The 57,115-nt window shown below is 40.8% G+C and carries 56 protein-coding genes and 5 pseudogenes (1 of these 61 cut by a window edge); 35 read left to right on the forward strand and 26 right to left on the reverse strand.

The window, feature by feature from the left end; all coding sequences use genetic code 11:
- Positions 1–759: 759 nt before the first annotated feature.
- The 6 genes from CLV95_RS14165 to CLV95_RS14190 all read right to left on the reverse strand — a co-directional run bounded on the left by CLV95_RS14165 (position 760) and on the right by CLV95_RS14190 (position 5,692).
- A complete protein-coding gene (locus CLV95_RS14165) occupies positions 760–1,740 on the reverse strand; it encodes an LIC11086 family outer membrane transporter (RefSeq protein ID WP_002736274.1) in 981 nt (326 codons plus the stop codon).
- Positions 1,740–2,618 carry a laminin/fibronectin-binding adhesin Lsa30 gene (gene lsa30 / locus CLV95_RS14170; RefSeq protein ID WP_002724877.1) on the reverse strand — a complete coding sequence of 293 codons (879 nt, stop codon included), beginning with the start codon at positions 2,616–2,618 and terminating at the stop codon, positions 1,740–1,742. Before lsa30 ends, CLV95_RS14165 begins: the two co-directional genes overlap by 1 nt.
- Positions 2,590–3,777, reverse strand: a complete 1,188-nt coding sequence (locus CLV95_RS14175) for an MbnH family di-heme enzyme (protein WP_002724888.1) — start codon at positions 3,775–3,777, stop codon at positions 2,590–2,592. Before CLV95_RS14175 ends, lsa30 begins: the two co-directional genes overlap by 29 nt.
- Before the next feature lie 47 nt (positions 3,778–3,824).
- The gene (locus tag CLV95_RS14180) at positions 3,825–4,769 is read right to left on the reverse strand and encodes an MbnP family copper-binding protein (protein WP_002736103.1); all 945 of its coding nucleotides are present in this window, start codon (positions 4,767–4,769) and stop codon (positions 3,825–3,827) included.
- A gap of 186 nt (positions 4,770–4,955) precedes the next feature.
- Positions 4,956–5,393, reverse strand: coding sequence for an LIC_11090 family protein (locus tag CLV95_RS14185; RefSeq protein WP_002736184.1), 438 nt, complete (start codon positions 5,391–5,393; stop codon positions 4,956–4,958).
- Entirely contained in the window at positions 5,390–5,692 is a 303-nt protein-coding gene (locus CLV95_RS14190) for an STAS domain-containing protein (RefSeq protein ID WP_002724884.1), read from the reverse strand. The genes CLV95_RS14185 and CLV95_RS14190 overlap by 4 nt, the downstream gene beginning before the upstream one ends.
- 119 nt (positions 5,693–5,811) lie before the next feature.
- Here CLV95_RS14190 and CLV95_RS14195 point away from each other — a divergent pair, with 119 nt between their 5' ends.
- On the forward strand, positions 5,812–7,920 hold the full coding sequence (locus CLV95_RS14195; RefSeq protein WP_002736227.1) for an O-antigen ligase family protein: 2,109 nt from the start codon (positions 5,812–5,814) through the stop codon (positions 7,918–7,920).
- Positions 7,917–8,813, forward strand: a complete 897-nt coding sequence (locus tag CLV95_RS14200; RefSeq protein ID WP_002736203.1) for a glycosyltransferase family 2 protein — start codon at positions 7,917–7,919, stop codon at positions 8,811–8,813. The genes CLV95_RS14195 and CLV95_RS14200 overlap by 4 nt, the downstream gene beginning before the upstream one ends.
- A 317-nt stretch (positions 8,814–9,130) precedes the next feature.
- Here the strand turns inward: CLV95_RS14200 and CLV95_RS18955 are convergent, their stop codons facing one another.
- Positions 9,131–9,358, reverse strand: a complete 228-nt coding sequence (locus CLV95_RS18955) for a hypothetical protein (protein ID WP_165794400.1) — start codon at positions 9,356–9,358, stop codon at positions 9,131–9,133.
- 376 nt (positions 9,359–9,734) lie between these two features.
- Here CLV95_RS18955 and CLV95_RS19885 point away from each other — a divergent pair, with 376 nt between their 5' ends.
- Both CLV95_RS19885 and CLV95_RS19890 read left to right on the forward strand, forming a co-directional pair.
- The gene (locus tag CLV95_RS19885) at positions 9,735–9,965 is read left to right on the forward strand and encodes a hypothetical protein (protein WP_002736192.1); all 231 of its coding nucleotides are present in this window, start codon (positions 9,735–9,737) and stop codon (positions 9,963–9,965) included.
- A gap of 107 nt (positions 9,966–10,072) precedes the next feature.
- Positions 10,073–10,294, forward strand: a complete 222-nt coding sequence (locus tag CLV95_RS19890) for a hypothetical protein (protein ID WP_002724170.1) — start codon at positions 10,073–10,075, stop codon at positions 10,292–10,294.
- 68 nt (positions 10,295–10,362) lie between these two features.
- Here the strand turns inward: CLV95_RS19890 and CLV95_RS14225 are convergent, their stop codons facing one another.
- Positions 10,363–10,653: a YciI family protein gene (locus tag CLV95_RS14225; protein WP_002736220.1), complete on the reverse strand. Its 291-nt coding sequence runs from the start codon at positions 10,651–10,653 to the stop codon at positions 10,363–10,365.
- A 792-nt stretch (positions 10,654–11,445) separates the two neighbouring features.
- Positions 11,446–11,990, reverse strand: a pseudogene (locus CLV95_RS14240) (metal-dependent hydrolase).
- A gap of 408 nt (positions 11,991–12,398) precedes the next feature.
- On the opposite strand from CLV95_RS14240, the gene ilvD reads away from it, so the two are divergent.
- On the forward strand, positions 12,399–14,081 hold the full coding sequence (ilvD, locus tag CLV95_RS14245; protein WP_002724258.1) for a dihydroxy-acid dehydratase: 1,683 nt from the start codon (positions 12,399–12,401) through the stop codon (positions 14,079–14,081).
- Positions 14,082–14,190: 109 nt separating this feature from the next.
- The gene (locus CLV95_RS14250; RefSeq protein ID WP_002724268.1) at positions 14,191–14,370 is read left to right on the forward strand and encodes a hypothetical protein; all 180 of its coding nucleotides are present in this window, start codon (positions 14,191–14,193) and stop codon (positions 14,368–14,370) included.
- A 145-nt stretch (positions 14,371–14,515) separates the two neighbouring features.
- On the opposite strand, the gene vapC is transcribed toward CLV95_RS14250, so the two are convergent.
- Both vapC and vapB read right to left on the reverse strand, forming a co-directional pair.
- Positions 14,516–14,917 carry a type II toxin-antitoxin system tRNA(fMet)-specific endonuclease VapC gene (gene vapC, locus CLV95_RS14255; protein ID WP_002736113.1) on the reverse strand — a complete coding sequence of 134 codons (402 nt, stop codon included), beginning with the start codon at positions 14,915–14,917 and terminating at the stop codon, positions 14,516–14,518.
- The gene (gene vapB, locus CLV95_RS14260) at positions 14,914–15,144 is read right to left on the reverse strand and encodes a type II toxin-antitoxin system antitoxin VapB (RefSeq protein WP_010705987.1); all 231 of its coding nucleotides are present in this window, start codon (positions 15,142–15,144) and stop codon (positions 14,914–14,916) included. The genes vapC and vapB overlap by 4 nt, the downstream gene beginning before the upstream one ends.
- A gap of 196 nt (positions 15,145–15,340) precedes the next feature.
- On the opposite strand from vapB, the gene CLV95_RS14265 reads away from it, so the two are divergent.
- The 3 genes and pseudogenes from CLV95_RS14265 to CLV95_RS14275 all read left to right on the forward strand — a co-directional run bounded on the left by CLV95_RS14265 (position 15,341) and on the right by CLV95_RS14275 (position 17,171).
- On the forward strand, positions 15,341–15,547 hold the full coding sequence (locus CLV95_RS14265; RefSeq protein ID WP_268766581.1) for an IS3 family transposase: 207 nt from the start codon (positions 15,341–15,343) through the stop codon (positions 15,545–15,547).
- Between the two features lie 514 nt (positions 15,548–16,061).
- Positions 16,062–16,290: pseudogene (locus tag CLV95_RS19450) on the forward strand (hypothetical protein).
- 182 nt (positions 16,291–16,472) lie between these two features.
- Positions 16,473–17,171 (forward strand): hypothetical protein, encoded by a 699-nt coding sequence (locus CLV95_RS14275; protein WP_002724172.1) that lies wholly within the window; start codon positions 16,473–16,475, stop codon positions 17,169–17,171.
- A 49-nt stretch (positions 17,172–17,220) separates the two neighbouring features.
- Here the strand turns inward: CLV95_RS14275 and CLV95_RS14280 are convergent, their stop codons facing one another.
- The gene (locus CLV95_RS14280) at positions 17,221–20,598 is read right to left on the reverse strand and encodes a methylmalonyl-CoA mutase family protein (protein ID WP_002736240.1); all 3,378 of its coding nucleotides are present in this window, start codon (positions 20,596–20,598) and stop codon (positions 17,221–17,223) included.
- 37 nt (positions 20,599–20,635) lie between these two features.
- Positions 20,636–21,439, reverse strand: coding sequence for a lysophospholipid acyltransferase family protein (locus CLV95_RS14285; RefSeq protein WP_002736127.1), 804 nt, complete (start codon positions 21,437–21,439; stop codon positions 20,636–20,638).
- A gap of 196 nt (positions 21,440–21,635) precedes the next feature.
- On the opposite strand from CLV95_RS14285, the gene CLV95_RS14290 reads away from it, so the two are divergent.
- Genes CLV95_RS14290 through CLV95_RS14300 form a run of 3 tightly spaced genes read left to right on the forward strand, consistent with a single transcriptional unit; the run spans position 21,636 to position 25,493 of the window.
- Positions 21,636–22,604 carry a phosphatase PAP2 family protein gene (locus CLV95_RS14290; protein ID WP_002736266.1) on the forward strand — a complete coding sequence of 323 codons (969 nt, stop codon included), beginning with the start codon at positions 21,636–21,638 and terminating at the stop codon, positions 22,602–22,604.
- Position 22,605: 1 nt separating this feature from the next.
- Complete coding sequence (locus CLV95_RS14295) at positions 22,606–23,892, forward strand: oligosaccharide flippase family protein (protein ID WP_002736271.1); 1,287 nt, start codon at positions 22,606–22,608, stop codon at positions 23,890–23,892.
- Positions 23,889–25,493 carry a hypothetical protein gene (locus CLV95_RS14300; RefSeq protein ID WP_016749600.1) on the forward strand — a complete coding sequence of 535 codons (1,605 nt, stop codon included), beginning with the start codon at positions 23,889–23,891 and terminating at the stop codon, positions 25,491–25,493. Before CLV95_RS14295 ends, CLV95_RS14300 begins: the two co-directional genes overlap by 4 nt.
- Here the strand turns inward: CLV95_RS14300 and CLV95_RS14305 are convergent.
- The 4 genes and pseudogenes from CLV95_RS14305 to CLV95_RS14320 form a co-directional block, all read right to left on the reverse strand.
- Positions 25,473–26,387 (reverse strand): ATP-binding response regulator, encoded by a 915-nt coding sequence (locus CLV95_RS14305; protein ID WP_002736128.1) that lies wholly within the window; start codon positions 26,385–26,387, stop codon positions 25,473–25,475. The two genes, CLV95_RS14300 and CLV95_RS14305, sit on opposite strands and share 21 nt — an antisense overlap.
- A gap of 54 nt (positions 26,388–26,441) precedes the next feature.
- Positions 26,442–27,800, reverse strand: a complete 1,359-nt coding sequence (locus tag CLV95_RS14310; protein WP_002724180.1) for a PDZ domain-containing protein — start codon at positions 27,798–27,800, stop codon at positions 26,442–26,444.
- Positions 27,797–29,251, reverse strand: coding sequence for a S1C family serine protease (locus CLV95_RS14315; protein WP_002737803.1), 1,455 nt, complete (start codon positions 29,249–29,251; stop codon positions 27,797–27,799). The genes CLV95_RS14310 and CLV95_RS14315 overlap by 4 nt, the downstream gene beginning before the upstream one ends.
- Positions 29,244–29,984, reverse strand: a pseudogene (locus CLV95_RS14320) (LIC11113 family protein); the annotation flags it as partial. The gene CLV95_RS14315 and the pseudogene CLV95_RS14320, both read right to left, overlap by 8 nt.
- Before the next feature lie 126 nt (positions 29,985–30,110).
- On the opposite strand from CLV95_RS14320, the gene CLV95_RS19100 reads away from it, so the two are divergent.
- The 6 genes from CLV95_RS19100 (at position 30,111) to rsmI (ending at position 35,626) form a co-directional block, all read left to right on the forward strand.
- Positions 30,111–30,401: a hypothetical protein gene (locus CLV95_RS19100; protein WP_016749601.1), complete on the forward strand. Its 291-nt coding sequence runs from the start codon at positions 30,111–30,113 to the stop codon at positions 30,399–30,401.
- A 48-nt stretch (positions 30,402–30,449) separates the two neighbouring features.
- On the forward strand, positions 30,450–31,301 hold the full coding sequence (locus CLV95_RS14325; RefSeq protein WP_002724240.1) for a sulfurtransferase: 852 nt from the start codon (positions 30,450–30,452) through the stop codon (positions 31,299–31,301).
- A 484-nt stretch (positions 31,302–31,785) separates the two neighbouring features.
- Positions 31,786–32,214: a thiol-disulfide oxidoreductase DCC family protein gene (locus tag CLV95_RS14330; protein ID WP_026054871.1), complete on the forward strand. Its 429-nt coding sequence runs from the start codon at positions 31,786–31,788 to the stop codon at positions 32,212–32,214.
- Positions 32,215–33,024: 810 nt separating this feature from the next.
- Complete coding sequence (locus CLV95_RS14340) at positions 33,025–33,813, forward strand: M23 family metallopeptidase (protein WP_002724211.1); 789 nt, start codon at positions 33,025–33,027, stop codon at positions 33,811–33,813.
- The gene (locus tag CLV95_RS14345) at positions 33,814–34,626 is read left to right on the forward strand and encodes an HAD family hydrolase (RefSeq protein ID WP_002736115.1); all 813 of its coding nucleotides are present in this window, start codon (positions 33,814–33,816) and stop codon (positions 34,624–34,626) included.
- Between the two features lie 232 nt (positions 34,627–34,858).
- The gene (rsmI, locus tag CLV95_RS14350) at positions 34,859–35,626 is read left to right on the forward strand and encodes a 16S rRNA (cytidine(1402)-2'-O)-methyltransferase (RefSeq protein WP_002724178.1); all 768 of its coding nucleotides are present in this window, start codon (positions 34,859–34,861) and stop codon (positions 35,624–35,626) included.
- Between the two features lie 360 nt (positions 35,627–35,986).
- Here rsmI and CLV95_RS14355 read toward each other — a convergent pair whose 3' ends face one another.
- Both CLV95_RS14355 and CLV95_RS14360 read right to left on the reverse strand, forming a co-directional pair.
- Positions 35,987–36,802, reverse strand: a complete 816-nt coding sequence (locus CLV95_RS14355; protein ID WP_002724229.1) for a pseudouridine synthase family protein — start codon at positions 36,800–36,802, stop codon at positions 35,987–35,989.
- The gene (locus CLV95_RS14360; protein WP_002724233.1) at positions 36,795–37,247 is read right to left on the reverse strand and encodes a MarR family winged helix-turn-helix transcriptional regulator; all 453 of its coding nucleotides are present in this window, start codon (positions 37,245–37,247) and stop codon (positions 36,795–36,797) included. The genes CLV95_RS14355 and CLV95_RS14360 overlap by 8 nt, the downstream gene beginning before the upstream one ends.
- On the opposite strand from CLV95_RS14360, the gene CLV95_RS14365 reads away from it, so the two are divergent.
- From CLV95_RS14365 to CLV95_RS14375, 3 genes are all read left to right on the forward strand, one after another.
- Positions 37,246–37,521, forward strand: coding sequence for a hypothetical protein (locus tag CLV95_RS14365; protein WP_002724157.1), 276 nt, complete (start codon positions 37,246–37,248; stop codon positions 37,519–37,521). The two genes, CLV95_RS14360 and CLV95_RS14365, sit on opposite strands and share 2 nt — an antisense overlap.
- A gap of 148 nt (positions 37,522–37,669) precedes the next feature.
- A complete protein-coding gene (locus CLV95_RS14370; RefSeq protein WP_016749602.1) occupies positions 37,670–38,284 on the forward strand; it encodes a helix-turn-helix domain-containing protein in 615 nt (204 codons plus the stop codon).
- Between the two features lie 66 nt (positions 38,285–38,350).
- Positions 38,351–39,331 carry a hypothetical protein gene (locus tag CLV95_RS14375; RefSeq protein ID WP_002736244.1) on the forward strand — a complete coding sequence of 327 codons (981 nt, stop codon included), beginning with the start codon at positions 38,351–38,353 and terminating at the stop codon, positions 39,329–39,331.
- A 269-nt stretch (positions 39,332–39,600) separates the two neighbouring features.
- On the opposite strand, the gene CLV95_RS14380 is transcribed toward CLV95_RS14375, so the two are convergent.
- On the reverse strand, positions 39,601–41,061 hold the full coding sequence (locus CLV95_RS14380) for a sodium:proton antiporter (RefSeq protein WP_002736109.1): 1,461 nt from the start codon (positions 41,059–41,061) through the stop codon (positions 39,601–39,603).
- Between the two features lie 40 nt (positions 41,062–41,101).
- On the opposite strand from CLV95_RS14380, the gene CLV95_RS14385 reads away from it, so the two are divergent.
- On the forward strand, positions 41,102–41,299 hold the full coding sequence (locus CLV95_RS14385) for a hypothetical protein (RefSeq protein ID WP_002724239.1): 198 nt from the start codon (positions 41,102–41,104) through the stop codon (positions 41,297–41,299).
- A gap of 57 nt (positions 41,300–41,356) precedes the next feature.
- Here the strand turns inward: CLV95_RS14385 and CLV95_RS14390 are convergent, their stop codons facing one another.
- Entirely contained in the window at positions 41,357–42,091 is a 735-nt protein-coding gene (locus tag CLV95_RS14390) for a zinc-binding metallopeptidase (RefSeq protein ID WP_002736131.1), read from the reverse strand.
- A gap of 438 nt (positions 42,092–42,529) precedes the next feature.
- On the opposite strand from CLV95_RS14390, the gene perRB reads away from it, so the two are divergent.
- Positions 42,530–42,997, forward strand: coding sequence for a peroxide-responsive transcriptional repressor PerRB (perRB, locus tag CLV95_RS14395; RefSeq protein ID WP_002724266.1), 468 nt, complete (start codon positions 42,530–42,532; stop codon positions 42,995–42,997).
- A gap of 5 nt (positions 42,998–43,002) precedes the next feature.
- On the opposite strand, the gene lpdA is transcribed toward perRB, so the two are convergent.
- Both lpdA and CLV95_RS14405 read right to left on the reverse strand, forming a co-directional pair.
- Positions 43,003–44,421 (reverse strand): dihydrolipoyl dehydrogenase, encoded by a 1,419-nt coding sequence (lpdA, locus tag CLV95_RS14400; RefSeq protein WP_002736101.1) that lies wholly within the window; start codon positions 44,419–44,421, stop codon positions 43,003–43,005.
- Between the two features lie 442 nt (positions 44,422–44,863).
- Positions 44,864–45,109 carry a DUF7660 family protein gene (locus tag CLV95_RS14405; RefSeq protein ID WP_002730247.1) on the reverse strand — a complete coding sequence of 82 codons (246 nt, stop codon included), beginning with the start codon at positions 45,107–45,109 and terminating at the stop codon, positions 44,864–44,866.
- A 239-nt stretch (positions 45,110–45,348) separates the two neighbouring features.
- On the opposite strand from CLV95_RS14405, the gene CLV95_RS14410 reads away from it, so the two are divergent.
- Positions 45,349–45,855 (forward strand): hypothetical protein, encoded by a 507-nt coding sequence (locus tag CLV95_RS14410; RefSeq protein WP_002736122.1) that lies wholly within the window; start codon positions 45,349–45,351, stop codon positions 45,853–45,855.
- Positions 45,856–45,879: 24 nt separating this feature from the next.
- Positions 45,880–46,461, forward strand: coding sequence for a DUF1963 domain-containing protein (locus tag CLV95_RS14415; RefSeq protein WP_002736242.1), 582 nt, complete (start codon positions 45,880–45,882; stop codon positions 46,459–46,461).
- A 624-nt stretch (positions 46,462–47,085) separates the two neighbouring features.
- Here the strand turns inward: CLV95_RS14415 and CLV95_RS19900 are convergent.
- Positions 47,086–47,271 carry a hypothetical protein gene (locus tag CLV95_RS19900; protein WP_002736111.1) on the reverse strand — a complete coding sequence of 62 codons (186 nt, stop codon included), beginning with the start codon at positions 47,269–47,271 and terminating at the stop codon, positions 47,086–47,088.
- Between CLV95_RS19900 and CLV95_RS14430 the strand changes: the two genes are divergently transcribed.
- From CLV95_RS14430 to CLV95_RS19465, 4 genes and pseudogenes are all read left to right on the forward strand, one after another.
- Positions 47,263–49,149 (forward strand): WGR domain-containing protein, encoded by a 1,887-nt coding sequence (locus tag CLV95_RS14430; protein ID WP_002736139.1) that lies wholly within the window; start codon positions 47,263–47,265, stop codon positions 49,147–49,149. The genes CLV95_RS19900 and CLV95_RS14430 overlap by 9 nt on opposite strands.
- Before the next feature lie 109 nt (positions 49,150–49,258).
- A pseudogene (locus CLV95_RS19455) lies at positions 49,259–49,443 on the forward strand (WGR domain-containing protein); the annotation flags it as partial.
- Between the two features lie 70 nt (positions 49,444–49,513).
- Positions 49,514–49,690 (forward strand): hypothetical protein, encoded by a 177-nt coding sequence (locus tag CLV95_RS19460; RefSeq protein ID WP_002730230.1) that lies wholly within the window; start codon positions 49,514–49,516, stop codon positions 49,688–49,690.
- A gap of 104 nt (positions 49,691–49,794) precedes the next feature.
- A complete protein-coding gene (locus CLV95_RS19465) occupies positions 49,795–50,256 on the forward strand; it encodes a leucine-rich repeat domain-containing protein (RefSeq protein ID WP_230456578.1) in 462 nt (153 codons plus the stop codon).
- 453 nt (positions 50,257–50,709) lie between these two features.
- Here CLV95_RS19465 and CLV95_RS14445 read toward each other — a convergent pair whose 3' ends face one another.
- Complete coding sequence (locus tag CLV95_RS14445) at positions 50,710–51,453, reverse strand: class I SAM-dependent DNA methyltransferase (protein WP_002724246.1); 744 nt, start codon at positions 51,451–51,453, stop codon at positions 50,710–50,712.
- Positions 51,454–51,512: 59 nt separating this feature from the next.
- On the opposite strand from CLV95_RS14445, the gene CLV95_RS14450 reads away from it, so the two are divergent.
- The 3 genes and pseudogenes from CLV95_RS14450 to CLV95_RS14460 form a co-directional block, all read left to right on the forward strand.
- Entirely contained in the window at positions 51,513–52,694 is a 1,182-nt protein-coding gene (locus tag CLV95_RS14450) for a hypothetical protein (protein ID WP_002736238.1), read from the forward strand.
- Positions 52,685–53,197, forward strand: coding sequence for a chemotaxis protein CheX (locus CLV95_RS14455; RefSeq protein WP_002724164.1), 513 nt, complete (start codon positions 52,685–52,687; stop codon positions 53,195–53,197). The genes CLV95_RS14450 and CLV95_RS14455 overlap by 10 nt, the downstream gene beginning before the upstream one ends.
- A 452-nt stretch (positions 53,198–53,649) precedes the next feature.
- Positions 53,650–53,909: pseudogene (locus tag CLV95_RS14460) on the forward strand (hypothetical protein); the annotation flags it as partial.
- Between the two features lie 46 nt (positions 53,910–53,955).
- Here CLV95_RS14460 and CLV95_RS20130 read toward each other — a convergent pair.
- Positions 53,956–54,144 (reverse strand): hypothetical protein, encoded by a 189-nt coding sequence (locus CLV95_RS20130; RefSeq protein WP_077022157.1) that lies wholly within the window; start codon positions 54,142–54,144, stop codon positions 53,956–53,958.
- Here CLV95_RS20130 and CLV95_RS18965 point away from each other — a divergent pair.
- The 3 genes from CLV95_RS18965 to CLV95_RS14480 all read left to right on the forward strand — a co-directional run.
- Positions 54,080–54,223: a hypothetical protein gene (locus tag CLV95_RS18965; protein ID WP_002736125.1), complete on the forward strand. Its 144-nt coding sequence runs from the start codon at positions 54,080–54,082 to the stop codon at positions 54,221–54,223. The genes CLV95_RS20130 and CLV95_RS18965 overlap by 65 nt on opposite strands.
- Before the next feature lie 80 nt (positions 54,224–54,303).
- A complete protein-coding gene (locus tag CLV95_RS14470) occupies positions 54,304–55,350 on the forward strand; it encodes a hypothetical protein (protein WP_002736137.1) in 1,047 nt (348 codons plus the stop codon).
- A gap of 577 nt (positions 55,351–55,927) precedes the next feature.
- Positions 55,928–57,115, forward strand: partial view of a DUF342 domain-containing protein gene (locus tag CLV95_RS14480; RefSeq protein ID WP_279310133.1) — the 5' portion only. It continues 201 nt past the right edge of the window; 1,188 of the gene's 1,389 nt are visible here — the first part of the coding sequence; its start codon is at positions 55,928–55,930; its stop codon lies off the right edge, out of view.

A 57,115-nucleotide genomic window follows, 5' to 3' on the forward strand; every position in this document is an offset into this window, starting at 1 on the left:
GAACAGGTAAAATAACATGCTCTCCGGACATTTCAGGGTTGGGTTTCAGGGTTTCGAAATGAAATATTTTGTTTTTTAACGTGGATTCGGCGTAACAAATGCGAAAGCGATACTTATGCTGCGATCCATAGAGAGCGCACTTTAGTTTGAAAGTTCCGAAGGAATTGGAGCATTATGTTGCGACCTGAAACGGCGCCCCTTAGGAAGCCGTTTCACTGAGTTTAGGCAGCAACATTGAGTTAAAGCGCGGTCCAGCCTTTGCAAGCAAAGGCTGGATTCGCCCAAACTTTCTTACAACGCGTCCCAAAATCCCGTCGAGCGCCAATAGAAGCGAGACGTTGAGTTTCCCGAGGGCCCTTAGGGAGCGAACGCGCTTTAGTTTTCTGCTTTGTCAGAAAGATCAAGCTGCAAGGTTCTGTCCCAGTTTTTGGACAGAACCTTATATCGAACTCACGTTAATATAAAATGAATTTTTCATCGAACGATCGCTTCTAAAACGGTGATTTCATCTAAAAATTTAACCTTAGAATCTACATTTTTGGATTTTTATAGAGACGTCCTAAAAGTATGAGTTCCTACAATTTTAGAATTTGCTCGTAAAATGATGATTGCAGTAGTTCCCGCACTTTAGGAATCGATTTGTAAAGTTCAGACTCCAACTTTTTTAGAAGAATGAATCTTCAACCACTGAACTCACGTTAAGTATCTCGTTTCGTCGTGTCCTTTGAGATCGGCTTATCGGAAATTTTATTTCGCATCCTACGGAGTTTCTAACTCGGTGGATTCTTTTTTAACTTCTTCTTTGAGTTTCGATCCGGAGTTTTCCAATTCCGAGATTTCGATCGAGATTGCGGCCGTAATCGCGTAGTCGTACAACCGATAATCGTTTCCGCGATAGAGCGGATGACGATACGAAAGATTGAAGTTGAGTTTTTCGGAAATGTTCGCGGAGAATCCAAAACTGACTTCTCTAAAAATTGTCGGAACTTTACCCTGATTTGTTCTTTTGAAATCGACGCCTTCGTAGGGAGTTCTATATAAAAAACCGGTAAAGAAAGAAAAACCGGATTTCCAAAGATACGTAACGTATCCGGAAAAGAGACTCGTTTTTTTAAGAATGTACGTTTCTTCTGGCGGCAAAGAAGATGGGTTTCTGAGCCAATAAACGATGCCGTCGTTATCTTGAAGATTGGTAGGTTGTGATTTTGAAAGGGGAAAGATACCGCTGATTCTTCCTACAAAACTAAACTTACCTAAAAGATAACCCAAAGTGAGACCGGGAATGCCGGAATAATAATTTCCCCCCGTAAATCTATCCGTATCGGGACCGGATGGAAAACCGACATTCGCACTGAGAACAATGAAATAATTTTTTTGAAAATCGATTAAGGGTAGATATTTGATTCCGAAATATGTTTTGCCTATCCTTGCTGCGTCGGAGCGGTTTTTTTGTTCGTAGTATGTGTAAGGAGTACTCAGATTCAGAGCGAACATACCGTTTTTAAGGTTCATTTCCCCGAAAAATGTGGTCGTGTGGATATTGCTATTTTCGTTCGTTTGTTTGAAGAAGTCTTGGGTAAAAACTACATAGTTTGCAGGCTTTTCCCTTTTACCGGTAAACGGATCCACAAAACGGGTGAAAGATTGTTCGCTGGCACCCATCCCGGTGTGATGCGCTTCGAGAGAAAATAGACACAAGAAAAAAAAGAAAAAGTGGAATATAAGAATATTTTGTTTCATTAAAATAGATTGCAACCTATTTGATATATAACCCGGTCTTGCTGTCGGAAGTTTGCCGAAATCAGATCGTATAAGTTTACGTTTTGATAGGGATTGATATCCACAGGATTCGGGAGTGCGGAAATCGAGTTTAAGATAGAAACGGAACCCTGATCCTGAAGAATTCCGTTGGATCTCCAGATTACCGGAAAGTTTCCCTGTTTTTCGGGTGTTATATCGAACCTACATCTTGGGAAGAGTTCCAGAGTGAAGGAAGGTATTTGTAACCTTACCGTTTTTGCCGCGGGGGCGACGATCTGGAAAGTTAAGTCGATGGAGTTGATTTTATACTTCACGGAAGCGAGATAACCGGAAGGAATTCCTGATATTAGAGGAACGGAAGACGTGTGAACGTCTCCCGTGAGAATCGTTTCCGTGGTCGTTTCTAAATTCGAATCGTTAAACGAAGGCGTTCCATATTCTTGTCCGTAAGGAGAAGTGACGGGCAAATCCAAAGGAATTGTATATGGGGTGTGGGACTTGGCAGAATGATCTCCCGCGTCGAAAGTTCTCGTTTGCCCGGGAACGGTAGGTATGGGGTTAGGATTGACTCGAATTGAAACTCCGTCCCAGAGGATCTTGGAGCCCGGTTGTAACTGAAGATTATAAACGGTTGCCGCAGAAACTACATCAAAGTTTCCTATATTAGAATCTTGTTGATCGTCTGTGTAATACAGACGAGTTCCGAACGAGGCTGGTCTTTCGTTGAAAAGAATCAAAAGCCTCTGTAACGTCTTTGCGTCTTCTTTTCTCGAGTCTCCTACGGAACCGAAGGTGCAGTTTCCCAAGAAGATGCAGAAAAAGAGAAGTTTAAAAAGGGTCGCTGTGTTTCGGGTCATTTACGAATTCCGTATCCGTTAAACTTTTCAAGAAATTTACGAGGTCCGTTTTTTCCCCGGCGGTAAGGCCGATCGCGAACACAAAACCGTTCTTATTCGGATTTGTTCTTCCGTCTCCTGCGTGAGGTCCGTTGATGATGTTTCTTCCACCGGCGTTGTAGTGTTCCACTACGTTCTCCAGAGTGTCGATCGAGCCGTCGTGCATATAGGGAGCGGTCAATTCAATATTTCTAATGGAAGGCGCCCGAAATTTGCCTTTATCGGAAATCACTCCCGTAAACTCGAACAAACCCTGATTGTCGGGAGGATAGTTCCCGCCGATATTGTAAAGGCCGTTGTTATGAAAATTGACTTCTGCGGAAACGGCTCCGACATGTACGCTCGTTTCGGCGAAATTAAAACCTCCGTGGCAATGAAAACATTCTCCCTTTTCCGAAAAGAAAATCTGAGCCCCCCGAATGATGGAAGCTTTTTGGTTACCGAGTGCCGCAACGTTTCCGTCGTATAAAAATTTGTCATAAGGAGAACGTCCCGATATAAGGGTTCTTTCAAAACAGGCGATCGCTTTTACGACGTTAGAAACGGAAAAAGGATCTTCCAACGGAAAGGCTTTTCGAAACAAGGTTTGGTACCGATTCTCCGCTCTCAAACGATCAAGCATTTCGTTTTCCCGGTTGGCAAGGCCTAGTTCCACAGGATGTTCTCCGAACATCGGAACGAGCATCTGATCTTCCAGGTCTTTTAGAGTCGGATTGACCCATGTTTGACGGGCGTTATACGCGACATTGATGATTCCCTGTGTGTTTCTGGGATGAACGTCTCCCGTGGAACCAACGGCGGTTGTCAGACCGTCCGTAAAGGCGATTGATTGATTGTGACAAGACGCGCAAGACTGAGTCTGATTACCCGAAAGCCTTTTATCATAAAATAAAAATCTGCCGAGATCCACTTTCTCTTGAGTCATCGGATTGGAAGACGGAACGACCGGAACTGGAAATCCGGGAGGTAGATTCCAAACGTACGAATTTTGCGGAATCAGAAGAAGCAGAAGGGCTTCGTTTCGATCCGATTTCTTCTTATCGAAAGGAGCAAAAGGAAGAATTCCGGATCCGCACTGAATCAAAAATAGTAAAGAAATAGAATATAATAAAAACTTCATATATTTACTTCCTGGAAATGCCCAAAACGAATTCGGGCATTTTCGAATTAATCTTTAGTTTTGATCGAAAAAACGGTTCGAACCGGTGTGATCGGAGTACCCGCGTTCAAGTCCAAACCGATGTTCGCAAAGATGATAGGGCAACCGATACTCGTCGCACCGACTATTCCGGACATACACATTGCAGCATTCGCATTTGTTTGGAGATCGATTCCTTGCAATAAAGCCTGAACGTTGATCTTAATCTCTTGGGTGGAAGGATTAAAACCGCCTTCGGGAGTTAATGTGACCGGAATCCGGTTTGCCCTTGCACAAGAACTGGAGCTTCCTGTTCCCACGCAGTTGGCCGATCCGATATGGATCGAGGCCTCTAAGGTTTCGGCGGTTTCAAAATCCAATTTTAGGAATTTATAACCGCTCGTCCAACTCCAGTACATTCCGGAATTGTTGAGAGGAGGGAGTTGGTTGTCGGCATCCAAGTGGTTTTTGTTTTCAGGCAATCCTACGATGAACTTGATTCCTTTGTAGGTGCCTGGAGTGATGAAGGCCGAAACGAGATGGTTGGTTTCCGAAGTTCCGTTGCACTTGCCGGTTTTGTTTTCGAAATCCAAAAGAGCGATGTCTCCGGATTGGAATTTTCCGTCCTGATTCAGAGAGAGGGGAATTTCTTCTCCCGAGTTTTGAATCAAGGAAATTCCATGAACAAAAAGACGAAAGTCGTGTAACTGAAACGTCGTACTTTCGGCAATATGAGCGTTCGGAACAAACGGAACCGTTTCGAGAACGCTCGCATGACCTTTTAAGGTTGCACCACATTCCAACTTTTGGGTTCCGGCGTAAGCCGAAAATTGAATTCCTTGGTTGTTGCCGAGAACGAGCAGAGCCGCGACGGACATCAAATCGGAATCGTCCTTCTTTTTATTCCAGGGACAATGAACCAAGAGGGAACACACGAAAATCATCGCGATGAAAACGAAAATTTTTTTAAACATAATGAGTGTCCTGAATATAGAATCTAATTTGCCGGTTTTTTGAATACGCGCGAATGTGCGGGGTAATGACCGAAATTAAACGGTAAACACCGCCGCGAACGAAAAGAAACAATCGTTTCCAAACTACGAACTTTCGAAAAACGCGGATCGGCTCCGCAAACTCCTGAAAGCTCGTATCTGCGCGCGTTAAGAGGATCGAGGGGGTTTTAGCGGAGAGAAAAAAGATAGAATTCCGGAATTAGAATATTCTAAAATAATGATTTGAATGAAGTCGAAGTGGTGCTCGATATCGCTCCCTTGTTTTTGAGAAAAAAGGATTGAGTAAAACGCGCTCAATTGAGAAAGTTTATTTTCCGTTTTTTTGCAGGAACAAATGTGAACTTCTCCCGATTTTGCGGAATGACAATTCGGGAGTGTTTTAGAAACGACGGATCGATTTTCTGAGAGGACCTTTTTGGAGAAGTTTTTGTCTTCTTCGTTCGAGTGTTTCTGCATTTTGCTTCCGTGGTTGCATTCGCAGATTTTTGCCTTTTCTACGAGAATACAACCGAATAGGCCGCTGGAAAAAACGATGGCTTGGAATAAAATCGAAGTGGATAAAAGGATGGAAAGGGAAAATTTCATCCTAAGTCGATCTTGAGTCTGGAAAAAACGAGTTGTAAACCTTCGCTCAGTTTTACTTCCGAAATTTGAATTTGATCTTTTTTCAATTCGGAAATAAATTTTAAAATGCGATTGAGAACCATGGAGGGAATCGCCACCACGGGAGTCATATCTAAAATGACGTTATCCGGACGGACCTCCCGGATTTGAGAAAGAATTTCTTGAATTTCCTCGGTTTCTACGGAACAAATATTCCTGCGAAATTCGACTCGAAAGGAATTTTTATTGGGGTAGATTGTGGATTCTTCCAGTTGTTGCATAAAATAAAACGCAATTACTATTGTCGGAGAATAGTTTTTTCTGGAAACAAAAAAATCCCACCCAACTTCGATTTGATTTTGTCGTTTCGTAAAAACACCTTTCGGGCTTTTGTATCCCTATGAAAAATCGGATTCGGAGTCCATTTCTTCCGGCGTTTTCCTCTCTTGGCTTCCGATCCTTTTTCTGGGCTGTTTTTGGAGTTCTATTAATCCTCCCTTTACTCTCTTTCTATCCTTGGAAATTTAGGATCGTTTTTGTTTTTCTTTTTGTATGTTTTGCGGTCTTGGACGTTTTATTTCCATTGGCTGCGACTTTTTTTCTCGCCGCTTCGGGGGTTGTTTTTGGAAATCATCCCGGAGGAAGATTTCTGGAATTGCAGGATTGCCTTTGGATTTTCTGGTGTATTCGCGGAGTAGTCGAAAACTACTTTCGGGGAAATAAGATTTTCACGGATACGTTTTGGAAACATCCGATCGGAATTCTATTACTTTTATTTTTCGGTGTGGGGGCCTTGAGTCTTATCGCGAATCCAGATTTGTTTTTGGATTTTCGCTTTTATCAAAAAGGTTGGTTTTGGTTTTTACATTCCACCGAATTGGAACCTGCTTACCCAATTAAACTTCTGTTATTGGGGATATTATTTTTATTCGGATTGGTTGCGCGTAAGAATTGGTTGGAAGATGTTTCTGCGTTTTCTGCTACAAACCCGGTTTATCGCGTTTTTGCGTTGGGAGTTGTCGCCGGGATGATCGTATCGATAGTCGTCGGTTGGTTGGAATATTTTTCGCCGGTCGTAAAATCAATATTAAATCTTTACCATTATTGGCTGGACGGATATAAACTCTTTGCCTTGTCGCACTCCCTGATTCCTTCTTTGAAACGATTTTTACCGAAATTCGGAATTCAGTCCTTGTTTTGGAACCGGAGTTGGTTTTCGATCTATTTGATTTCTGGCCTTCCTTTTTTGTTTTATTGGGTTTTTGCGGGATTAGGGGATTCTAAAACTAGAATATTAAAAAAATCGAAAGTTTTAACGAATAGGGAATTTTCGCCTAAATTAGGAAAATGGTTTTGGTTATCGACCGTTCTTTTGGTCTTTGGAGTGACGTTTTTTTGGATTGGAGCCAGAGGAGGTATGTTCTCTTTTTTGACGTTTTGTATTCTTTCCGTTTCTACTCTTCCTCTTTTTCTTGTTAAAAATCGGAATACGTCTCGTATATTTGCGGCGGTTTTTGCCTCTCATTTAGTTGTCGGAGGAATTTTATTTCCGCTTTCCGTAATTTGGATGCGTGTGGGTTCGGTGGATCCGGAAAGGTATTCTCATTTTTTAGCAGGGCTGACGCTTGGGATCGGAAAACCTTTGTTAGGTGGAGGTTTCGAGAGTTACGGTTGGTACAACGAATGTTGTTTAAACTTCGAAGGAAGATCGTCCTTATATCATACGACTCACAATCAGTTCTTGCAGGTTTTTTCCGGTCTCGGAATTACAGGAGTGGTGTTTTATTCTTTGTTATGGTTTTTCCTTTTTTATGAGTTGTTGAAATTCAGAAAAAGCGATCGACCTATTTTGGTTTCTTCCGTTTTTTTCTCTTCCGTTGCGGCCATATTTTTGTACTCCTTCTTTCAAGAATGGTTTTATTTGAGAGCCGTTTATTTTCAATGGATTGCTTTGTTCCCATTTTTTACGGAAACAAAGGTTTCTACGTTCGTTGCGGAACGGTATTCTTGTTTTAGTCGAAAGAATATTATAATTTATTTATGTTTTGTTCTGGTTCTGCTGTTTAGTTCCTGGTTTCTTTTTCCTGCAAAAATGTTTCGATCCGGTATTTACTTCCCTCCAGGAAGAGGCAAATATAAGGCTTGGGTTTTGGAGGGAAGCGGTAAAATGACGTTGGAGTCTCGGCCGGAGTTGTATTTCATAACACCGAATCGGGAAATGGACCGCCGAAGTAAACTGTCGATTTCCGTCTCGGGCAGATCTCGAAAGATCTATCCGCGTATAGTGAAGGGATTAAAGGGAGAATACATGGCTTTTCGAACTGTCAAGGGTAAGAATATTCTAAAAACGGAATGTACCTTGCGTCAAAAGACGGATCCATTTCGAACTTTGAATTTTTGGAGTCGAAGGCCTTTGGATCCGGAACCTAGAAAAATTTGCTCTCAAATACGGATTCGAAAAAAAACTGCAAAGGAAGTTCTAAAAAAACGTTTTAAAAAAAGGTCATGAATACGGTTTCCGTCGTAATTCCGACTTTCAATCGGGAAGATAAAGTTATCAAGGCGATTTCTTCCGTTTTGGCACAAACTTTTCAACCCAAGGAAATCATCGTAGTCGACGACGGATCGACTGATTCAACGATTTTCAAAATTCAAGAAACTTTTCCGAATTCTTTCGATGGAATCCGAATACTTTCTTTGGAACATAAAGGAGTCAGTCACGCTAGAAATCGGGGAGTGGAAAAGGCCGCGGGGGATTGGATTGCATTTTTGGATTCTGACGATGAATGGCTGCCCGAAAAATTGGAACGTCAATGGAAGTATTGTGAAAAACATCCGGAAACGGAAATTATTCAATCCCAAGAGATTTGGATTCGAAATGGAAAACGAGTTAATACCCCCGTTCATCTTTCGAAAAAAAACGGATGGATCTTCGAACAAAGCCTTGAGTTTTGTAGCATTACCCCTTCTTCGGTTCTTTTGAAAAAGGATCTCTATGAAAATCTAGGGGGAATGGACGAAAAACTTCCTGCCTGCGAGGATTACGATTTTTGGTTGAGAATCACCTCTAAAACTCCGGTTGTTCTTTTGAACGAGTTTTTACTCGTTCGATGCGGAGGACATAAGGATCAACTTTCCGTTCGATATCCGGCTATGGACCGTTTCAGGATTTATTCTATTATAAAATTATTAAATTCTAATTTATTAAATGAGTGGCAGAGAAATTGCGCTGAAAAAATTCTCTCCGTTAAGTGGGGAATTTTGAGGCAAGGTAGGATAAAAAGGAACTCTTGGAACGAAGAGTTTGATTTTCTTTTGCGCTCCGTAACCAAAGACGGATTAGCTTCTGCCTCCGGAATTCGTATTCAGCAATTTTTACTTGAGAACAAAAATTGGACTTGAGGTTCGATTTTACGCAATGAAACGTCCGAAAAGTCTAAACAAATCGATTTATATAAAAATTTGCGAAGTTAAGGAGCCCGTTTCGAAAGTTATATCTAATTTGGACTTAAACGTTTGTGGGTCGGAGTTAGGAGATGTCGATCTAATTTGTGTTTACTTTGATGACCGTTGTATTTATGGTCTTTTCATGATTGGATTGATCGGGTAACGGGCGGCCGATTTCCTTTTTACCCGCTCTTGGAGTTAACGTCGTAACTGCAATTTACGAACTCATAGTAACTAACGTGATCTCAGCGTAACAAATGCGAAAGTGATACTTATGCTGCGATCCTTAGATGAGTATGATTCCTGGACGTAAGACAGTTCCGAATATGATATTCTTGAATCGACGGAGTCAAGAAGGCCCGTGGGGGAAACGAAAACATCTTCGCTCTCTGAATGGAAGCATAATATTCTCTATCATAACCAATCCCACAATCACTTGGATCTTGTCGGAATTCCGACAAGCCTCCGTGAAACAGGCTCGGCCCTGCAGAGCGACCCATAGGAAAGCTCTGCATTGAGTTTCTTTGGATGGAGGGGTGAATAAACTCTATTTCGCTCTCTACGGGTCGCGAAATAGGTGGAAAGACTCGGGAGATTTTTTCTCTATCAGAAAATCATACTTTTGGCAAGTAAAAAACCTCGTTCTTGTCGGAACACTTGAAAAAATGTGCCTTTTTGATCCTTACTATTTCAACTCAACTTATGAGGTGTTCTGTCGACCGCGAAGGAAACGAAAGCCTCTCGCTTCTATTGGCGCTCGGGAAACTCAACGTCTCGCTTCTATTGGCGCTGGACGGGCTCTTACTTGATTTTTATCATTCTTTCGATTCTTCGTCTTGAATTTTGGCTGAGCGCGTTTACCGGTTTTAGCCGGAGGTGCAGCTAACTTTTCTCACGGTTTCTTTTATTTCCAATCATCCGATCAAAATGCCGATTCACTTTTTCAACTCTGTTGCTCCTTTCTTTTCTAAAGGCCTTTTGTTTTTACGTTGGGGGTATGGCGTGCGGGTATTGTGGGAAATGCAAGCTCCGAAAATCTTTGATTTTGGCAATGGATTCGGCTTAGGAGAAGAACTTAGTATGGTTCGTGCAGCATGTTTCGTATGACGTTATGGGTCTTCTTCTAGAACAGAAGAATGAAAATTTTTCCGAATCCAAACATGTCTGTGTGATGTTCTTGGATATTTGCAAATTTAAGAGATTCTTCGAAAAAAGTGGGTTTCTTAAATCAAGAAGGTAACGTTCCCGAAACCCAAATCGGCTTTCATTTCGGAGAAGTGATAACGGATAATGTAGGATCGAAATCAAGAAAAGAATACACTATCATCGGAGACGTGATCCATCTTGCTTTCGGAGTGGAACGATTGAACAAGGAATTTGGAACCGAACTTTTGGCCGCTTGGCGGTTTACGAAGAAATCAAGAACCACGTTCTAAGTAAAAATCTTTTTTCCATCAGACAAGGGTAAAGAACAATTCGTAGACGTTTATGAGTAGAGTAAGTTTTAAATCCAGAATTCAAATTCTTTTTGATATTTCACCGGGTTCCATTCTAAAATCTGATATTCAGCGACTCCGTTTTTATAGAAAGGATCTTCCTGGCAAAAGGATTGTATTTCTTTGCGGGATCCTGCCCTTGCAATAAAGATTCCGCCGGTTCTAGGTTCTTGAGGTCCGGATGCGAGTAGTAATTTCTGTTCGTATCCTTTGGACAAATATTCCCTGTGCGCGATCACGTACTCGTCCACCGTTTCGATCGGAGTGAGATATCGAAGTACTATTATAAATTGTTTCATTCTAAAAGCCTAAAATAGCAGATGCCCATTTCTTTCAAACTCAAATTTGGTAGAATACCGTACGATATTTGTTAGGTTGGGCTTGGAGTTTGCAAAAAAGACAGATCGAAAGGGGTATGATGAATCTTTTTTTAAAACGAATGCTTACGGATTGGAAATACATCATTGATTTCTGGAAACGGTTTTTGGATTTTTTCGGAGTTAAAAGTTTGTCCCAAAATTATCCAATGTGGGAACTCTACGTTTTTAAACGATGAGAAAAATCACTCAAAAAGTCTAAAAATCGTCAAAGAGGCTTAATCTGCGGGAGCTTCTACAAATTTCTTTTGAGGTTTTTTAGACCGGCTTTTGGGTTTCACTTCTAAGCTTACTATTTTTACCGATCCCAGCGTGAGCGATCGAAACGGAAATGCTGCGATGCAACATACCAACTCGGCGCCCTACAATGAGAAATAGAATAGAACTTGAATATACAGAAATATTAAAATTGTTCGTTGCAGATTGGAGTGGAGAGCGCGACTCTGCGCTTATTTTTGCATTTTTCATTTCTCAGATACGAATTAGAAACTCAGAAAATTCCGCAGAGGCACGCCATTCTTTCCTATATTAGATTCGTTGAAAAATTCAATGGTGGCGATTAACAAAATTGCTTCGATCGACAATTTCAATGAAACAGAAACAGATGGAGATAGAGAATTAATTTTTCAACAACTCTAATATTGATTTTTCAGAGGATTGTTTGCTCGCTATCCGTGAGTTTTTCGGAATGTCGGCAAAGTGGATTCCGATTTTTTAATCCTTGGTACGCACATCGATCCTCCGAGTTCGTATTAAAAAAATCGAAACTGCGATCGATAACAACGGAATCCATACCGTGAAAAGTTCCGATCTCAGAACTACCAGGCCTCTCGATGTCAAAAAATTTTTGATTCCGATGGGTGAAACGGCGATTGGTCTCAACGTAAAGAAAAATCTTTCGGATGAATAGGGGATGAGAAATCCCACTCCGAGTCCTCCGCCGGTCATCGCGTCCAGAACTCCGTGAGAAAGAATCGAAAGAAACAAAAAGAAAAACACGGCTTCTATTCTCGCGCGAAGCCATCGAACTAAAACGCAGGCTAAAACGCTTAGAGAGAATGAGAACAAAATCGAATGGCTGAATCCTCGATGTCCCAGTCGCTTTCATAAGGGATCCCGAATTGGAACGCGATCACGTCCACATCGGGAAGAATCGAAAAAAGAATTCCGATTATCAGGAGTCGGGTGGGAATAAATTTATTTCCAAGCGCGATCCAAAAGGAGATCGGAATCGCAGTATGAGTCATTATGGTGGGCATGTTTTAAGCGGCAAATGATTGGAAATCGGTTGTTAGGACTTTACACATTGTCTAGGAGGCGTTGACTTACGTTGCTACCCATATCGGGAGCAACCGTGCTTTGAGTTTTCTTTTTGACCAGTGCTGCTTCTGATATGCCCCCATTTTTAGATTCAAATGAGCTGAGCGCATTGAATAAAAGCGATCATATGATCTAACATTGTTGTAAAACGAAATCGTTTGGAGAAGCAGTTTTTGAAACCGCTTGGGATGAAATCGATTTTTAGTAAAGCGAATAGGAACGAGGTCTAAAAATTCTCGGAACCTACTTGAGCTTTTCCATTTGACCGGAAGGAGAGTCCGCAAAACTCTACTTCTATAACTCGTCCAAAACGAACGTTTTAGGAACGACTAAGATAGAGGCTACCTATGAGCGATATATTAAAAAAAAGAAGTTCGATGACTACGGACGGAGATAACCGCGCGCCCAATCGAGCGATGCTTCGTGCGGTCGGTTTTACGGACGAAGATTTCCACAAACCGATAATCGGAATCGCTTCCACATGGAGCGAAGTGACGCCTTGTAATATTCATATCAATAAGTTGGCCGAAAAAGTCAAAGAGGGAGTTCGTACGGCGGGAGGAGTTCCTCAAATTTACGGAACCATCACGGTTTCCGACGGAATTACGATGGGTCACGAAGGGATGCATTTTTCCCTTCCCTCCAGAGAAGTGATTGCGGATTCAATCGAAATCGTTTCCAACGCGATGAGACACGACGGAGTGATCGCGATCGGAGGTTGTGATAAGAACATGCCCGGATGTCTCATGGCTCTTTGCAGAATCGATGCTCCTTCTATTTTCGTTTACGGGGGGACCATTCTTCCGGGGCATTGCGACGGTCAAGACGTGGATATCGTTTCTATCTTCGAAGCTGTTGGTAAATTTAATGCAGGTAAAATTTCAAGAGAAGAATTCATTCGAATTGAGCAGAACGCGTGTCCTGGCGCAGGAAGTTGTGGGGGGATGTATACCGCAAATACGATGTCCTCCGCGATAGAAGCTCTTGGGATGAGTCTGCCAGGTTCGGCTTCCATGCCCGCGGTGAGTTCTAAAAAAGCGGAGGATTGTTACCAGGCGGGAAAAGCTCTCATCAATCTCATTCAAAAGGGAATCACTCCGAAACGAATTCTTACCAAAAAAGCCTTCGAGAACGCGATCACCGTAGTGCTTGTGTTAGGCGGTTCAACCAATGCGGTCCTTCATTTGATTGCGATCGCGAAAGAGATTGGTGTGGATCTTACTCTCGAAGACTTTGATCGAATCAGTAAAAAAACTCCTCACCTTGCGGATTTGAAACCGGGTGGTAGATACGCCATGACCGATCTCGACAAAGTGGGTGGGGTTCATGGTGTGATGAAGTATCTTTTGAAAGAAGGAATGCTTCATGGTGATTGTCTTACGGTTACGGGAAAAACAATTGCAGAAAATCTAATGGATATGCCCGATCTCGTTCCAAACCAGACGATCGTCCGTAAAAAATCGGAGGCGCTCCATCCTTCCGGTCCTCTTGTGATTTTGAAAGGAAACCTTGCCCCGGAAGGTGCGGTTGCTAAAATTTCCGGTTTGAAGAAAATTTCCATCACGGGCCCGGCGAAAGTGTTCGAATCCGAAGACGATTGTTTCAATGCGATCATGACGGATCAAATTAAACCGGGCGACGTGATTATCATTCGTTACGAAGGTCCCAAAGGTGGTCCCGGGATGAGAGAGATGCTCGCGGTAACTTCGGCGCTTGTCGGAAAAGGTTTGGGAGAAGACGTGGGTCTGATGACAGACGGTCGATTCAGTGGAGGAACGCACGGTCTCGTAGTCGGTCATATTTCTCCCGAAGCATTTGATGGAGGTCCGATTGCGATCGTTCAAAATGGGGATGCGGTTACTATCGATTCCGGTAAAAATTTGCTCCAAGTTGAAATTTCTCAGGAAGAAATTCAGAAACGGCTAAAAAATTGGAAACCGATTGAACCGAGATATAAATCCGGGGTTCTTGCGAAATACGCAAAACTGGTTCAATCGGCGACTAACGGAGCGATTACGAATCTGCTTTGAAAACGGTCCATTGTGGGACCCATCGTAGACGACAATAACTCCCTTTGAGATCGGTTACGTTTTTTCCCTTGATAAAAGAATTTACGGTTCTACGAAGACGATTCTTCCTTTGTCTGAAATCGTAAAAAGAAATATTCCGGTTTTTCCGCACAATACGATCGGCAAGAACGAATATTTGTTAAGCGAAGACTTCGGAAATTATCCGAATCCGGTATTGGAATGTTCTATAGAAAAGTCGGGCTGTTTGCTCATCGAAACGGATTTTGGACTTTGTTTGAAAATTCTCTAAGTTATACGAGCCAAATTCGTAGGTAAGCTGGAACGGTATGAGGATAGCTACTTGCTTTGTTATGTTCTCAGTTCCCAGATTTTAGTCCGGAGTTAGCAATCTCGAACGGAGCGAGGAAATGAAGTTAGGCATTGGTCAGCATCTTTTAAAGCCAGTTTGCAATTTTAATATCTTTGATCCGAGTAAACTCTTTTTCATTGTTTGTTACGAGAGTAAGTTTATTCGATAACGCTTGAGAAGCTATTAAAAGATCGAAAGGACCGATTGGTTTCCCTACTTTGTCTAATTCTACTCGAATTTTTGCAGCTTTATTTGCGTCTTCACTAACAAATGAAAGAATATTCAAATAACTTAAAAACTCTTCTAAAATTTTTAAGTTCCTTTCGAGATGAAGACTTTTTTGAACACCATACTTTAATTCAAATTCCGTAATTGATGAAATAAATATGTTTTCTAACTTGATCTTTTTAAATTTTTTATAAACAGATCTCGGCTTTTGGTTTATTATATAAATGCAAATATTCGTATCTAATAAGTATTGAGTCATATTTTATTTCGTTTGCCATACTCGTTTGGTTGGTTTCGATCAAGTATAAGATCGTCAGAAAAGCTATTAACCGTATTCCAAAAACGATCAACCGCATCGTTTATTGGCGTTAAGATAACATTATCTCCATCCCTTCGTATATAGACTTCTTTGCCTTTGAAACGATAGTCTTTCGGTAAACGAATTGCTTGACTATCCCCATTTTTAAAAATTTTAGCTTTATTCATATATATTTTGGTATATATATGAATAAAGCAGAGTCAATTATTTTTTCCTATAAATTCGATCCGAAATGCCATTGAAACTGATAATCGGAGATTTTCGCCGACTTTTGTTCAACGAAATAGTTCATTTAGAGTATGAGCGAGAAAGATAACTGTTATGACGATGTTCCCGGGATACGATTCATAGAGAGCGTTCCGCTTGAGTCTCCTGGAATCATTCTTTAAAACTTTGAAAGTAGAGGAGATCTACAGAAGAAAATATAGCACAATGAAAGAAGCACAATATTTTCTATTTGACTATATCGAAAGGTATTACAGTGGAAGGTATTCGATTATCTCAAACCCGTCGAGTTTGCAGAGAAAACCATTTCATAACCGTGTCCGTTTTTCGGGGGAAGTTAGGTGAAATTGCACAAATTCAAATACTTTAAGGGAAATTTATCTTATTTTTTAGTAAAAAATATCCAGATCTTTTATCCAGTCGAAAGGATAACGAGTTTGTCAATTTGACTTTTAAAATCGAAAAATTTAATGAAAACTATAATGGCTTGCTTTAATCTAAGAGCCGGTCTCAAAACCTGAAGAAAAATATCTCTAGACGATCCGGCAAGTTTTTAAAAAACGTGAGAGTTTCCACAGAAACCGTCGCATTGGCGGTTTTCTCTCGTCGTTTAAAATTGTAATAGCTCCTACATTCCTAAGGTTTTGAGACCGGTTCTAAGATCAATATGCAATAACGGTATTGTGGGCTTTAAAGTGATGATGGTAAAAGGTATTAGTTGTGGATTCGATAAGAATATGGAATTAATAAATCAGAATGTTTGTAATGAGGGCGTAAAATTTTTCGTACAGGAAAGGAAAGCGATTTATTTATCTCGTATTTAAACGGACTATACGGTTTTGAGAAAGAAACCTTAAGTATGGTCGATCTTGAAATTTTTACTGCAATAGCATTTACTGACAAATCTTTCGATCTAAAGAAAGATATCGTGAACATTCAATTGTTCGGTAAAGATCAATAAGGCGTTCCCTAAGAGGAATATTATGAACCATTTTTTAATGTTGATCTTAAAAAATCAATATGTTTGGTGGAATGAGAAGGACCTCGATTATAGAAGTTCCTTAATTAAGGGATTAGCAAAAAAATAGGTTGTAATATCAAATTGTACAATTGCGGCTTCTCGCGGTATTTCGAGACTCTCGCTTGGCCTCCGGAACGCATACTCGATTTGCGAGACATTCAAGCCTCGTGTGCAACCGCGTTGCGTTAATGCGCTTGCGGCCGCAACGTCTAGAAGACTTTTTTATTAAGAGTAATGTGGAAAAAAATTATGAAATTCAGATTCAACTTTTTATATTTCTTTTTTATTAACTGCGGTATAGAACTTCCTGAATATAATGGGCCGTTCATTGAACGGAATGAACAGATTTATCAGCAAAGACACCAAAGTTTAAGTAAAAATAAATGGATTAGAAAACCGGAAAATATTCTTATTATTCATGAAACATTAAAAAAAATAGGTTATAAACAAATATTTACGGAAGAAAAACTTAATGAGGAATTTTTTATTTTTGAAGAAAAAGTTTTTTTCAAAGGCTCTTTAAAAAACAAAATATTGTCAGTAAACAATTGTTTTTCGAAAAATATTTGTGATAGCTACTCAAAGAAATTTGTACAACGTAGAAAAAAAGAAGGCAATTCGGATGTTACATTTCTTGTTATTAGAGAAGTCAAAGAAATATTAATTCATAATAAGACTCTTCCAATTAGGAAAAAATACTATCATCCTATTTTGTCTGGGTTAATAAAATTAGAATTTGCGAATACAAAGAAGTCAACGGCAATAGCTAAAAACGATTTTATTTTTTTGGTTAATAACGGGTTTCACCAATCTGCTTACAATCTACTTTATGAGAGATATGATTATCAGGATGTTGGATTGAATACAAATGAACTATATAAACGATTAAAAAGATCGAAGAAAAATAATTTACCATGGTTACTGCATGATACAACAAAAAGTTTTTGAAAAAAAGATTTATAGCCGATTTTTAGGTTACTTTTATTTGCGACTTGGATCACATACTTCTACGGTATTGCCCGCCGACCTCGTAGAGAGCGTGGGTCATCTGACCTAAGGAAACTTTCTTGGACGTTTCCATCAATTCCCCGAATATGTTCCCGTTCGAAAGGCTAACGGATTTTAATCTTCTCAAACGGTCTTCAAGATCCTTTTCGTTGCGTTTCTGGAATTCTCGAAGCGCTCCGATTTGAGTTTGTTTTTCCGAATCGGTGGAGCGGATTACTTCTTCCGGAATAATCGTAGGAGAACCCTCTTTACTTAGGAAAGTATTCACGCCGATCACTGGAAATTCCCCGTTATGTTTTAGAGATTCGTAATATAAAGATTCTTCCTGGATTTTATTTCTCTGATACATCATCTCCATGGCGCCGAGAACACCACCTCTTTCGGAGATTCTATAAAACTCCTGTAGGATTGCTTGCTCCACCAAGTCGGTAAGTTCTTCGATGATAAACGAACCTTGCCCCGGGTTTTCATTTTTTGCGAGTCCGAGTTCCCGGTTAATGATGAGTTGAATCGCCATCGCACGGCGGACGGATTCTTCCGTCGGAGTGGTGATTGCTTCGTCGTACGCATTCGTATGTAAGGAATTACAATTGTCGTAAATCGCATAAAGGGCTTGAAGAGTGGTTCTAATGTCGTTGAACGCAATCTCTTGGGCGTGCAACGACCTTCCGGAGGTTTGAATATGGTACTTGAGCATCGCAGAACGGTCGTTAGCTCCGTACTTATGTCTTACTGCTTTTGCCCAAATTTTTCTCGCAACTCTACCGATGACCGCGTATTCCGGATCGATCCCGTTCGAAAAGAAGAAGGAAAGGTTCGGAGCAAAGTCGTCTATCTTCATTCCTCTGCTTAAGAAATATTCTACATAGGTCAAACCGTTTGCGAGAGTGAATGCAACCTGAGTGATCGGATTGGCTCCGGCTTCGGCGATATGATAACCGGAAATGGAAACCGAATAAAAGTTACGAACTTGATTGGTGATAAAGTATTCCTGAATATCACCCATCATCTTGAGGGCGAATTCGGTGGAAAAGATACAGGTATTTTGAGCCTGATCTTCTTTGAGAATATCCGCTTGCACGGTTCCTCGAACGACTTTTAAGGTTTCCTGTTTTATCTTTTCGTAAACTTCTCTTTCCAAAACCTCGTCGCCGGTAACACCTAACAGCAATAAACCGAGCCCCTCGTTTCCTTGCGGGATCGGAGCGTTGTATATAGGAACGGGAAGATTTTTTATTTTGTAGATCGCTTCTATCTTTTGACGGACTTCCTTTTCGCTCCCGGTCGATTTGATGTGTTTTTCGCAGGCTTGATCGATCGCTGTGTTCATAAAAAACGCAAGAATCATAGGAGCGGGGCCGTTGATCGTCATTGAGACGGAAGTTGTGGGATTACAGAGATCGAAACCGGAATAAAGTTTTTTGGCGTCGTCGAGGGTTGCTATGCTGACGCCTGAATTGCCAATCTTGCCGTATATGTCCGGCCTTTCTCCCGGATCTTCTCCGTATAACGTGACCGAATCGAAGGCGGTGGATAAACGTTGTGCGGGCATTCCAAGGCTCACGTAGTGAAAACGCGCATTCGTTCTTTCCGGTCCTCCTTCTCCCGCAAACATACGGGTCGGATCTTCCCCGGTTCTTTTAAACGGAAAAACTCCTGCGGTGAAAGGGAATTCCCCGGGAAAATTTTCCTGAAACGACCAACGAACGATTTCTCCCCAGTCTTTGAATTTTGGGACGGCGACCTTCGGGATTTTTAAATTGCTCAAGGAGGTGGATGTGTTGGACACCTGAATTTCCTTGTCGCGGACCTTGTATGTGAAATTTTCACCCTGATAGTTCTTCAATTTTTCTTCCCAACCGGAAAGAATTTTTTTGGTTTCGGGAGAGAGGGAGTTTTCAATTTTAGAATATTCTGATTTTAGAATATTTGTGTCTTGCCCGGACGATTTTAAAACTTCGATGGCTCCGAAAAGTTGGAATAGTTTTCTGGCTTTGTCGGATTCCTCTTCCGTGAATTGATCGTAACGACGGCATTCTTCCCGAATTTCCGCAAGATAACGGACTCGGTCCGGAGGAATGATGAAGATTTTCTCGCTCATTCCGGACTCTTTACCGTAGGAAGAAGACCAGCCTAAATTCAGTTTTTCGGAAATGGAACGGATTACGCTGCCGTAAAGAAGGTTGGTTCCCGGATCGTTGAACTGGGAAGCGATGGTTCCGAAAACGGGCATTGTATCCAAGTTTCGATCGAATAATTGTCTGGATCTTTGGAATTGTTTTTTCACGTCTCTCAGAGCGTCGAGTGCTCCTCGTTTGTCGAATTTGTTGATGGCGATCAGATCGGCGTAATCGATCATGTCGATTTTTTCCAATTGAGTTGCGGCTCCGTATTCGGGAGTCATAACATACAAAGCTATGTCTGCGACTTCGGTGATTTCGGAATCGCTCTGACCGATCCCCGCGGTTTCGACGATGATCAGATCGAAACCCGCACATTTTAAAACGTCTATACTGCGCTTAACGTTTTTGTTAAGCGCAATGTTGGCTTCTCTCGTCGCAAAGGACCTCATGTAAACCCTTTTGTGAAAGATAGAGTTCATTCGAATTCGATCGCCGAGGAGCGCGCCTCCGGTTTTCCTTTTGGAAGGATCCACGGAAAGGATAGCGATCGATTTATCCGGAAAGTCTATTAGGAATCTACGGACGAGTTCGTCGGTCAAAGAGGATTTGCCTGCACCTCCGGTTCCCGTGATTCCGAGGATCGGAACGGCTTTCGATCCTGGAGGAAAATTGAGTTTTTCGATTAGCGACGATTTTTCGAGTTCCTGTCTTTCGAACGTGTTTTCCACGAGAGTGATCGATTGTGCGATCGCAAGAGGATTTTTGTCTCTTAGAGAAGGATGAAGAGTGCCGTTGAACGTAAGAGGGGGAACGAAATCCGATCTGCGGATGAGATCGTTGATCATTCCTTGCAGACCGAGTTCTCTACCGTCGTCCGGAGAATAGATGCGGGTTACTCCGTAGGTTTCCAACTCTTTGATTTCAAGAGGAAGAATCGTACCACCTCCACCGCCGAATACTTTGATATGACCTGCGCCTTTTTCTTTCAAGAGGTCGATCATATATTTGAAGTATTCTACGTGACCACCTTGGTAACTCGTGATGGCAATCCCTTGAGCGTCTTCTTGGATTGCACATTCCACGATTTCCTTCACGGAGCGGTTGTGACCGAGATGAATGACTTCGACTCCGGACGCCTGAAGAATTCTCCTCATGATATTGATTGAAGCGTCGTGACCGTCGAAAAGAGAAGCGGCCGTGATAAAACGAACTTTGTGTTTTGGAGTGTAAATTTGCGTTTCCATATAAAATACTTCTATTCTAAAATTAAAAAATTCGAGTTCAGCTTTCCGGGGAATCGATGAGCATTCTCACTCGATTTTCCAATTCTTCCGTGACGATTTTTGCGGCTTTTTTAAGAGGAACTTTAGGGAACTGGTGGGGATAGATCGGCTTACCGATGTTATACGTAATCTTCGTGCCGAAGGCCTTGCCGGACAAAAAAGCTTCCGGTTTCAACATTCTCCAAGCCCCTTTGATTCCGCTTGGGATGATCGGAACTCCGGTACGAATCGCAAGTTTTGCCGCAAGAGCTTTGAACGAACCGGGAATGACGGTTTCGGTTCTAGTTCCTTGGGGATAGATCGAAATGAGTTCTCCCTTTTGGATGAGTTCGGCCACGTAATTTTCGAGGTCTTCGTAATAGACCGCGGCGGATTTTGCATCTTTCACATTGTGCGCCCTTAAGATTGGATAACCTCCCCAGTGCATAAGTTGTTTTCCCTGCAGATTTCCAAGAGCGTTCAGGGTGCTTACCAAGGTTTGTTTTACCAGACTTAAGGGAAATTTGTTCAAGGGAGAATTCGGGTTGTTCAGAATATCCAAAACGGTTTCTTGAGGATGAAACAATTCGTATTTTCCGAGATAAATCACTTTTCTCAAAACGGAGGTTCCCTGTACGATTACATCCAGATTGTCCGTGTGATTGGAAATCAGAACCGCGCCGCCCGATGGCGGAACGTTTTCAAGACCGGTAACTTCCACAGAATAAACAAGGTGAAGAAGGGCTTTTAAGAATTGTTTTACTGGTTCTCTCGGAATTAGAAAAAGGCTGTCAAGAGAGTCGGATTCTGTGTGGGTTTCCATGTAAGGTCTACTTTTCGAACGAACGTTCAATAAATATTAGATTTAGAATTCATTGTACCGAATGGAATCGAATTCATCAAGTTGGATTTTTAGGAACGAATTCATCTTTCTAAGAACTAAACCGCATTTTGAATCGGATCATTTGCGGTGCGGGATAAGATCGATGTTTATAAGAATGAGCTAGGAGATATGTAGGATGAGTGGGGAGATAGGTTGGTTTCAAGATTCGTTTTGGTTTGGGGAGAGGTTTTTACAAACACTCCACGGGTCCGCTTTGGATCCGGTTTTAGGTATTGTTACTTTGCTTTTTCACTATTTGGGTGGAAGTACATTCGGTATGATTTTTCTTTCCGTCGTTTATGTCTTTGTCGATCGAAAATTAGGAATCCGACTTGGAGCAGGGTTTATGACTGCGGGAATTATCAACGGAGTGATGAAGGCTTTGTTTGAAAGTCCGAGACCCTCCCTTTCTTGGATTGGTCCCGGAACTCTCAGTGAAACATCGTACGGGTTTCCTTCGGGACACGTTCAAGCATCCGTCGTCCTATGGGGGCTCGTACTGATTCACGTAAAAAATAAAACGATTCGTGTACTTTCACTTTTTATAATATTGTTTATGCCCTTTTCAAGAATGTATGCAGGAGTGCATTATCCGGGAGATACCTTGGGTGGTATTATTTTGGGGCTTATAGTAATCGTTTTGATAGAAATTATATTCCGAGTTTTTCCGGAGTTTGAATTTCCTACACCTTACAAGGGTCAGACACTTTCCAATACAAAAACTCTTTCTTTGGTCGTAGTCGTATTGACTTTGCCTTCTGTACTTCTGCATTCGAATTTGGAATCGCTTGCGAAAATAAAGTCGTATGAGCAAGTGATATCTGCAAGCGGCGCTTTAGGAGGATTTACGATAGGAATACTATTTTCCAAATTTTATACTTTGGATTGGAAGAAGGTAGATTCCGTAGCGGAGACGATCCGAAGAGCGGCGGTTTTAATTTCGGGAATTCTACTTTTTTACATATTACCCGGAATCATAGTCCAAAGGCTCTTTCCGGAAAATCCGGTTGCAAGATACCTCCGGTACGGGATCGTTAGTAGTTATATCGCCTTTTTCTCGGCATACATATTGGTTAAGAGAAAGGAAAAGGCTGATAAAAAATAGAATGTCGAAGTTCTCGGGGAAGATGCAAAAAATTTCGGACCTTTGGTTTCAATTCCGTAAATCCGGAATGTTTAAGTCATCCCTTTTTGTCAGCGTTTCCAAGGCGGTTTCTTCGCTGCTCAATCTTGTGTTTATGGTCTATTCCGTAAACATACTCACAAAAAGCGAGAACGGACTTTTTCAATATTATGCGGGATTTCTTCCGGTGTTACTTGCGATCGCGGAGTTCGGATTACCCGCAGCGCTCGTGAAATTTTTAGCTCCCATCACTGGAGATAAACGAAAGATCGGAATCCTTTTATCTTCTTCCATGATAATCAAATTAGGTGCGCTTGGAGCTTTGACCTGTATCAGTTTTATGGGGGCTGTTCTTTTAAAGGAAAGTTCGATCGTGGTCGCGCTTCTCGTATTGGGAAGTTTTATACTCTCATTCAATACTTTTTTTGAAAGCATCTTTATCTGTTTCGGAAATTATATCTCTCTCTCGTTTTGGAATCCTCTGACGAATCTGATCCGGCTTCTGGTCTTGTATTTCGCGGATCAACTTACAGAAAGGGCGCTCGGACATTTGGATATACTTGCGATCTTTACTGTGTCCCCGTTGTTCGTATTGGTCCTGTTTTTTTTCGTGTTTCCAAGAAGGCAATTGTATTGGAGCGGAGAAAAAAGCGGAATTATGGAGATGACCTCGAAGTTGACTTCGTTTAACGGATATGCGTTTTTAGCGTCTATCTTTGCGATGATTTCCGATAGAATGGAAATATTTTTTTTGAAGTGGTATCATTCACAGGAATCCGCGGCCGTATACGGAACCGCCTTACAATTGTTCAGTGGGTTCGTGATTTTATTTTCGGTACTCAATTCTCTCATATATCCGAAGTTATCCCGTTTGGTGGATTCCGAGGAATTTCCGAGGTTTCTATGGAAGTCCGTGATGTTGTCCGTCGGAATGGCGATACTATTATCTCCCGGATTTTTTACGGCGGAATGGATTCTAAATCTATTATTCCGAGGGAAATACGCGGACTCGATCGGGGTCTTTCAGATCCTATATCCGAATTATATGATGCAGTTGGTGTTTTCGCCGTTCGGAATCGCGTTATTCGCCTTAGGTCAACCAAGAATACTTGCGTTTTTGGCGTTGTTGCGGTTGGTGAGCGGTTTGGTTTTAGCGAATCTGCTCATACCGGAATACGGACCTAACGGCGCGGCGTTTTCGTACTTCTTAGGACAAATAGTGTCTTGGCTCATCCTAATCGGGTACTTTTTAGCTTTCTTTCGAAGATGAACGTACAAAGACGAACCCGAACCGAAAAAAAAACGGGCGGTTCCGCTACAGCGGGTTACTGGATTGAGTTTTTTCGATCCCTACCGCAAAGACCGAGGAACACGGGGGACTTTTGGATAATACTTGCGATTTTTTGTATATTCATAATATCTAAACAGATATCGCCAGAATCTTATTCGGAATATCGACTCGACGATCTCTTACTGTTGGAGGACGGGAAAAGGGAAATAACCGGAAGAGGACGGTTTTATGACTCACAGAGAGAGGAAGGGCCGGAGGAGGTAAAAGGATCTGCGAATGGTAAAGATACCGTAAAAAAACAAGATAACCGAATGCAGAGCCGGACTACTAAGTTTTATGGAAATGTAACCACCCTTTACAGGGGATTGACGCAAAAAGGTGGAATCCGGGAGGAGGAAGCCAAGCGAAGTTTTTCCCGAGGGATATTCAGTCCCGAAGTCGGCTGGACGGATAAGGGAGAACGAATGTATCATAAAATACTAATGTCTCCGTTCTTGCAATACGAGGAGACTATTATCGGAACAAAGACGATCACTCGGGGCGCCGACGGGGAGTTATTGTGGATCACCGGTTGGGAATCTCCATCCTTGAGAGTGGGGATCGAAGTAGGGCGTGGATACCAAAGGCTTGATCGGAACGGATTTTTATTTGTCGGATTTTTGAATTATGGAGAACTTCAAATTCATTGGAAACCGCTAGGGATTTCCGTAACGGCGATCGGAGCGCAGATGCGAAATACTCCATTGTATTCCACACGAGACAGAAGCGAATCTCCCCAGAGAATAGCCGGAGGGAGTGCTCAAATACTTGAGAATCGTATTTTCCAGAGTTTTAGAATATTCTATTATTTGTATAAAGAATCAAAGCAAGAAGCCGTCAAGGGAGGGCTGTTCGAAAGGGAGGAGCCGTTTCGTCCGTATGGAGAGTTTCAGTATTACGGAATCGAGTTCTCATCCGCAAAATTATTTGGATTTAGGATCGACGCGGACGCGATTCAAGTCGTCGGGTTTAGGCAATACGGACTCGGCACATTCCCGACTCCACAGTTCACAAGCGGAAGGCTGATCGGCGCTCGATTGGTTTTGGAAAGACCGGAGGCAGCGTATTTTTTAGGAGGACTTTATACTTCCAAGGATTCCGAATTGCGAGTCGACCGAAATTCGGATGGTTATGCGGGAGTTAGAACCGACCCTAGAGGTTATGGAGGGAAAACATCCTTTTTGTTGATGGAAAGTTTGCTGATGCAGGGAGGAAATGTGTTTCAAGAAGATGGAACCGTAGCAAAGCCGAATTTTGAGAACAAGGGAATGCAACTCCTACAATTCGGAATCAAAAAAAGTTGGAATCGAAAATGGAAGACTCAGGGAATGATTCTTACATCTTCCTCTCCTATGGGAAGGGGTTGGGAGGGAATTGCAACGGCGGGTTATCAGTCGGAATATTCTTATATTTTAATTAGCTTATCTTATGCACATGTGGATCCTCAGAGGGAAAGGAAAGTTTTTATCGAGGAATGGAAAATTAAGGAGTCGATCCGGGAATATTCCCGGATTTATTTTTCAGCTGGCATTTACTTTTGAAGGTGTAGGAAGAGCCTTTTTTAAGGTTCTGCTGAATCTGACTTCGTTTCCGATGTCGTTGTAGACGAGTTCATCCACGTTCATTTTCACAAGGAAGATACCACGGCCGGAGAGATGACTTGCGTTAGGATCGGTGACCGGGTCGGGAACCTTGTTGGGATCGAAACCCGTTCCAGGATCTTTTAGAGAAACTTGAACTTTTTGATTTTCGAAACCGACTTCAAGATGAACGAATTCGCTCAGAGTGTCGCAGATCCGATCCACGTGATCGAAATAATCCACATCGGAGGAGAGTAATTTCGATTTATTTTCGTAATTAATTCCCGCGAACCCGTGTTCGATCGAATTTCCGAGCAGTTCATACAAAGCGAGTTTGATTGAAAGGATGTCGTCCGTATGAATTCCGGGAATCAGGGAAATCGAGCGCATAACAAGATTTACATATTGATTTAAATTTTTAAGACTGGGTTTAATCGAAAAATGTTGTTTGGACTCTGTTAGTTGAAAGTGGTTTTTACCAATCAGTTCCTGACTACAAATGAATAAATTCTCGAATTTTTGCAGAGAATGACGGATCGCATCCATACGAAAGGGTTTGATGAAAAAATCCACGGCACCAAGCCGGAGCGCTCGAATGGAGATATCTATATCCTGGTTGCCCGTGATCACGATAAAAGGAGTGTTGATTTCCCTGTCCCGGAGCTTGGAAACGAAATCGATCCCGCTCATTTTAGGTAGACGGACGTCTGTTATGATCAGATCGAAACTTTTGTCTTTACAGATTTCTAAAGCTTCTTCCGCAGTTCCCGCCAAAGTGAGGTCATGAACGACTCCGAATATCTCCTGAAACAGTTCTCGGATCATTTCCTCGTCGTCTAAAAAAAGAATTCGCATAGGATCTTCCGTTGTCAGACGTTACATTTCCGGAATAGATCCGTCAAGATATTATCAAGGTAAATTGTCTAATTTATCCAGGTTATAATTTGAGAGAATCTTTGAATTCAAGCTCTGGAGTTGTTCTCTGGAAAATGCCGCAATTCGATTTCCGGAAAAACGAAAAACAATATATTCGTCCTGATTCTCATTTAAAATTTTTTTGAGATCGGGTAGAGAACGAACGGTTTTATTGTTCACGGATTCTAAAATTTGATCCTGGAAATCGTGGAACCCTTGGTTTGCGGGGTCCGGAAAAACTCTGCTGATGAATACGAGACGATTTTTTTCTGGATGTATCTTCTTGTTGAAGGATTCGTAGAGATAGAGAAGTTTTTTGTCTGAGTTTTCCCTATATTGATCTCCGGATTCTTTAAGATATGAACCGGTCAATTCCGTAAAAAAAAGTCCGCCGCTGATTAAGTAGGAGGGAGGTTTTGTCCCCGAATTGGAAGGGATGAAAAAAGAATCCTCCGCGTAGTTCTTTAACGAATACGTGACCTCTTTTCTTTTCCCGGCCCTAAAGACGCCGAGAGTCACAACGCTTCCCGGAAGGATCAAATGCTGATTTTTTGTAAGGATTCTGGAAAAAACCTCCTGTCTATCCGGAGGATGGGTGAAATTTTCTCCATTGATACTGTAGATCGCATCACCCGGAAATAAATTGTGAACCGGTCCTACACCCGGATATACTTCCGAAACCACAACTCCGTAGTAAGAATCAGGAAAATAGAATTTTTTTTCCGGAACCGTAAGAGCGTCGTCGAAGGAAAATCCCGGGTGAACGATCGGGTTGCTTGAAGAGGAGTGTAAAAACAGGAAGAGATATTCCGCAGGAATGTTCCAATTCCCGTCTGTGTAACCACAAATCATATTTTTGGAATATAAAAATTTTCTTTCGCTTCCTTCTGCACCGGATGGTCTGCTTATTTTCATAATAGAGTTGGAAAGATCCGGACTCTCCCATTCCGGTTTCGGGAAAAATTTGGAGCAAGGAGAATATCTGGAGTTACCGAAACGGGATTTTCTTTTGGCGGAAAATTTACCTCTATGAGAAAAAAGAGCAAGACCCGTTTCCGGATCGTGTTTGAAAAGATATAAGCGAGTTCCCGGCTTTGTTTCTGGATTCGTTTCCGAAAATAAAGGAAGTTCTCCCGGAGAGAGAAGGGCGAGCAGAAAATCCCGATCTGTTATGATCGCTGGAACTTTTCTTTCATAGTAAAGACCTTTTTGCCAAGGATTTTGATGAGAGAATTTTCGAAAGTGAACTAGGATCGTCTCGGCTTTTAAAGGGCCGGAGATCGTTAAACTCCATAGAACAGAAATACAAACTTGGAAAAATGGGAACGTGAGTTTTGAGAAAGTCCGTTTCATTCGTCCGCCTCCACGTCGAAGCGTTTTTTAATACGAATGTTGATCTTATCGATCGTATCCTGGTCGAGCACGATTGGAAGATTAACCCCTCTGAATTTCAGGCTGATCGTACTTCCGTAAAATTTTTTCCATAAGGATTTCAAATCTTCGAGGTCGGAAGGAGTACGATCGTTGATCGATTCTAGGATTTTATAACGATAACCAGAGTATTTGGAATTGAGGGGATCGGGATAAATGCCGGAAAGAAGAATATCCCTATCCGTAAAACGATACAATTCGTCCTGAATGTAATAGCTATAGTGATAACGAAGGGAACTTTCCAGTCTGGAATCTCCGCCGACAAGTGCGCGGTTGACGGGTTGGAATAAAAATCCTCCCGATAAAAAACTGGGATTTTTATTCTGTTGTCTATAAAGATCTAATGTTGGTACCCGTTTGAGAGTGCCTTCGATTTTGTGGTTTTTCCCGTTTCTATAAAAGAAAATTTTAACCGGATCATCGATGAATTTTTCCTCGATCAGATCCGCGATAAAACCGCCGATCGTGTCCATGATTTCACCTTCTCTGTTGAGATAGGATTGGTCGATTTTATACACGAAGTCTTCCGGTTGTAAAAGGTCCGAAAACGAGGAATCCGGATAAACCGTATTGATCAGAATTCCGTTTAGACCTTCCGGGATTTTCAAATAGGACTTTAAAGAAGCAGAATGACCGCTTTGAAAACTAAAACCCGGGAATGGAAAACCGTGATAGGTACCGTCCTCTATGTCCTTCAAAAAATGGATGATGATCTCCGGAGGAATTAAGTAGGCGACGTTGCCCTGAGATTGACTGATTTGGAAAGCGATTCCGGCGACTTTTCCGCTTTGGATGGCCGGTCCCCCCGAATAGCCGGGAATGATGTTTGCGTTAACTCGGATTGCTTTTCTATAATCCAAGCCGGTAAAAGAATAACGGACCCTTTCGACTCGGGAAACATTTCCGTTTTCTAATGTGATATTTTCGTCACCGCCGGGATAACCGAGTATGAGAAGGTTGCTGCCGAGAGCGGGCGAGGATTCGGAAATTTCCAGAGGTTCGACTCCGTTGAAAAATTCCTCCTCTTCCACTTTGAGAATTGCGAGATCGCAGTCGAAACCTAGGTATTGAACGTCGGCTTTGTAAAATTTGCTCGAATTGAAATGTTTTACTTTGAGATAATTGGAATTGGAAACCACGTGTGCGTTCGTCAAAATCCGGTTTCCGGAAATAATAATACCGGTCCCGGCGTCTCGATGGATTGACTTTTCTGAATATCCGTCTCCCTGACCTGAAAATGTGCTACTTCGAATGATGACTACACTATCCAAAAGGGCTTTCAGATCGGTGGAGTTCCCGTTTTGAGCGGGGAGCGGGAAACTGAAGAAAACGAATAAGGATATTAGAATATTGAAAAGTATTTTGTTATTCATTGTAGATTTCCGCATCCTGTTGCCAGAGGATTTTTTCCGCTTCTATAGAATGAATTTTCAATTTGCCGAGATATCTAGCGCCTTCCTGGATTTGATCCGTATCCTTACCGTCTATTCGAATTTTTCCCAAAAAGTCGGAGCGGATTCGGATATAAGAATAAGGCGAAGAAGGAATACAACTCGCCTGGAAGGAATAATATATCGCTTTCTCCCAATAGAAATCGGAATCTTTCTTTAAAAAGATCAAAGGGCACGTGGAGTCGAAGAATATTTCTTTTTCGCCGTTTAAAACTCTTTTTGCAGGATGTTTTGAGATACTAAGGTAATATTGAAGTCCGTAGTTGTCCCTGTATTCTCTGGAGGTCTGCGTTTTGAAGGGGATGATATCTTTTGTACTGAAGTTTTTAAAATTCCAAAAAGGATTTTCCGGAGGTTCGTCTTCGTAAGAGGGTTTCACTTCGAGATAAATCTTTTTGCCGATTCTTAAAACTTCTCCCAAAGAGATCTTCGTGGAATGATTTTTCCAAAATTCTGAACTTCCGCCGAGATAGATAAAACCGGGCCATTTACGTTCTTTGCATTTGTAAGAAAGATAGATTATCTTTTCAAAACGTTCTGATTCCTCGAAACTGCAAGGTTTCGGTTCGAATGAAGAATATCTGGCTCGAAACGATCGAACGAGGGATTCGGAAGGATGTTTGTGAAATTCTTGGATGAAGGACTGGAAATTTTCCTGAAACGATTTTGTTTTATCCGGTTCGGAATCTATGTTTCTCGCAAATAAAAAAAGAAGAGAGAGAATTTGAATGAATACGAATTGTCTTTTCCTTGGATTTTCCGGAAAAATTCGAGGGTAAGAATGGCTATTCCTGAATTTTCGTATCATTGTTTAGAATATCGGTCTTTTACACCCCGGATGTTAAATTCTCACGCACAAAGAAAGATTTCGGGTTATTTTCTATTTCATCTCTTTAGGAGGATTCGATCTTTCTTTTTTACAGCGCGTCCCAAAAACCCAGTTTACTTTGTCAGAAAGATCAAGCTGCAAGGTTCTGTCCCAGTTTTGGGACAGGTTCTTATAAAGTCCCATGCCTCAAATTTGCAATGTTTTTTAAAAAAAAGTACATCAGAATTTTCGGGCAAAAAATAATGGTTAAATTCAAAGAAAGACTCGTTTCGTCGATAAGGGTGGGTTTGCTTGTCCAGCTGGAATTTTATAAAAACTGAATTAAATGATAAGGATTTTTTGATCGATTGTCGCTCCGCGTCAGGGTATCAAGAATCTACTCTCAAAGGAGCTTACAGTTTTCCTTTTATTAAAAAGGCTTTTGCCTCGGATCCGGAATCGCAGAAGAAGATGACTGGTCCCTTGGAAGAAATTTTAAATTTCATACAGAAAGAAGGTGCAGTTCGAGTGATTGTCTTTGACGAGGGGATGGGGATGTTCGCTTCGAGGATGGTATATCTATTGAGAGCGGTCGGTTTTCAAAATACATTTTTATACGGAAACCGTTGGCCTATATCCGGAGTCGACCAAGAAAAAGGTTGCAGAGAAATGGAACTTGGCCCCGGAGATAAGCCGAGAAAACTGGAAGGTATAGTCGATAAAGCGTTCCTCGAAAAGAATTTAACAAGACTCCAGATTTTTGACACAAGAACTCAGGAAGAATATGAAGGAAGACTTCCAAGGCTTACCGCGCCGGAACCTGGCACGTTATGTGGTCGTTTGCCGGGTGCGTTTCTTTGGGACTGGAGAATTTTATATGACGGTCAAGGAAACCTAATCGAAAAAAATCAGTTTAATAAAAAACTCAGATCCTTTCCGTTCATGCCGGAACGAACCACAGTGATCTACGATTACAACGGGGCAAGATCTTCTTTGTTGGCTTTAATGTTACGTGAAGTCGGTTATTTGGACGTTCACACCTATCAAGGTTCCTGGTTTGAGTGGAGAAAATCCAGCCTTCCGAAACAAGCGGTTTCGGTTTATGGGCAAACCGGAACCGGCGGTGCTGCGCCAAGAGTCGGTGGTTCGGACCGTAAATTATAAAAGTTCCGTTCCAGATTCTTAATTATTCTTCAACGAAAGACTGTCTCTTAAGGAATTTCTGTATTAGGATATTAGAATTCGTTTTGACGATGGAAGATCCATGTGAAAGGAATTGTCAAAGAAGAATATTTCGTAAAAGATAAGAACGAAAAAACTACGTCTAAAATTTTTCTGCAAAAATCATGGAAGTTTCAAAGTGGAAAAGACAAAAGAAAGCCGAATCAATTCTTGAGTGTGTATTTCTAACCCGGGAACTATAAACAAGGTGCCTGAGGTTCCTTGAGTCTTAAACGGGGAATTTGTCTAAAAATTCATAAGTACCTATTCTGTAGGAATTAGTAACCTCTAAAAAAGTTCCTACATCTTTGTTAAACTCAAGCCGTCTCGCTTCTATGGTCGCTCGACAGGATTTAGGGTGACTCTAAAGAATATCATCAAATTTGGAATTCGTTTGATGGAAATTTTAAAAAGGTCTAAACAAAAGATGGAATCCGAAATTTTAGATGACTCATTAGAACGTCCCATTGTGTTCTTTGACGGAGTGTGTAATCTTTGTAATGCTTCCGTTTTATTCTTTCTGAACCGGGATCAAAAAGAAAATTTAAGGTTTGCGAGTTTACAATCGTCTATCGCGGAAAAAATTCTCGGAAAAAAGATAGAATTGAAAGATTCTCCGTCCTCGGTTTTATTTTTGGAAAAAGGGATTCTCTATCAGAAATCGACAGCAATTGTAAAAATTTGTGCGTATTTAACTTTTCCTTGGAATCTTCTTCCCTTATTTCGGTGGGTTCCAAATCCTATTCGGGATTTTGTTTACGATTGGGTTGCAAGGAATCGGTATCGATGGTTTGGGAGGTTGGACACGTGCAGAATGCCTGATCCGAATTTAAAATCCAGGTTTTTAGAAGATTAAAGCGAATATATCTACCTTTGAAAAACTTCGGTAAAAGTTCATTTTCAATCCAAATTCGAGCTTTTGAATAACTCGGTTTCGATCGATTCTTTCGTTTGATAAAAAGTTTGGTTGTTTGATTCAGTTTGAGGTCTGAATTTTAACGTGGGTTCGGTTCGATAACTTCCTAATACTTCCGCAAATAAAGTGTCGGAACTCCTCTTCCTATGTTTCCAAGAATCAAGACAATATACGGTTGTTTATCCCCTGAATCACTTTCCTCTTGAACACTTCGCTGTAACGTTTGATCGTTGTCATTTTTTCCTCTTCTTCCTGACAACTTTTTTATAGGAAGCTACACGTGTTGCCGTGACACTATCACTAATCCTCTGAATATGGAGAGTTCCCACAGATTACGTCTCCTTATGTTTTGAAACTACTTTTCACAACGAAGTTCTGCGCGGGTTTTCATGTCGGCTAATAATGATCGAGATAATAGTGGTAGTTCTGATTTTTTGGGAATTTCCGCATTGAGATGGCTTTGATTTTCTTCCGTCGAACTCACATTCAGTAAGAAACGATTCTCAGTAACTAACGATATACTAAAATTCTTCTGAAAAAGCCAAAAAACTACATTTAGAAAAGAAAATAAAGATTTTATAGGTAAAATCATTTAATATCTTCGATTTTTACCTTAGAAATTGAAGGAAAAAATCCTTGAATGGAATTTTGGAGCAATAAGAGTGACTTCAGAAATTATTTTCCGTTGCCGACGTTCAATTGAGTGGGCCTCCGGGGTTTTGTTTGGCGACATATTTTGGAAGAAATGATATGAAAAGAAAAACTGGCTGTATTCTGGCGGGGTTGCTTATTCTCGGTCTATTTTTCAGCATAAAATCCTTTGCCAATACGAATCTTGAGGAAATCAAACTGGATAATCAATACCTTCAGACGTACAGAGGGCTGGAGGGAATTTGGATTGTTCCCAATCGAGTTAAGGAATCCGTCGAAGATTTGATTCACAATTTTGGAACGACGGAACATGAAATCAAAAAGATTAACGGGATTCCTGATAACGAAAGAATTTCCGTAACCGAGCCTATCTTCTTTCCTTATAATGAAAATTTTATCAGAAGTCTTCTTTTGGAAGATAAAGGCCGGGAGATTTTTCGTACCGATCAGAGGGAATTCATTTGGCCGATCAGTTTTAAGCATTCTTTTGTTACGTCTCGATTGGGAAAAAGATGGAATGCAATGCATTCCGGAGTGGATATCGCCTGTCCGACCGGATCGATTGTGATTGCGGCGGCGGATGGGATTGTTTTGGAATCCAAAAAAGACGGCGGTTATGGAAATAAGATTCTGCTTTCTCATCCCGGAATTAATGGAATCAATACTCTTTACGCTCACAATTCCCTACTTTATGTGAAAGAAGGAGATAAAGTGAAAAAAGGGCAGATTATCGCTCTCTCCGGAAATACGGGGCATACGACCGGTCCTCACTTACACTTCGAAGTACGTTATCAAAATGTGGTATTAAATCCGGAACACTATCTTCCGGTCTTTCAATCTTCTTCCGAGGCTCGTGTGGCGATCGCTCGGGAGACGATAGAAGAATAAGTGCCCATCACGCGGGATTTTTGGAATCCCGAAGTCTATGAAATTCTTTTTCGAATGCCGCCCGGTAAGGCGGCATTCGATTTTGATAATACTCTTGTAAGGAACGATTTCGGAGAAGCCGTGATGGAGCTTTTTCTTTCGCAAGGAGTTCCCTCTTACAAAAAAGACGTTTCCTCTTTTTTAAGGGAGAATACAGACAAGGTTCTTTCCGCTCGTTTTCAAAATCCGGCTTTATTTCGTTCTCTCGTTCTTTCCGAATATGAATCGATTCAATCCAAATTCGGGCTCGAGGCATCTTATCGATGGAGTTCTTGGATTTTTTCCGGACATTCTCCGGAGGAATTGAAAGAAATTTCTAGAAAGGTATGGAACGAGCACGCGTTTGATTCAGGCTTACATTCCGTCAAGATCTACGAACCGATGAAAGAACTCGTCAGTCATCTTCTTGAAAATCAATGGGAGGTATGGATTGTGACCTCTTCTCCTCAGGAAATTGTTCAATCCGTTTCTCCACTTTTCGGAATTCCGGCCGAAAGGGTTTTAGGGATGCAATTATCTCTTGAAAACGGACTCCATTCTTCGGAGATATTGGAACCGTTTACCTACGGTAAAGGGAAGGTCGAAAGACTGAAAGTTGCAACGGGTGGTTTTGTGGATCTTGCTTTCGGAGATTCTGTCAACGACTTTGTTTTGCTTGATTCTGCCACACAGATGGGAATTTTTTTGGATAGAGGAAAGGGAGTTGTTCCTCCTTCTCCTACGAAGGTTCAGTCTGTTTCAAATTGGAACGTTTTGCAGAAAGTTGTCGTGTAGGTTTTTTCGTTTTTTGAATTGAATAGAGTTGTTGAAAAATTAATTCTCTGTCCGTTTCTGTTTCATTGAAATGGACGTTTGAAGCGGTTTTGTTAATCCGAATCATGGAATTTTTCAACGACTCTAATGTAAATTCATAATGAAAGCCTTCTTGTATGAATCAATTTGATACGAGCGAATATTCGAAACGTATTATGAAGGAAAATTTTAGGTTTGAGAGAATCCGTAAAGTATGAAAAAAGAATTACAAGGGACTCTCGTTCTGGTTTCGGTTTCTTTGGGAAATTTCGGCGACTTGACTGCAAGGGCTAGAGATCTATTAGAATATTGTGATGTACTCATAGGGGAGGAATTCAGGACAACTTCCACTCTTCTTAAATCCCTTTCGATCTCCAAACAATTTCTTCTCTGCAACGAGCATACAACCCCCGAAGAGATTCGCAGTCTCGGTCAAATTGTGGTGGATTCCGGTTTGACCGTTTTGGTTTCCGATGCGGGAACTCCCGGAATCGAAGATCCGGGAAGAGAACTCGTTGGGGAGGTTTTAAGAAGAGGGGGACGCGTACAAAGTGCTCCCGGCCCGACCGCATTCGGAGCGGCTTTAAGCATTTCCGGTTTTAAGACTTCTCCGTTTACTTTTTGCGGTTTTTTGTCCAGGGATTCTTCGGAACGAAAGTTGGAATTAAGTCGCTATTTAAAACCGGGACATACGGTCGTATTTTACGAAACACCTTACAGATATAAGGCCGTTCTTCGCGATTTAAATTCCGTTTTGATAGAAACGGGAGAGGATAGGGTGATCTTTTTCTGTTTGGACCTGACCCTGGATTCTGAATTTCAGTTTCGAGGAAAGTTAGGCGAACTTTTGAAGGTTCTGGATACGCTTCCAAAAGGAAATCCTGTGATTGTCGTTTCTCAGAGAAAGGGAAGGTCGGTTTCCAAGATCGATTCAAAGACGTTCTCCAATAAAAATTCTCAAAAACCTAAAAATAGAAAGTAGGTTTTTTTGCATCGTTTTGGATCTTTTGAATTTCGAAAATTACCTGGGAATCTATCATAACGTTACCCACAAATTAAGAAGGCTTTTGGGATCATAAGGATCAAAAACTGATATTTTTCAAGTGTTCCGACAAGAATGAGGCTTTTTACTTGCAAGAAGTATGATTTTGTGGTAAAGAAAACCTCCCGAGTCTTCCCACCACCTCTCCCCTCCACCCAAAATCAGGGTGGGGCGTAAGTTTCACAGAGGATTTGTAGTAATTCCGACAGATTTATCTTCAGATCCAAGTATTTGTGGGTAAGGTTATGGGAATCTATGGATCGCAGCATAATAATCGTTTTTGTATTTGTTATGCCGAACTCACGTTAATTTGGAAAAGATAGAAGAGTCCAAAGAAATTCCTTCCAAGAACTTTTGAAAGTCGATAGGAGGAGGGCAAAAGATTCTTTCTTCATAACCGTCCTCATTTCTAAAGGAAACTCCTATCGCATGTAAGAGAGAACGTTGTGCAAAAGAAACTCGTCGTTTGGCTCGGATAGGGGCTGTGATTGTTTCTTTGTTAAGAAAATTTCGTTTTTGTATATTAGAAATCCTATTATCGGAAGGTGAAGTTTCCATTGGTTTCTTCGTTGTCGTGGAATTCAAATCGAGTGATTTACCGTAAACGTAGTCACCTACAATCGGATGGCCTTTTTCACTTAAGTGAAGTCGAATCTGGTGTCTCCTCCCCGTATGAAGTTTTGCGAGTAACACCGAATAATGGTCTTTCAGATTTCTCTTTAAGGTTAAAAATTCCGTAACGGCTTTGTCTCCTCCTGAAAATACTTTACGGACTTTTTTGTTCCCGTCCTTGATATAACAGGTTTCGGTGAAATGTTCCTCTTCTACGATTCCATCCGCTACACAGAGATAAATTTTCGATGAGGATTTTAAGATCCGATCGGCTTCTTTGTTTTTATCTGGATTCTTACAAAGAAATACGAGACCGCTCGTGTCCAGATCCAATCGATTTACGGTTCTGAGATATTCGAGAGAGAGTTCTTCTTGCAGCCGATCCGCAAAATTTTCCCGTTTGGAGTCTTTAGTTGCGTGGACCGGAATTCCGGGAGGTTTTTCCGCAAAAAGAAAGGATTCAGTTTCGTAGAATATTCTAATATTCAAATTTACCTTAGGCATTTTGTTGTCTTAGATCCAAAAGGGAACTTCTAAAGTTTTTTTCGTCCTTGAGAATGGAAAAGAAGAGTTTGTCCGTCGATTCCACGATATGAATCGCCTTTTCTACCAATTTTTTTCCTTCCAGTGTGAGAAACAAACAGTTTGCTCTGGAATCTTCGGGATCGGGTTGTCTCGTAAGAAGTTTTTTGGATTCGAGACTGCGTAATACCTTAGATGTCATCATTACGTCCGTTTTCGCGTGTTCGGCAAGACGCACTTGGGTCGCCTTTTGAGAAGTTTCTTCGAACCAAGCCAAACTCGCCAATAGCACGAATTGAACGTGTGTCAGATCCAGGATCAAAAGATTTTCACGGATCTTTTTTTGCCAAAGATTCGTGATTTGCCAAAATAGGAATCCTGTACTTTCTTCAACTTGTAATTCTGAGAATATAGATTTCGATTTCATGGCCTTTTTTTCTCGGGAACTAAAATTTCATTCTATTGAGTTCGTGCATGAATTTCAGTTTGCCAAGAGGGAGTCGGGTAAGATCGGAAAAGAATTTATTCTTGCGAACTTCCGTTATACGAAACCGTATTCTTTTGGGTTTGAGCATTCCATTTCCTTGCTGCCGGTTTTAAATTCTTCCTCTAAAAAAATTCTTCCACTTCGTGCTCCCTGCATTTCCAATTCGATACGTTTTGATAGAGTTTCCAAAGTTTTGCCTCGTTGGCTTGGGTGATTTCTTCGTGTTGTATGCGTTTCATATTTTTCCTTTTTAGTAATTATAATCCAGTTTATAATAATCGTGATTAGTATTTATGTAAATCTATTTTCCAAGAGATAGTTTTAAGTTGACAAAATTCTGCTATATTAGACAAAAAGGGGAGATGAACCCAACTATGGAAGAGTTAGAAACAGATAAAGAGTCTCCTTCTAGTGAGCACATCACGGAAGTTGTCAAAGAAAATCTCAAGCTGATTCGCCATACAAAAGGATTCTCTTTGGATAAACTGGCTTCCCGTTGTGGAGTGAGCCGGGCTATGCTTTCACAGATCGAGCAAGGCAAAAGTGTTCCGACAATTTCCGTTCTTTGGAAGATCGCAAACGGTCTTAATGTTCCTTTTAGTGAACTTCTCAAGGAAAAAGGCGCCGAAGGTGTGATCGTGATGAAGGCGGAGAACACTAAGGTTTTGTTTTCTAGTTCGAAAGTTTTCTCCAGTCGTGCTCTTTTTCCGTTTAATGGAAACCGCAAAACCGAATTTTACGAACTCATTTTAAAACCGGGTGGAATCGAGGTCGCAGAACCCCATTCGTCCGGTACTACTGAAAATATCGTTGTTGTTTCCGGTAAACTTCGTCTTCGAGTCGGCGAAAAAGTTGTGGAATTGGAACCGAAAGATTCCGTTTTTTTCAGAGCCGATATTCCTCACGAATATTCCAACCCAACAGATCAGGAAACCCTAATGTATCTGGTGATGGATTATAGAGACGAAATTAATTAAAAGCCTGCCGTTTCTGGTCTGAAGAGGAAAATCCACCAACAATTTCTTGTAGGATTTTTAAAAAGAATGTCAAAACGTTTTCCCCCGATGATCCTTTTTTCTTTCCTTACGTTTGTTTTTCCCCCGTTTCCGTTTTTATATTCGGAAAGTTCTCAGGTTTCGAAATCCGATTCGATTTATACGGAACAGATATCCTGTCATCCGAACGATTGTATTTCCCTTAAATTGGAGGAACTTCTTTCCGAGGGTGTTCGATCTGAGATCGCAGGTTTTATGTCCGAAAACGCAGGAAAGATTTTGATCGATACGTCAGATTCTCCTCGAAAGATTGATTCCGAAGATTTGGAGGATATTCGAACCTTTCTGGAAGAAATTTCCAAACGAAACGGTAAGGTTGTGATCGAAAAACTTCATATCGCAATTCGTTCGTTTCAACTTCCCGATCCTCCTTTTCTCAAAGATGTAGGTCTTGTAGGTTGGAATGTTTTTAAAAGAATTTATAGGAAAATCTATTTTAGAAATACCTCGGACTATCACGCAAAGGTTTTGTATCATCCGGAAACGTTAAATATTTTTCTCGTGTATTTTGTTCATCGTAAATATGGGGATATCTGTAACACGGTTTTTGCGAACTGTAACGAAATCGAATATTTGGATGACGACACGTTTGATTTACAACTTTCCGGGGCCTTGAGGGAATCCAGGGAAAAGAGGATCCCGGTTAGGATTGCCTTTCGTCAAACCGAAGCGGTTCTTCCGGAAGCGAAGATTGATTTGGAATATCTCAAAAATGTCAATCGTTCCACTCGAATTTACAAATGGATGGCTGCGGGAAAAGAAAGAGAAGTGAAACCTGTGATCAAATCCAGATTTTTAGCGTTTCAAGCAATTGTTACTGCGATTGATTATTCTTTAACCGTTTACGATATGATGTCGGCTCTCATTTTATATAAACCTGCTAGGGAAAGAAAGATCGAAGTGAATTATATCGAGTCCGAAAAGGGAAAACGAATCGATTCTGTGATTTTTTTTCCTCCGGAAGACTAAAGCTAAAGCGTATTTCGAAATAATACCGGGTTCTGCTGGGAGACTGTGCATCATAGGGTGTTCAAAATTTTGTCTCTAAGTGGGACGACTAAATAACGTGAGTTCGGCATAATCAATGCGAAATCGATTCTGAACTTTGGTTTATAGAAAATAATTCGAAATTTTTTATATAAATTCTATTCTAAACGAACGAATTTCGAAAAAGAAAACGGACTCTTATTGGGTTACGATCGTCCCTCTCGGAAAGAGAGGGACTCGAAAGTGTTTTCTTAGCGGAAGAAGATGAATGTGAGAAGCAGAAAAGTGGGAATCAATATTCCAATAGAATAAAGTATATATCCACCGAAACTCGGCATTTTTACTTTATTCTCCTCCGCGACGGACTTCACCATAAAGTTAGGGGCATTTCCGATATAAGTGAGCGCTCCCATAAATACGGCCCCGACCGAAATCGCTTTTAAAATGCTTTCCGCGTGTGGATCTGCAAGAATCTGAGCTACGTTGGTCATACCTAGAGTTCCTTTTGCCAAGGATAAGAAGGTGAGATAAGTCGGCGCGTTATCCAAAATTCCCGAGAAAAAACCGGTCACCCAGAAGAACTGCCAGGTTTCGGTAATCCCTAGTTCTTTTCCATGGTGTTCCAAAAGAACGAGGGCCGGAATCATCGTGATAAAAATTCCGATGAATAGATAGGCGACTTCTTGGATCGGATGAAGAGTGAATTTGTTATGTTCTCTAACGTGGCCTTTGGTCGTAAATTTGGAAGCGAAAATCAAACCGATCAAAACTCCTTCTCTGACAAATGCGATGTACGGATTTTCATTGATCGCAGGAATGTAATTTTGATTCAAATACGCGACTGACAAAACGACTCCGAGTAACCAGATGAAATTTACCTGACCTTCCATGCTGATCTTTTCTTTATGAACATGGTCTCTTTTGAGGTCCTTAACGTTTTCTTTTTTATAAACGATCGTATCCCAGATAAAATAAAGGATCAAAAGAAGAATACTCGCAATGAGTAATTCCGGTAAAAGTTTAAACGTCCAAGTGAACGGAACTCCGATTAGATAGCCTAAAAACAAAGGAGGATCTCCCAGAGGAGTTAAGGAACCGCCGATATTCGAAACCAAAAAGATAAAAAAGACAACGGTATGAACCACATGTTTTCTTTCCGAGTTCGTTTTCAAGATCGGACGAATCAGAAGCATGGAAGCCCCCGTGGTTCCGATAAAGGACGCAAGAAAAGTTCCGATGATCAAAAAGATCGTGTTGTTCAAAGGTGTGGCTTCTATGTCCCCTTTTAAACGAATTCCACCCGAAATGTAAAAGAGTGCTCCGAGTAGAATGATAAATGGAACATATTCGAACACAAGAGTATGAACGATTTTACCGAACCATCCGTGTAGAACCAGGATGAGGAACGAAACCGCCGCCAAAGCAAGTGCGAGGATCAGTTTGTTCGTATTGCTTTCCCACCAATGAGAGGTAGTCTGCGATACGATCGGTAGAAGTGCGATACACAAAAGTATAAGAACGAAAGGAATTACGCTCCAATATGGAAGGTCTTCCCCCTCTTCATGGTTGCCGGAGGAATTTTCCTGGGTATGTGAAGAATCCTGGGTTTGAACGGTATTTTGTGTGTTCCCAACCGGCTCGTCCGCTAAAAGCGTCGCCGTGGGTAGGGTAAGAAGGGTCGCCAGAAGGACGGATGTAAGTTTTTGTTTCATTGCTCGTATCATCTGAAGAATTTTTAGACATTTTCAGAATTTGGAAGAAAGAGTTAAAGTAAAAAGACTGTCTTTCTCTTTTTTTTCGGCGAATTCTTTTTCTATTTTGGCGCACTTTTGGGGGTTTTATGTTTTTAAAATCACCTTTTGGCTGTTAAATCTAGTAAGAGTTCCTACAGTTTTAAAGTTTGGGAACAAACTCACAACTAAAAGCCCGTCTCAAAACTGTCTTTTGTAGAGCGGCAGCGACATTGTCATCAGTCCTTGTGGAGCACGCGTTTGTTCGTTGATCACCTCATCGGCAATCCTGTTCTGCTTGGATCATTCTTGTTTTCCACTCCGTATTTTCCGCACCTGGAAAGGGCCAGAACTGGTTCCATTCGGAAACCGTTTTACGTACTTTTGCCGCAACGATTGGATCGGTTTGGCAGATTCGAACCAATCGGTTGTATGTACTCCGACGTGCCATAGTTGCCCTTCCAATTTCAGCTCGGTCTTCTATATGACTCGCTGTCGCGTAATAGGATACCAAACCGGGAACAGGGTTGATCTTCTGAGCAGGAGGATTTTTGGGATCATAGCTATTTCCGTATTGAAATCCGGGATAATTTAACTTGCCCCATTCCGGATCGAAAAACGTGATAAAACCTGGGACGTGATGATCTACTGCGTGTGTTAGTTCGTGATGGATTGTACCCCGAGGATCCGAAGCAGAACCAGAATCAGTATCAAGGTAATTTATCCAGGTGCCAGTGCTATCATCGAATATGATAGAGGAGTCATAGGATGCAATTCGATCTTGTACATTCAAGAACATGGAACCAGTAAAGCCAGTCGTTCCAAGGGCGGGCCCGCCCAAAACCTTTAAATTTCTACAAAGCGTAACGCTTTCCGCGCCTGCTTTGATCCAATAACCCCTTGGATATCTGGCGCTTCCTAGGGATGTATTCGAGTTGTTGAAAAATGAATTCTTCATTGATCCCTGTTTCATGGAAACGATCGATCGAAGCAGTTTTGTTAATCTAGACAATGGAATTTTTCAATAACTCTCTTATAGGAAACGGTTTGCGGTATTTAAAAATGCCAAAATTTTTCGTATTTAAGTTAGGGATCGATTATAAAATAAAAAAATCGAAATTATAGTAGGCTAAACAAGATTTCAAAACGTTTTCAGTTCAAATTATTGGATGGATCGTTTGCAAAATTTATTTATGTAAACTTGATTTTAGGATTTTAGAGAACTATTTATTAACATCTAAAATCCCTACATTTTTGTTAAACTCAAGCTGCATCGTTTCTATGGTCGCTCGACAGACTTTAAGCACCACTGATTCGTACGCTTTGAATTTTAGCACAATTCGCTTTTAGGCACAGAAATTATCTATTGCTCAAGTATCTGGATTTTTTGGAATTTGAACGTAACGAAATACGAATAAAATTGTGCGAAAAGTTGCTTTGTGGATGTCTTATGGGAAGAGGTTCCCGAAACGGGATTTTAAGAAGAATGGAAGCCTTATTCTCTAAAAAAGTATGTCTTACCCCGACGGAAATCGAACAGAGATTGAAGTCCGTTTCCATCCAGCCTACCATGCAAAGAATTTCGATTTGTCGGTATGTTCTTTGCGAAGCCGATCACCCCACCGCAGAAGAAGTCAAAGAATGGGTTGATAGTCGTTCTTTTAAGATGAGTCTTGCAACGGTTTATAATACGCTTAATATTCTCGTTTCAGTCGGTCTTTTGAGAGAATTCAAGTTTTCCTGTTTGGGAAAATCGGTCTATGATAGTAATATCGTGGATCACTATCATTTCTTCGATGTGAAAAACGGAAAATTTCACGATATAGATCCTTCTTTGCTTTCACTTAGTTCGCAACTTCCCGCGGAGTTTCAGGTCGACAAAACGGATATCTTGCTGACTGGGAATCTGATTCACTGATTTTTTTAGAGATTGATCGCTTCTCCTAAGGCCGCGCCGAAGGATTCCATCACGGTTTCTGAAAGCGTGGGGTGTGCAAAGATAGTGGATGCGATTTCTTTCGCGGTCAGTTCCTGAGTGATGCCGAGAGCGACCGCAGGTAAAAGTTCCGTAACACCGGGACCAATGAGATGAGCTCCTAAAATTTCTCCGGAAGATTTATCCACGACCACTTTCGTAAAACCACCCGTGTCTCCCATCGCTTTGGCTCTACCACTGGCGATAAAAGGAAATTTTCCGACACTGATCGTATAACCCATGTCAGTCGCTTTTTTTTCGGTGAATCCGATGGAGGCAATTTCGGGATGACAGTAGGTACAACCCGGAATTGCGTCGTAGTTGATCGGAGTATAACTAAGGTGGTGAGGGTTTCCAACCTGGATGGAGATCGCTTCGGCGGCCTTAATGCCTTCCATGGAAGCGACGTGTGCGAGAAGGGGAGGGCCGTTACAATCTCCGATCGCATAAATATGAGGAATGCTCGTTTTGTACTGTGAGTCCGTTTTTACGAAACCTTTTTGTAAAAAGACGCCGATCTCTTCCAGGTTCATTGTGTCCGTATTCGGAACGAGTCCGATGGAAACCAAAATTTTTTCTGTCTCCGATATTTCGCCGCTTTCGGGAAGATTTTTTCCTTTGAGAAGAACTTTTACTTTTCCGTTTTTAATTACGGGGTCGGAAACTCCGACTCCGGTGAGAACTCGGATTCCTCTTTTAACAAAAGACTTTTCTAAAAATGCGGAGATCTCTTTATCTTCTACGGGAAGAATTTGATCCATCATTTCGACTAATGTGACTTTTGTTCCCATCGTGGAGTAAAAGTCCGCGAACTCGACCCCGATCGCGCCCGCGCCTACGATCAAAAGGGACTCCGGAATTTTTTCCTGAATCATCGCAGTTTTTGAGGAAAGGACCTTGATTTCGTCAAAGGGTAAACCGGGAAGTTCTCTGGCTCTTGCTCCGGTGGCGAGGATAAAGTGTTTGGAGGTAATTTCCTCTTTGGAAGTATCCGGAAGCCAAATCGTATTCAAATCTTTGAATACTGCGCTTCCCTTTTTACGGGTGATCTTATTTTTGTTTAAAAGGAATTCCACGCCGGAAGCCATACTGTCTGCGACGTTTCTGGAACGTCGAATGATCGCGGGAAAATCGGGTTTCGCGCCGGAGAGATCGATTCCGAAATCTTTTGCGGAATGTATCTTATCTAAAAGATGAGCCGATTCAAGCAATGCCTTCGTCGGAATACAACCCCAGTTTAAACAAATTCCACCCGGCCTTTCTTTTTCAATGATACATACGTTCATTCCTAGTTGGGCGCCCCGGATCGCGGCGACATAGCCCCCTGGGCCCGCTCCGATAACAGTGAGATCGTAAGATTCTGACATAAAATTCTCCGGAGTTATGGATAGGTTTTTATCAAGGTTGGGCAAGAATTTTTTGAAATCAAATCAACGTTCCTAAAAATTTTCAGTCCGCCCCAAACCCGGAATTATTTGACTTTTTGGACAAATTTTGTCGTGACAAACCCGCGCCCATTGAATTGCGACTAATGAAATTTATTTTTATCTTATTAATATAGACTATTGAACCGTTAAATCAAAAATTTAACAAAAATCAATTTCTCAATTAGTCGCAGTTAAATTTAGAACTTGTCCCAAAACTTAGGATGGAGGAGACTTCTACGGGAGTGTTCCAACAATAGGTCCCATTTGAAAACCGATAAACTGTCCAAGGAACATGATCTGCGGGGATTCTCGCGCTCTATTACGAATTTATGAAATGATTGTGCTGATTTTTTTTAAGGTTTTGGGACAAGCTCTGATTCTTTTATTCATAGATTCTTGCCCCACATAAAATATCAGCGAACAATTGCCAACTCGCTATCTCAGGATTTAGATCCAGATTTGAGTTTCTATAAAACCCGATAATATCCTCAGAATACACAAGTATATTTTCTAAAAACGTTTCAATATCGCAGCACTCCCACATTTCTTTGTTTTGTCGGTAATCTTCAATCAATTCCATCAGAAAGAGTTTGAATTCTTTCTTGGATTTCACATTTTTTCGCTCCATTCGTTTTCTCCGATTTCCTTATACAAGGTCGCATAATGGAGTCGTACAACATATGCTTTCAAGTTCAAGCGATATTCTTAAGAGATCGAATCTTTATTTCTAAATTTAATGCGACTATACTTTCAAAAGAGTTGCGAGATTACAAGTTACGCCATTTTCAATTTTTGAAAGATTGACTTCCAAATGAATTACGGAACTTATGTTCAAACAAATGACCTTAGGGTTAAAGGAAGAATGTTATGGCAAAAGAATATTTTGGAATCAATCAACTGTATGGTCTTGAACATCTATACATTAAAGAAAAGGATATCGGTATTCTCCGAGGAATTTCTGGAGAATTAAGTGAAAGTATCAAATTACAAGGTAGAATAGAGCGCGAGGTCCTTGGGATAGAAATGACACATAAAGAAAACCCTAAAACCTCTGACCCTGTTGCAATAGATCCTATTACGGATGGTTGCCTTCTCATGTCTGAACCAATACTTGTTATTCTTGAAGAACTTGGGTTTCAAGATTTTAAAGCGTTACCTGTTATTTTAAATCATAAACCTACCAAAAGAAATTTTAATTTTTGGCTTTTTAAATGCTCTGAGCAATTAAAATTCCCTTTACAAAAGGAAGTAATATGCTTCCACGCGGACAGAAGTACGATGGTATATTTCAATAAAGCTGCTAAAGAAAAAATAGAAGCTTTAAAGCCAAATTGTATAAGATTTGAAGTTCCTTATAACATTAATGAATTCTAAACTTCATTATTAGGGAAATAAAAAATGAATGCAATTGGTCTGAATTTTGATCCGGTAAGCGAACGAAAATTAGGGAAATCAAAATTGGGAGGAAAACCGGATTTGCCTGAGAACTTACCTTATCCTAAAAATGCAAACGGCTATGACATTCCTTTTTTATGTCAATTGAATCTCGGTGAATTTGATAATGAAATAGCATCAGGAGGAATTTTATATTTCTTTTGTCAACTTGATGATACAACCGAGTACGGCACTGTTCTTTTTTCAAAAGATACAAAATCTTTAATTTCATTAGATCCCCAGCATCTCGATGTTGAAATTACATACCCTTTAACCGAAAGAGCCATTTCTTTTAAAGTGTTTGAGGAACTACTTGAAGGTGATGAGAATTATTATGAAGTAATGGGAAGATCCAGAATTGGTGGAAGCATATTTAAAGCCGGAGCAGATTATAGCGAGGATGGAAGGGTTTCATTATTGCAGCTCAATAGCAATGAGATCGAAGAACTCGAAGGTGAAGTAGAAGAGTTTATTCATTTCTTCATTGATTTAACCGATCTAATCTCTTTAAATTTTGCTAATGTTTTTGTAACAAGCCAGCATTAGAAGTTATCTCAAAAATATCTTAGAATGATTGGCATCCGCATTTTAAGCAAAGATAAAGTATTTTTGAGGTAACTTATAGTCTCAAACCTTACACGAAATAGTAAGAACGCGAAATCCTGTCTCATCCTTGCTTGCGATAATACTTGCCTTGGCCACGCGTATGGTTTTGCCTTTTTGATGGCCAACTATATGCCGCACAAAAAGGCAATAAAATGATTCTGTAACATTTCGCGCATAACGTAAAATTTGACTGCTACACGTAATCCAAGAGTTACAAACAAAAAAGATTCTGACGGTTCGGTGTTCTAATTATTGTTTGGCCCGAGTTTTGGAAGTATCCGCTTCAGAATCAGACCGTGAAAGTTTATTAAGGCGTGACGAGAGAGCGGTTGAAAAAGACGGAGACTTCGTTTATTGCGATTCTGCTTCGGAAGAAAAACTGGAATTTTTCGAACTCTTCCAAGATAGAATAGAACTTTTCGGTTGTTCATTTTTGTCTATAATTTGTTTTTTATCTTCATTATTAAACGAAGACATAGGTTTGTCACAAATGAGCCTCATTGTTTGTCTACAACATATGATAAGAAACAAACGATAATAAGAAATTCCGCGATGGACTTGAAGTCAAAAAGGATAAAAATCAAGAAAATTAAAAAAGAAATATCCCAGAATGTAGAGCGAAAATAACAATACAGATTCTAAGATTTTTCCTATTCGACGGATACGCCTGGATCTGAGACGGGAGAAAAAGTCGAAATCGAAATGCGTATCGACTGAAAAATTCAATTTTTGGGAAAAGTCATGAAACACCACCTCACCTACAAAGACGATAAATCCGACAAGTTCTGGAATATAGAAGTTTCCGGAACTTCGTTTACTGTAACCTACGGCAAAACCGGAACAGCCGGGCAAACTTCGGTTAAAGATTTTGATACAGAAGAGAAGTGTTTGAAGGAAGCTGAGAAACTTTTGAGTGAGAAGTTGAAGAAGGGATATGTGGATTCCGTTACTATGAGTTCTAAAGAGGGAACGGCAAAATCAAATTCACTCCCCAAGAATGTGACAGAAAATGTACCGACTTACGATGAACGGATAAAGCGGTTACTGGCATCAACCGATATTAGATCTGCCGTAAAATCTCATTTTGAGTATTTGATAACTGATAAGCCGTATTACCAGGAATATCTGACGTCGGTTTTTGAACGGCTGCAATCAGTAAAGATTATTGAAAATGCGAAGAGTGGAGAGACAACACTTGAACTGTATTTTCTTGGAGCTGCTGATTTTGGCGATGTTGAGGATTTTACCAAAATGGATGATGATGTAAAAGAAATATCAGGAGAACTCGAACCGTTTATCATGAAGTGCAGCCTGCCTGCCCCCAATTTGAAAGCTTATAAGAATTGGCCTAAGTCATTTAATTCGCTCATGCAGCATCACGAACATATCCAGGTAATCATAGGAGGAGACTATTACGCGTTTCAGTTAGGGGACCATGGGTATTGCACGATAACCAACGGTGACTTGGATCCCCCTAAGAGTTGGCCTAAGCGCATCAAAGCCAAGGACATACGCAGTCCTCTGGAGATGAATATGGAGGCTTGGTGGTTGTATTATCCTGTTGAGCATAATGCGGATGGCGAACCATCGCTGTATTTTTTCCCGCCAGAAGGCGAGGATGTGGAAGGTAATAGCTTTATGGATGGCATAGGGCCTCTTTTCACAAAAAGTCTAGCTAAATATTTGGGCAAGCGCAAACCTGAAAAACAAGAAGGATCAGCGGATAACGCACAACAAAAAAACCATATAGTTGAGAACAAGGTCATGCGTAAGGAATATATTTTGCAGGGTCTTCGTTTTTCTATCGAGCGAACTCGTCTTGGTAAAGCATTGGATATGACGACGCATATTTTTGTTAGAGGGGAAGATGCTCTTACTGCCTATGAGCAAGCGGTGGCTGAAGCAAATTTTCAGGAAGAAGAGAATGACTTTGAGACCAAGTGGCTGATGTTATGTGTTGCAGAGGATAAACCAAATGCGGCGTATGAGCATTTAAAGTTCCTGGCTAAGACACCTTTCGATCAGGAACAGTTGTATTCCATTTGTACAGAAATAACAGATATACATTTTGATGAAAAATGGAAGGAATTGAAATTTATCTTCAATGACTTTGTCTTATCCTGCTCTGAGCCATTTGAACAAAAAACCGCTGATGAGCTTCAGCAAATTTTAAAGGTTCATTGTAGAATCAAGTTTGGCACTGAAAGAAATCCAGGACTAATTTCTATTTCAAGCTCAGGTGTGGATAAAACGCTCATTGGTGATATATTAACGATATACAATTGGATGGTAAAAGAAGGCAAAAACACGGAAGGCGTTGATGAATACATTCGGATGTTGGAAGTTACTTGTAACAGAATATTGGCAGGGGAATCGCAAACCGATATCATAAATACAATCATTTATTTAGAAGAAAATGGTATGGCCATTTATATTGCGGGTTTCAAAGAAAAGATTACGGGCAATGTGTCTTACTACTATGTTCCCCATTTCCTTCTATCCGACTATGATGAAAGAAAAGATATTTATGCAGAATTTCTGAATTTACATCACAAACCTATTTTAGGCGATAGTATTGGCGGCATTTTTATTGGACAATTGATTTTGTTCTTAAAGGCAAAACAATAAAAAATCATTCTCTATTCGCCTTCATTGTATAATAGGAAATACACGAAAAGAAAATCACATGAAACACCACCTCACCTACAAAGACGATAAATTCGACAAGTTCTGAAACATAGAAGTTTCCGAAACTTCTTTTACTGTAACCTACGGGAAAACCGGAACAGCCGGGCAAACGCAGACAAAAACATTCGTAGTGAAGGGGAATGTCAGAAGGAAGCAGAGAAACTTTTGAGTGAGAAGTTGAAGAAGGGATATATGGAAGGAGAAGAGCGAGCTTCTTCCGCACCGGTCGCAAAAAAAATGCGCCGCAGAAAAGTCGGAGATAAAAAAATCGGATTCTTTACTTTCCGAAACATTTCATAAATTCTTGAAGGTTCGCGTTGGAGATTTCGAATCATCGACGTATTCTAAACTATTGCAAAAGATGAATTGGGAAACTTTAGCCGGAGAAGTTTTCGACGCGGTCTATCTCTATTGGGAAGAACTGGGATTCTACGAAAATCGACTGGCTTCTTTAGAGGGATCCGCAATTTTCCCAATTTAGAGCACCTTCTGGTTTAGCAGAACGAATTGGAAACGATCCCGGTCGAAATCGTCGACCTGAAAAAATTAATCCGAATTGATCTGTCGAAAAATCGTATTTCAAACTTGCCCGATCTGAAAGCGGAATTGGAATCCGTGAAGGAATTAAGCCTTGGAGAAAACCGAATTTCCAAGTTGCCTAAATCCCTCGTGCAATTTTCCAACTTGGAATCCTTGGACTTGGGTGGAAATCAGCTCGAAGAATTATCCGATCTATTCGGAAACTTTAAAAAATTGGAATATCTAAGTCTTAGCAACAACGGACTTGCCTCTCTTCCGGTGTCTATTGCTCAATTGGAATCTTTGGAAGACTTATCTTTAAAGAATAATAAATTCGCGGAAATTCCGGAAATTCTCAAAGAGCTTTGGATGAACGATAACCGGATATCCGAATTGCCGGAGTTCCTTTCCGAAATGAAAGCATTGCGTGAATTAAAAATCGGCAATAACCCGATTGCACAAAACCAGGAAGAAGTAAAAAATAAAATGGCGCAGATCAATTCCCGGATCACGCTGTATTTTTCCTGAAAAGAAGTAACAGCCGAAGTGAAGCGGCTCATTTTCGCAAAGGAAATGAAAAATTTCTACGGAATAAATCCGACAGATTCAGAAAAATGGGAAATACATGTGGAATCTTCGATTAGGGAATTTGCAGAGTTCAGACGGAGATTTCAACGTTGGCGCGTTTTTTCTGCAGTATGCGTTAGATATATTACTATAATAAGATAAGCTCAGGTTGTTTTTTGTTATTTCGTTCAGGATATCTCCTATGAAATATCGTCTAACTTACTTTTTTCATGCGTCCGAGTGGTAAAATAACGTGAGTTCGGTCCAGCGAATCCGAAATGGATCGACGCGAGGTCAAGTTATTGGTATTTTAAGCGCGTCCCCAAACCTGCGGAAGCGATTCTTAGAGAGCGACACTTTCGTTTCTTTTGGAATAGGTTCTTATATTTTCGATCTTTTGATCCAGGGACTGAGCTATGTGCTCTTTTTTTTCAGAACGAGGAGTATTCTTCCCGCGGAATTTTTGAATTTGGCTTCGTTGAATCCGGAATAGATATGCATGATTTCAAATTTATGCCTCAGAATCATCTTTTCGATTTCGGGAAGATAGAAAACGCGCATAACGTGTTTATCTCGAATTTCTCTGGTATTGATTTGATAGATATAATTCACTTCCACCATTGTGGAGGTATCCGCTCTGACCAAACGGAAGCCTCTGTTTCTTTGAATCGTAGTGTTCTGGGATTTGATCTGAGTCACCGGAGTGATCGGTTTTCTTTTGATTGTTCGAAGAGGTTCCGCGTTCCAGATTTCAAGAATCGCAAGACCTGCAGGTTTTAGATTTTGTTCCATGAGTTTGAGAGTGGAGTCGATTTCTTCGTTCGTCAAAAGGTAGTTAAACGAGCCGAACAAACTGATGACGCAGTCGAGAAGAGCACCGGACTGATAGGTTTGCATTGATGACACGTCGAACTTGCAATGGGAGTATCTTTTTTTTGCTACGTCGATCATTCTGGGGGAAGAATCGATACCCTTCGGTCTGTAACCGAGGGATTGGAAATAACGAACGTGTTCTCCCGTGCCGCAACCCATATCAAGGATGGTCATGATCCTATGTTTTCGAAAAAGGCGGTCTAAAAATTTGGCTTCGGAATCGATTTTACGTGCGGGCTTTTCAATATCGAAATAGAATTCCGCCAGTTCATTGTACAACTTCATAAAAATTGGTTTAGAGGTCTTGAATTTTGCCCGTTAAATATATTAACGGCAATCTGCTTATGAAAATCCAATATTTCGGAATCATTTTCGTTTTTTTTAATTGTTCATTCGGTGTTTTGGAAAGGCAGACGGGCATAACCAAAAATTTATTTACCGGTGATACCTTGGTTTTTGGGGGAATTTCTATTTCACTTTTATTTCTGTTCGGTTTGGTTTTGAAAGGAAGTGTTCAAAAATCGCCGTCGCCGAATCATCGTATTTCGAGCGAAGACTGCGGAATGAATACGAACTCGACGATACAAGTTGCAATAGAAACGTCCCAAACACAAATGTCGGAAACTCGAATAGAAGGAGCGAAGATCGAAAGTCCGATATTTCGAAATAGCACCGAGTGGAAAACGAACGCGGAACGAATCATTTCTACTTCCGTACCAAAGCCGAATCAAATTCGTGCGATTTGGAAACGGGAAATTCCAACGAATCCGGAATTAATTCTCTCGCACCGAAAATTTTTAGAGCGGCTTGGTTCCCGTCTCGACATGGTCGAAATCTATTTTTTAAGCGGTGATGTTTCGTTGCTTTTGGCGTCTCGCAGGGGAAAAGTGTTTCATATTCCCGAATCTCCGGAAGAAAATATGCTGACCGAAAAAAGTTTAAAAGAGATCGGGGAAGGTAGAATTGGATTTACCGATACTTCCGTTTTTATCCCTCTGTCTACCGGAGTTCGACCTTTCGGCTATCTCAAGATATTGTCAAATGAATGGAGTCGTTTGGATTCCAGAGAATTTCAATCCTGGAAAGAGGAATACGAAGAACAGGTTTCCGTACAATTCGAATCTTCCGATCCGGAGACCGGATTCGGAAATCTACACGCGTTCGAATTGGATAAGACGCGAGTGGACGAGAGTATTTTGGTATTTGCAAGTATTCGGACGGATTCACCTTTTCCTTATATTCTAAAATGGATCTATTTTTGGACTTCTAAAGTGCTTCGCAAACAGGTACGCTTTTATAGGATACGAAAGGACAGGATCGCATTCTTTGTCCTTCCGGAGGAATGGGAACATTTTAGTAAAAACTTAAAGGAACTCGTGGAATCTCTGCAAAAGGAAGGACATAGTGTGGATCTTAATTTGGGGATTTCCATATTGGAGGAAAGCAGGGAAGAATGGTCGATGAATGCGAGAAAGGCGCTTGGATTATCCGTTGAAGAAGGACCGAATCGGTATATTTGTCTGTGAGTATCGATCCTTTACTCGATGAAAAATTTATTCTTACGATCTCCCAGATTTTTCCGGAATATCTGGAAAAAACTCTAAATGTAACCGCGGTGAGAGAGGCGTTTGGTCCTTCCAAGAATGAAGGACTCTGTTATGAAAATTGTACGATGGTCGAATTCAAGGGAGAAATCGAAGGAAAGTTATTTCTTGCGATGGACGGTTATACTAAATTGAAACTACTGCCTATGGTGGCGAAATCTTTTCATATCGATCCCACAATAAGAGCGGACGCGCCTTCTATTTTGATGGAGTTTGCCAATCAGATCTGCGGTTTGTTGATTTCTGAAATTAAACTCGGAAGATTTGAAACCGATCTTTTACCGCCGGAAATATTCAATCATAAACTGATACCGGTGGATTTGGAAACCTACAGACAATACATATTGATCTATTTTTTGAAAGATTCACAAGCAAAACAATACTTGGGAAGAATATATCTCATTTTACTTATGAAAAAATTTTAAGGATTTTCAACATACGCCGATTTGCTAAAACGTAGGAGTTCCAACGTTTTATAATGAACTTACTGAATCTTTATAAAATCAAAAAGCAACAGAACGTTATAAAGAATTCTTATGAGAAACCGCTGTTTTACGACATCGACAATTCTAAAACCTATTTTTTATAGAAGCTCCCTAAAATGACTATAATTGATTTCTTTTAAGGTTCGGGGACGGGATTCTAAATCCGATTTCCAAAAAGGCCATACAACATGTTCATTCCGTTTTTTGAAAAAATACAACCTTTACTTTTTTAAAACCATACATCCAAGTAAAATATGTCAACACAGCTTTTGAATCTAAAAAGGATTTTTATTTTCTTTCTTCTTATTTGACAATTACACTGCGCTACGTTTATAGGAACACTCATCAATAAATGGGTAAACGATTATTACGAGAGTACAGGATTTACCGGAGTTGGACTTTCTCATACAAGAAAGATCTTTCCTCAATGGAGATTACGAAACTGAATTTGATCCGAAAGGATTCCGGCCCGAATGTGCAGAAATTATTGGAGGAGGGTTTTCAATATTTTGGAAAAGGAGACAATGAGAAGGAAATCCATTTAATAAAACCGGGTGTGTTAGAGGTTTGGAAGCGCGCTTTGGTGCGATCCGAAAAACGATCCGAAGGGGCGTTTGTAAACATAGCGTATTATTATCTAAACAACGGTTACTAAGAGCCGGTCTCAAAACCTTAGGAATGTAGGAACTATTACAATCTTAAACGACAGGAAAAACCTTCAATACAACGGTTTCTGTGGGAACTTTCACGTTTTTTAAAAACTTACCGGATCGTTTAGAGATATTTTTCTTCAGGTTTTGAGACCGGCTCTTAGACGAGGCGATGGATTGGTTTCGAAAGGCTGCGGCCGCAAATCCGGACGGACAAAGATTTTGGAATTTAAGAATCGAAGACATTTTACGAAAGCGAGATCAGGTCTACGAATTAAAAAACAATCTTAACAAAGAAAAAATTGAGGATCCCTGAATACGGTTCGTATCGATTCCAATTAAAAAAACATGGGCTAAAAAAATTGTGGAGATTTTTACCGAAGACTAAAATCTGCAATGCCGATGAACTTTTTCAGCGCCATCCGCGGATTCCCGTTTTTGATCGATTATTCCGGATTAAAAATTCCCAAACAAACAAGTATAACGGAAATTAGTTTGGATTTAGACGACTTGATCTCATTGAGAACGAAGGTTTTAGAAAATCCGGGAAACACTAAAAAACCGGTGATTTATCTCCAACACGGAATGAGTTTTAAAGGAATCGACGACGAGAGAATTCTCGCACTTGGAAATAATCTTGCAAATCGGGGATTTCGTGTTTATCTTCCGGAACTCCCGGAAGTGAAAAACCTATTGATTCGTTCCGAAACGATCTCCAATATACGCGCCGCGTTTCTTCGGATCCACGCTTTGGAAAAACGTTCCGTATCTTATTTATCCGCAAGTTTTTCGGCCGGTATGGGTTTTGTCGCGTTAGCAAATCAGGAATGTCAGAAGATATTGACTTCCGCGTTTTTGATCGGCACGTTTTCGGATTTCAGAAAAACTTTACCGTTCGTATTAAAAAATTACGGGATTGAAAGTTATGCGGTAAATGTGATGATGTACAATTACATTCATCTAATTCGCTCTCAGCCGGAGATCCTAAAAAAATATTTTTTAGAATCCGCTTTGGATAATGGACTTTCCAGAACGGGAAATATGGTACTGGGGCCGAAGATTTTTTCTAGTTTAGAGGAAGGAGATAAGAATTTCATAAAAAAATTTTTGGAAAGTTCGGATTTTCGAGAGAACATCGCGTTTGAAATCAAAGCGATTGTCCCGGAAAGTTTTGCCATAGAGACTTCCCCCGCGTTTTTTGCGGATCGTTTTTTCAAACCTTGTTTTTTACTCCATGGAAATGACGATTCCGTCATTTCTCCTCAAGAGTCCAAGGATCTTAGGGATTTGATTTTAGAGAATAAAGATTCTTCCGTTTCCTTTTTGGAAACCGGTCTGTTGACTCATGGGGATCATCGTCCTTTTTATTCGCGTTTGAGTGAAATTTTTCCTATGGCAAAATTTTGGGGAGAATATCTTTTTTCCGCCAGCCGTTTTTCTTGAACGTGCTTTATTACTCGGATGTATGAAGATGGTACCAAAAATGAACGGGTGATTTTTGTAAAGGTATAGAAATCCTCACAAAATTGCGCCGAATCCGGAATTGTCAGCTATTTTGAAGAAGATTGGACATTCTGGCTTTGGAAACAAACTGATTACAGTGTTCTTTCATATGTCCGAGTAGTATGTCTTGTCGAATTAAATTTCGGCTCTTTTGTTTTTTCCGAAAAATTTGTTTTCGGAAATGCCTAAACTCGGACAAGATTATAGAAAAAATAGAAACCGATGTTTGTTGTTTAAGTGGTAAAGTTCTTTTTTATTTATGATTCGTCGTGCTGTTAAAACTGATTTCGGGATTCCGGTCACTCATAACACGGTTCATAGCTACTTTGGCTGTTTCTAAAGGATCGTAACATTTTACAGTTTTGGTCTTCTTTGTGCTAGGAAATTGACAAATTCTAAGTAAAAAATAAGTTTTATTTCAAAGGGGTTTCTATATATTACATTTGAATTTCTTATCTTTTGGTTAAAACTAGGAGATAAGAACGGAATGAGTTTACGGCCAAAAGATTGAAATATCATGAGTGCGAACAAGAAGCCTATAAATACACCAACGCCGGAATCTCAAGTTTCTCCAATTTCCATTGATTCTGCCGTCTCTATCTCGATTTCTTCGGATCAACTTTCAGCAACGATAACGGTTCGGCCTTACAATCTGAGAGGGGAAATCGTATCTAAGGATAAACTTTGGAATATCATTCTCGACTGGGGAATCCACAGAGAAAGGATATTAACTGATGAGGTTCGAAGAGTTTTGGCGTTGCTTGAGGAAGCGGGCAAAAAAGGAGATTTCACTCCGATTAAAGTAGAAATCGCAAAAGGAATGGCTCCGATTCCGGGAGAAAACGGCTGGGTCCGCTTTTATCATCCTATGGCGAAACGAGTTAAACTGCTCGAAGATGGCAGGGCCGATTTCAGAAATATCGATCGTTATATCAATGTCAAAGTAGGTGAAAAGTTAGCTACGAAGTTTGAGGGAATTCTAGGAACTCCCGGTTTTGACGTATTTGGAAATATGATACCGGCGCCTGCGATTAAAAAACCAAAACTTGTGATCGGTAACAATATTGATGAAAGGACGAATTTTGAGGAAGGAAAAGAACTTCGAGAGTATTTCGCTTCCTGCAATGGAGTGATTTTTGCTACGGAAGTATCAATTACTGTATCTCCCGAACTTCAAATCGCTGGGAATGTAGGACTATCCACCGGAAACATTCGGTTTGATGGAAACGTAATCGTTCGAGGAGATATAGAGCCCGGTTCCGTTGTGGAATGCACCGGATCTCTTATCGTTTATGGAAACTTAGAAAGCAATGGGGTGAACGTCGGACGGGATTTGATCGTTCATGGGGGGATCAAAGGTTCCGGTACGGAAATCGTTCGAGTTACGGGAAGAATTCAGGCGAAGTTTATCGAAAATGCACATCTTGAAACGGAAGGGGATATCGTTCTAGAAGGGGCGATTCTGAATTCTACGATTGATACTTTGGGATCCATAGTTCTAAGCGGATCGAATGGAAACTTAGTTTCGAGTAAGATCAGAACCAACGAAGGAATTTCCGTTATTTCTTTGGGATCGAGCGCTGAATTAGACGTAACGGTGGAGCTTGGATTTCATTTTAAGAACGATCGCGCTTTTCAAGAGATCAGTAGAAAGATCCAGATGGGCGAGAAGGAGATGGAGAAGATTCTGCCTAAGATCCAACAG

It is taken from the genome of Leptospira borgpetersenii serovar Javanica, assembly GCF_003046425.1.
In the GTDB taxonomy this organism is placed as follows: domain Bacteria; phylum Spirochaetota; class Leptospiria; order Leptospirales; family Leptospiraceae; genus Leptospira; species Leptospira borgpetersenii.

Excerpts from the sequence above, each read along its gene's own strand:
- CLV95_RS14165 (WP_002736274.1), bottom strand. The coding sequence starts at position 1,740 with ATGAAACAAAATATTCTTATATTCCACTTTTTCTTTTTTTTCTTGTGT.
- lsa30 (WP_002724877.1), bottom strand. The coding sequence starts at position 2,618 with ATGACCCGAAACACAGCGACCCTTTTTAAACTTCTCTTTTTCTGCATC.
- CLV95_RS14175 (WP_002724888.1), bottom strand. The coding sequence starts at position 3,777 with ATGAAGTTTTTATTATATTCTATTTCTTTACTATTTTTGATTCAGTGC.
- CLV95_RS14180 (WP_002736103.1), bottom strand. The coding sequence starts at position 4,769 with ATGTTTAAAAAAATTTTCGTTTTCATCGCGATGATTTTCGTGTGTTCC.
- CLV95_RS14185 (WP_002736184.1), bottom strand. The coding sequence starts at position 5,393 with ATGAAATTTTCCCTTTCCATCCTTTTATCCACTTCGATTTTATTCCAA.
- CLV95_RS14190 (WP_002724884.1), bottom strand. The coding sequence starts at position 5,692 with ATGCAACAACTGGAAGAATCCACAATCTACCCCAATAAAAATTCCTTT.
- CLV95_RS14195 (WP_002736227.1), top strand. The coding sequence starts at position 5,812 with ATGAAAAATCGGATTCGGAGTCCATTTCTTCCGGCGTTTTCCTCTCTT.
- CLV95_RS14200 (WP_002736203.1), top strand. The coding sequence starts at position 7,917 with ATGAATACGGTTTCCGTCGTAATTCCGACTTTCAATCGGGAAGATAAA.
- CLV95_RS18955 (WP_165794400.1), bottom strand. The coding sequence starts at position 9,358 with ATGGGTCGCTCTGCAGGGCCGAGCCTGTTTCACGGAGGCTTGTCGGAA.
- CLV95_RS14225 (WP_002736220.1), bottom strand. The coding sequence starts at position 10,653 with ATGAAACAATTTATAATAGTACTTCGATATCTCACTCCGATCGAAACG.
- ilvD (WP_002724258.1), top strand. The coding sequence starts at position 12,399 with ATGAGCGATATATTAAAAAAAAGAAGTTCGATGACTACGGACGGAGAT.
- vapC (WP_002736113.1), bottom strand. The coding sequence starts at position 14,917 with ATGACTCAATACTTATTAGATACGAATATTTGCATTTATATAATAAAC.
- vapB (WP_010705987.1), bottom strand. The coding sequence starts at position 15,144 with ATGAATAAAGCTAAAATTTTTAAAAATGGGGATAGTCAAGCAATTCGT.
- CLV95_RS14275 (WP_002724172.1), top strand. The coding sequence starts at position 16,473 with ATGAAATTCAGATTCAACTTTTTATATTTCTTTTTTATTAACTGCGGT.
- CLV95_RS14280 (WP_002736240.1), bottom strand. The coding sequence starts at position 20,598 with ATGGAAACGCAAATTTACACTCCAAAACACAAAGTTCGTTTTATCACG.
- CLV95_RS14285 (WP_002736127.1), bottom strand. The coding sequence starts at position 21,439 with ATGGAAACCCACACAGAATCCGACTCTCTTGACAGCCTTTTTCTAATT.
- CLV95_RS14290 (WP_002736266.1), top strand. The coding sequence starts at position 21,636 with ATGAGTGGGGAGATAGGTTGGTTTCAAGATTCGTTTTGGTTTGGGGAG.
- CLV95_RS14295 (WP_002736271.1), top strand. The coding sequence starts at position 22,606 with ATGTCGAAGTTCTCGGGGAAGATGCAAAAAATTTCGGACCTTTGGTTT.
- CLV95_RS14300 (WP_016749600.1), top strand. The coding sequence starts at position 23,889 with ATGAACGTACAAAGACGAACCCGAACCGAAAAAAAAACGGGCGGTTCC.
- CLV95_RS14305 (WP_002736128.1), bottom strand. The coding sequence starts at position 26,387 with ATGCGAATTCTTTTTTTAGACGACGAGGAAATGATCCGAGAACTGTTT.
- CLV95_RS14310 (WP_002724180.1), bottom strand. The coding sequence starts at position 27,800 with ATGAAACGGACTTTCTCAAAACTCACGTTCCCATTTTTCCAAGTTTGT.
- CLV95_RS14315 (WP_002737803.1), bottom strand. The coding sequence starts at position 29,251 with ATGAATAACAAAATACTTTTCAATATTCTAATATCCTTATTCGTTTTC.
- CLV95_RS19100 (WP_016749601.1), top strand. The coding sequence starts at position 30,111 with ATGGCTATTCCTGAATTTTCGTATCATTGTTTAGAATATCGGTCTTTT.
- CLV95_RS14330 (WP_026054871.1), top strand. The coding sequence starts at position 31,786 with ATGGAATCCGAAATTTTAGATGACTCATTAGAACGTCCCATTGTGTTC.
- CLV95_RS14340 (WP_002724211.1), top strand. The coding sequence starts at position 33,025 with ATGAAAAGAAAAACTGGCTGTATTCTGGCGGGGTTGCTTATTCTCGGT.
- rsmI (WP_002724178.1), top strand. The coding sequence starts at position 34,859 with ATGAAAAAAGAATTACAAGGGACTCTCGTTCTGGTTTCGGTTTCTTTG.
- CLV95_RS14355 (WP_002724229.1), bottom strand. The coding sequence starts at position 36,802 with ATGCCTAAGGTAAATTTGAATATTAGAATATTCTACGAAACTGAATCC.
- CLV95_RS14365 (WP_002724157.1), top strand. The coding sequence starts at position 37,246 with ATGGCCTTTTTTTCTCGGGAACTAAAATTTCATTCTATTGAGTTCGTG.
- CLV95_RS14360 (WP_002724233.1), bottom strand. The coding sequence starts at position 37,247 with ATGAAATCGAAATCTATATTCTCAGAATTACAAGTTGAAGAAAGTACA.
- CLV95_RS14370 (WP_016749602.1), top strand. The coding sequence starts at position 37,670 with ATGAACCCAACTATGGAAGAGTTAGAAACAGATAAAGAGTCTCCTTCT.
- CLV95_RS14375 (WP_002736244.1), top strand. The coding sequence starts at position 38,351 with ATGTCAAAACGTTTTCCCCCGATGATCCTTTTTTCTTTCCTTACGTTT.
- CLV95_RS14380 (WP_002736109.1), bottom strand. The coding sequence starts at position 41,061 with ATGAAACAAAAACTTACATCCGTCCTTCTGGCGACCCTTCTTACCCTA.
- perRB (WP_002724266.1), top strand. The coding sequence starts at position 42,530 with ATGGGAAGAGGTTCCCGAAACGGGATTTTAAGAAGAATGGAAGCCTTA.
- lpdA (WP_002736101.1), bottom strand. The coding sequence starts at position 44,421 with ATGTCAGAATCTTACGATCTCACTGTTATCGGAGCGGGCCCAGGGGGC.
- CLV95_RS14405 (WP_002730247.1), bottom strand. The coding sequence starts at position 45,109 with ATGGAGCGAAAAAATGTGAAATCCAAGAAAGAATTCAAACTCTTTCTG.
- CLV95_RS14410 (WP_002736122.1), top strand. The coding sequence starts at position 45,349 with ATGGCAAAAGAATATTTTGGAATCAATCAACTGTATGGTCTTGAACAT.
- CLV95_RS14415 (WP_002736242.1), top strand. The coding sequence starts at position 45,880 with ATGAATGCAATTGGTCTGAATTTTGATCCGGTAAGCGAACGAAAATTA.
- CLV95_RS14430 (WP_002736139.1), top strand. The coding sequence starts at position 47,263 with ATGAAACACCACCTCACCTACAAAGACGATAAATCCGACAAGTTCTGG.
- CLV95_RS14445 (WP_002724246.1), bottom strand. The coding sequence starts at position 51,453 with ATGAAGTTGTACAATGAACTGGCGGAATTCTATTTCGATATTGAAAAG.
- CLV95_RS14450 (WP_002736238.1), top strand. The coding sequence starts at position 51,513 with ATGAAAATCCAATATTTCGGAATCATTTTCGTTTTTTTTAATTGTTCA.
- CLV95_RS18965 (WP_002736125.1), top strand. The coding sequence starts at position 54,080 with ATGGATTGGTTTCGAAAGGCTGCGGCCGCAAATCCGGACGGACAAAGA.
- CLV95_RS14470 (WP_002736137.1), top strand. The coding sequence starts at position 54,304 with ATGCCGATGAACTTTTTCAGCGCCATCCGCGGATTCCCGTTTTTGATC.